Raw genomic sequence first — 55,345 nt, 5'->3', positions numbered from 1 at the left:
CTTGCCCGCGCCGTTCGGCCCGATCAAGGCATGAATCTCGCCCCGCTTGATACGCAAATCGACCCCATTGACCGCGACGAATCCGCGGAATTCCTTGGTGAGGCCTTTTGTCTCCAGGATCGTGTCGTCCATGTTCGCTGCACCGGCGTTGTATTTATTTCGGTCTCCACCTGCCGTCGTTGCGCCAGGTCCCCGCAGGGTCCGGAAAACTGTTCAGGAAATCGCAGTTTTCTTCTGAGTTGCCGGCGAGTATGCGCACCTATTTATCAAAATTCCATGAGGGTTTGTCATAGGTTTTGCAGTGCGGAATGGGCAATTGTCGGCAGGCTGACAATGCTTGCGCCACAAGGGAATAGAGGCTTTCCATAATGGAAACGCAATGCAGCAAATACGCGTTGATCGTCATCAACGCGTCATGGATTTATTGGCGAGGGAAAACCCGGTTTGCGGCGCGCCGAATGCCGCGCCGGCGCATAAGCTTGTGCGCGATCAGGCGGGTGTCTTCTGCTTGAATTCGCAGAGATCGGAAATGCCGCATTGAGGGCATTTGGGTTTGCGCGCCACGCAGACGTAGCGGCCCAGCAGGATCAGCCAGTGGTGAGCGTCCTGCATGTATTCGCGCGGCACGAACTTTTCGAGTTTCTGTTCGACTTCCAGCACGTTCTTGCCGGGCGCGATGCCGGTGCGGTTCGATACGCGGAAGATGTGCGTGTCCACGGCCATCGTGGGTTGTCCGAACGCCGTGTTGAGCACCACGTTGGCGGTCTTGCGCCCCACGCCGGGCAGGGCTTCGAGCGCTTCGCGCGTCTGCGGCACTTCGCCGCCGTGCTGCTCGATCAGGATCTTGCAGGTGGCGATGGTGTTCTTCGCCTTGGTGCGGTACAGGCCGATGGTCTTGATGTAATCCGCCAGGCCTTCTTCGCCCAGGGCCAGCAGGGCTTGCGGCGTGCCGTAGGCGGGGAAGAACTTGCGCGTGGCGATGTTGACCGATTTGTCGGTCGCCTGCGCCGACAGCAGCACGGCGATCAGCAGCTGGAACGGCGTGTCGTACTCGAGCTCGGTGGTCGGATGCGGGTTGGCGGCCTGCAGGCGGGCGAAGATCTCTCGGCGTTTGGCGGCGTTCATGATTGCGTGGGGTTGCGGCGGGCCCGGGCGCGGGCCAGGGCGGATTCAATGGCGGAACGCTTGCGGTCCTCGTTGCGCGCCTCGTCGGCGGCGGGAGCACTGGGCGCGGCAGCCGCTTCGGGCGCCATCAGGCGCGCGTTGTCGGCGGCCAGGCGTTCGGTGCGCGCCAGATGGCTGCGGTGGCGCTGGCGGCTGATCGTGGCGTCTTGCGCGCTCCAGGCGCGGCCGGCCGGCACCATCTGGATGCAGTCGACCGGACAGGGCGCCACGCACAGGTCGCAGCCGGTGCACCAGTCGGCCAGCACGGTGTGCATGTGCTTGTTGGCGCCGACGATGGCATCCACGGGACAGGCCTGGATGCACAGCGTACAGCCGATGCAGTGCGCTTCGTCGATGCGCGCGACCAGCAGCGGGCCGGGTTCGCCGCGGGTGGCGTCCAACGGCAGGATGGGGGTATCAAGCAGGACCGCCAGCGCGGCGATACCGTCATCGCCTCCGGGCGGGCAGCGGTTGATCGGAGCGGAGCCGTCCGCGATGGCGTCGGCGTAGGGCCGGCAGCCGTCGTACCCGCACTTGGTGCATTGCGTCTGGGGCAGCAAGGCATCGATGCGGTCGGCTAATGAGCGACAGGACATGAATGTGTAGAAGAAATCGTGGGACGGGGGGAGGGCGTGCAAGACAGGAACCAGGGGCTCCAAATGCGAATCGCGCGCAACCGTTCAGACAGCAGTGATATTTCTAGCCACCGCTGTTTGAAGGGTTGCGCGCGTCGGAGGTCCGGATTCTAGGCCGGCTTGACTCGCGCTACACCCATCCTACGCAGATTGCCGGATGAATTCGGCAATTTTAGGACAGATCATTTCGCGCCAGCGGCGGCCCGAGAAAATGCCGTAGTGGCCGCAATTGGGCGCCGTGTAATGCGTCTTGCGCTCGGCCGGAATGTTCTTGCACAGCTTGATGGCGGCGCGAGTCTGGCCCTGGCCCGAGATGTCGTCCAGTTCGCCTTCGATGGTGAGCAGGGCGACCTTCTTGATGTCAGCCGGCCGCACCAGCTTGCCGTCCACTTCCCAGGTGCCGTTGGGCAGCTGGAATTCCTGGAACACCATGCGGATCGTGTCCAGGTAGAACTCGGCCGGCATGTCCAGCACGGCGTTGTATTCGTCGTAGAAGCGGCGGTGCGCTTCGGCGTCGCTGTCGTCGCCGCGCAGCAGGTCCAGGTAGAAGTCGTAATGCGACTTCATGTGGCGGTCGGGGTTCATTGCCATGAACCCCGCGTGCTGCAGGAAACCCGGGTAGACCTTGCGGCCAGCGCCCGGATAGCGGGGCGGCACCGGATGGATGACCTGGTTCTCGAACCAGCTGTAGGGCTTGGTCGTGGCCAGGCGGTTGACCTGCGTGGGCGACTGGCGCGGGTCGATGGGGCCGCCCATCATCACCATGCTGCGCGGCTGACAGGGATCGTTGGCGGAGGCCATCAGCGAGACGGCGGCCAGCACCGGCACCGTGGGCTGGCACACGGAAATCACGTGGACGTCCGGACCCAGGTGGCGGATGAAGTCCTGCACGTAGCGCACGTAGTCGTTCAGATGGAACGGACCGGCCGACAGCGGCACCATGCGGGCGTCGACCCAGTCGGTGACGTAGACGTCGTGGGCCGGCAGCAGGGCGCGCACGGTGTCGCGCAGCAGGGTGGCGTGGTGGCCGGACAGCGGCGCGACCAGCAGGACCTTGGGATCGTCGCGGCCCGTGTGGCGGACATCGCGCTGGAAATGCAGCAGGCGGCAGAACGGCTTGTCCATGGCCACGCCTTCGATGACGCGGACGGACTTGCCGTTGATTTCGGTGGTGGGCAGGTTCCAGGCAGGCTTCTGGTATTCCTTGCCGATGCGGGTCATCAGCTCATACCCGGCTGCCATCTGGCGCGAAATCGGGGTATAGGCGAGAGGGCTGTAGGGGCTGGAAAACAGCTGGGAACCGGCGTCCGTGAATGCAGCGAACGGAGTCAGGAAGGCGCGCTGCATTTCGTGCAATTGATACAGCATTTGAGAAAAGTCCTTCTGGGTCGTGCGTGTGTCCCGATTATTGCTCCGGGCACTAACGATATTTCTAAACAGCCTGAAGAAACGCCGACAAAAAAAGCAAATCTGTTGCTAAAAAGCGACCCGACTACCCATTGGGCACCAGTTTAGGGCGCTTTTTACACCCGGAAGCCATATCAAAGGGAGGATTTATGCACTAAGTCGGACGGAGAGAACTACCAGTAGTTTTCTACCGCCAGATTGCCGGGAATGCCGCGGCGTCCAGGCTTGAAGCCGCGTTCGCCCAGCAGCTTGCGGGCGTCGGCCAGCATGTCGGGGTTGCCGCAAAGCATGATCTTGGCCTGCTCGGGATCCAGCGGCTGGCCGGCCAACTGCTCAAGGCGGCCGTCGGCGATCAGCGTGGTCAGGCGTTCCTGCGGCATGCCGGGCAGGGCTTCGCGGGTGGCGATGGGCAGGTAGACGAGTTTCTGCGGATCCGCCGCGAAAAACTCGGCCAGGGCCGGCTGGTTGCGCCAGGATTCGATTTCGGTGCGGTAGGCGAGCTCCGCGGCGGTGCGCACCCCGTGCACCAGGATGATGCGGCGGTAGGCCCGCCAAACTGCCGGGTCGCGCAGGATCGACAGATAGGCAGACAGGCCGGTGCCCGAAGCCAATAGCCAGAGATCGCCGCCGGGCGCGAAGCGCTCCAGGGTCAGAAACCCGTAGGGCGTCTTCTCCACATACAGGGAGTCGCCGGGCTGCAGCCGCGCCATGCGCGGACTGAACAGGCCTTCGGGGACCACGATGGAATAGAACTCCAGCCAGGGTTCGTGCGGCGCCGACACCATGGAATAGGCGCGCCACAACGTGGGTTCGCCTTCCGATGCGCCGGCTTCCGGCAGACCGACCCGGGCGAACTGGCCCGGCTGGAACGTATACGCGTCGTCGCGCGTCACGCGCACGGAGAACAGCTTGTCAGGCACCCAGGTATGGACGTGGGTAACGGTCTGGCGCGTGTATTTGGAGTCGTCGGTCATCGGTACATCGCGCGAAGCCGGCCGCCAGGGTGGGGCCGGCGTTCGCGGATTATTTTTCCAGGTATTGCAGCTTGTCCTGCTTGCCGTTCCATTCGTCGGCGTCGGGCAGGGGCTTCTTGGCGCGGCTGATGCTGGCGAACTCGGGCGAGAGTTCGGCATTCAGGGCGATGAAATTCAGCTGGTCCTGCGGCACGTCTTCTTCGGCGTAGATGGCATTGGCCGGGCATTCCGGGATGCAGACGGCGCAGTCGATGCATTCGTCGGGATCGATCACGAGGAAGTTCGGACCCTCACGAAAACAGTCCACCGGGCACACGTCTACGCAATCGGTGTACTTGCACTTAATACAGTTTTCGGTGACAACGTGGGTCATTCAGGAACTCCGGGAGCGGCGGCTTTTGTGTCTTGTTGGGCGGATTTTACCCAATGCCGCGCCGATGTGCCGGCAATACCCGTATTGACATAGTGGCCCTTCGCCCTGAACAGCGGGGGCTCTATGCTATGGTGTCGCGAAACGAAACGCGCCATCATGATAATCACTTCGCTGCTCGACACCGATCTGTATAAATTCAGCATGATGCAGGTGGTTCTGCATCATTTTCCCGCTGCCCAGGTCGAGTACCGTTACAAATGCCGCACGCCCGGGGTCGACCTGCGTCCCTACCTGGACGAAATCCGCGAGGAAGTGCATCAGCTATGCCAGCTGCGCTTCACCGAGGACGAACTTAAATATCTGGGCGGCTTGCGCTTTATCAAAAGCGACTTCGTCGATTTCCTCGAACTCTTCCATCTGCCGGAGCGCTGCATCCACATCGGCGTAGGCGAGGGGCCGGGCGAAATCAGCATCGAGGTCAAAGGCCCGTGGTTGCATACGATCCTGTTCGAGATCCCGGTGCTGGCCATCGTCAACGAGGTCTATTTCCGCAACACGCGCAAGAATCCCGACTGGGAAGAGGGCCGCAAGCGCCTGCATTCCAAGATGCACCTGGTGCTGGACGATCCGGCGCTGGCCGATTTCCGCGTGGCCGAATACGGCACGCGGCGCCGCTTTTCCAAGATCTGGCACGAAGAAATCGTGTCCACCATGAAATCGCAGATGGGCGTGCATTTCGCCGGCACCAGCAATGTGCTGCTGGCCAAGCAGCACGAGGTGCTACCCCTGGGAACCATGGGCCACGAATACCTGCAAGCCTGCCAGGCGCTGGGTCCGCGGCTGCGCGATTCGCAGGTGTACGCGCTGGAGGTGTGGGCCAAGGAATACCGTGGCGACCTGGGCATTGCGCTGTCGGACGTCTATGGCATGGATGCCTTCCTGCGCGATTTCGACATGTATTTCTGCAAGCTGTTCGACGGCGCGCGGCATGATTCAGGCGATCCCTTCGTCTGGGGCGAACGCCTGCTCGAGCACTACCGCAAGAACCGCGTGGATCCGCGCGCCAAGACGCTGGTGTTTTCGGATTCGTTGACCTTCCCGCGCGCCATCGAGCTGGCCCGCCAGTTTTCCGGCCGCTGCAAGGTGTCCTTCGGCATCGGCACCAACCTGACCAACGACCTGGGCCACGAGCCCTTGCAGATCGTCATGAAGATGGTCCGCTGCAATGGCCAGCCGGTGGCAAAGGTGTCCGACGCGCCGGAAAAGACCATGTGCGACGATCCGGCCTACCTGGCCTATCTGCGCCAGGTGTTCCAGCTGCCTCCCGCCTGACGGCGGCTCGGGGTAAATTGCGGGTTCTTCTGCATTGTTCCACCCAACCCACTCGAATCTAGGGGACTATTCATGAGCAGCATCAAGCGCTTCCACGTGGCCAAGCGCCTGTCCGACATGGCCGTGTACAACGGCGTCGCGTACCTGGCCGGCCAGGTGCCGGACGATTCCACGCTGGACATCACCGGCCAGACCGAACAGGTGCTCGCCACGATCGACCGCCTGCTGGCCGAAGCCGGCACCGACAAGACCAAGATCCTGATGGCCCAGATCTATGTGGCCAACATGAAGGAATTCGATGGCATGAACAAGGCCTGGGACGCCTGGGTCGCCGACGGCAATTCGCCTCCGCGCGCCACCGTCGAGGCCCGTTTGGCCAACCCGGATTTCAAGGTCGAAATCGTCGTGACGGCTGCCGTCTGAGATGTTTGCCGCGTTGGGCGCCCTGGGCGTCCGACGCGTGCGCGGGTGGCGGGCCATCGCGTCCGCCATCCGTCTCTTCTTCCCGCGTTGTGCCGGCTACTGCCCGAGCAACAGCGTCGCGGCCAGCAGGCCGCCCAATTCCTCGCATTTCGCAAGTTCCGCACTGGCCACGGTCTTGGGCGCCAGGATCTGCTGCGCCGTCTGCGCGCCCATATTGACGATGAGCGGCGGCGCCAGCGCGTTGAGCCGCCAGCCGGTGCAGATGCGTTCCACCTGCCGCGCCGCGCCCGAGCCGTCGCTGCCCGCGCTGATGGCGCAGGCGTAGGGCAGCCCTTGTATCCGGTCCAGCACGGCGTAGTAGTTGCGGTCGAAGAACTCCTTCATCTCGCCGCTCAGCGAGGCCAGGTTTTCGGGGGCGCAGAACAGGTAGGCCTGGCTGGCGAGCATTGCATCAGCCTGCGTATCGGCGGCCCGCCGCAGGACCACGTTCAGGTCTGCCGCCTGTTCCAGCTGCGCGGCGGCCGCGAGCGCGCCGCGCGCCGCGGCTTCGGCCATCTGCCGCGCGGCGCCGGTACGCGAATGCCACACGATCAGCAGCTGTTTCATGCGTAGCGTTCCAGGGGATCCTGCCGGTAGTAGGCCCGCAGCAGTCCATACCATTGCGGCAGTGCTTCGTGCATGGGATAGGGATCCACGAAGAAGTGTTCCGAGCTGACAGCGAAGAACTCGGCTTCGTCGGTGGCGGCATACGGGTCCATCGGCAGTTGGCCGTACCAGGCGTCGGCGGCCTCGCTTTCCGGATCCACGTCGTGCGGGATGGCGGCTTCGACCGCGTCCACGGCCGCGATGAAGCGGTCCAGGCTGTCGTCCAGGATGCGGCGCCATGCCTGGGGCTTGAGTTCGGGGTGCGCGGCCAGCGAGGGCATGCCGTCGGCATGGCCCGACCGCAGGTCCAGCTTGTGGGCGAACTCGTGGATGACCACGTTGAAGCCGCCCTCGGAGAACTGCGTGTCTTCCCAGGACAGCACCAGCGGCCCGCCTTCCCAGGCTTCGCCGGCGGCGTCCTCCAGGTATTCGTGCACCACGCCGTCATCGTCCTGGCGCGAGCGCGGAATGCGGAAGCTGGCCGGGTACACAATGATCTCGTCCCAGCCTTCGTACAGTTCGGGCGCCAGGTTGAGGATGGGCAGGCTGGCCTGGGCCGCGATGCTCAGGCGCATGAAGTCCGAGACCTCCAGTCCTTGCGCGCCATTGATGTGCTTGCTGGCCAGCAGCCAGGCCGAGCGCGCCTGCAGCTGGGCGGCTTCATCGGCGTTCAAAGCCGCCAGGAACGGGTGGGCGTCCAGCACCCGTTGCCACAGTTCCGGGGAGATGCGGGCCTGCATTTCGGCCACCGCGGAGGGGCGGGCGCCCCGGCCCTTGAGCCAGCGCAACATAAGCTTCGGTTCCTTCCATATGCCGGGGCTAGCGGCTGCTTTTGGTGTCTACAAACCCTAGTGTAGAGTGTCGGGATATCAAACTACCTCCGCCTGCCGTCCGTCATGTCCGCCCCGCCTGTTCCCGACGCGCCTACGCCTTTCGACGCTACCTGGCGCCAGGAGGTAGGCGCCGGCCTGGATGCCGACGGCATGGCGCTGATCGACCAGGCCGTGGCCTGGGCCGAACCGCGTTTCGAAGGGCAGCAGGCGCTGACCGGCGAACCCCTGGCCGGGCATGGCGCGGGCGTGGTCCGCATTCTGGCGGCTCTGCATACCGATGCCGCCACCCGCGCCGCGGCGCTGCTGGCTGCCTTGCCGACCGACCTGATGGCGCCCGCGCCGTCCCTGCGCAGCGATCCGGTCGCGGCGGCATTCGGCCCTGAAATCGCGCGGCTGGTGCAGGGCACGCGCGCGCTGCTGCGCCTGGGCGTGGTGGCGCGGCAGGCAAGCGACGCCGCCGCCGAAAGCGGCTCGCAAAAGGAGATGCAGCGCAAGATGCTGCTGGCCATGGCGGCCGACCTGCGCATCGTGCTGATGCGGCTGGCCTCGCGCCTGCGCACCTTGCGCTGGCACGCGGAAAGCAAGGCGCCGTGCTCCACCGATTTCGCCCGCGAAACCCTGGACCTGTATGCGCCGCTGGCGAACCGCCTGGGGATCTGGCAGATCAAGTGGGAAATGGAAGATCTGGCGTTCCGCTTCCTGGAGCCCGACAAGTACAAGCAGATCGCCCGCCTGCTGGAAGAGAAGCGGGTGGAGCGCGAAGCCTTCATCGCCGGCGCCATCGAGCGCCTGCAGACGGGACTGGCCAAGGCGGGCGTCGAGGCCGAGGTCAGCGGCCGGCCCAAGCACATCTACAGCATCTGGAACAAGATGCGCGTGAAGCGGCTGGATTTCTCGCAGATGTACGACCTGCGCGCGCTGCGCATCATCGTTGATGACGTGCGCGCCTGCTATACGGCGCTGGGCATGGTGCACGAAATGTGGACGCCGATCTCCGAGGAGTTCGACGACTATATTTCCCGGCCCAAACCCAACGGCTACCGCTCGCTGCACACAGTGGTGGCCGACGACGACGGCCGTCCCTTCGAAGTGCAGATCCGCACACGCGAGATGCACCAGTTCGCCGAATACGGCATGGCTGCGCATTGGCGCTACAAGGAAGCGGGCGCCAAGGGCGGCCAGGTGGCGGCCTCCAGCGAATACGACCGGCAACTGGCGTGGATGCGCCAGCTGCTGGCCTGGAACAGCGATGTCGAGGGTGGCGGCGAACCCGCCCAGCCCGCGCCCGCCAAGCCGGCATCGGGCAAGCAGCGCGGCGCGGCGACGGCGCCGGTCCATACCGATGAGCGCATCTACGTGCTGACGCCGCAGGCGCGCGTGATCGAACTGCCAGCCGGCGCCACGCCGGTGGATTTCGCCTATCACCTGCATACCGACCTGGGCCACCGCTGCCGCGGCGCCCGCGTCGACGGGCAGATGGTGCCGCTGCAGACGCATCTGTCCACCGGCCAGACCGTGGAGATCATCTCCGCCAAGTCCGGCGGGCCCTCGCGCGACTGGCTCAACCCGCAGCTCGGCTTTTTGGCCAGTCCGCGGGCCCGCGCCAAGGTGCGCATGTGGTTCAACGCGATCGAACTGCAGCAGCGCATCACCCAGGGCCAGGCCCTGGTCGAAAAGGAATTGCAGCGCCTGGGCAAGACCGCCGTCAACCTGGAGCAGTTGGCGCAGAACCTGGGGTTCGCCCGCGCCGACGACCTGTACGTGGCGGCGGCCAAGGAAGAATTCAGCCTGCGGCAGATCGATACCCTGTTCCAGCAGCCCGGACCGGCCGTCGAGCCGCAACCGGCCGCTTTGCGCCACGCCAGCGCCGGCAGCGCCGAGAAAAGCGGCAAGAGCGGCGTGCTGGTGGTGGGGGTGGGGTCGCTCCTGACGCAGCTTGCGCGCTGCTGCCGTCCGGCGCCGCCGGACCCCATCGCGGGCTTTGTCACGCGCGGACGCGGCGTGTCGATCCACCGCAGCGATTGCCACAGCTATCTGGCGCTGGCCGCCCGCGAGCCGGAGCGCGTTATCGAGGTGGCCTGGGGCGAGACCGGCGACACGTTCTACCCCGTGGACATCAGCGTGCGCGCGCACGACCGTTCCGGCCTGTTGCGGGACCTGTCCGAAGTCTTTGCGCGGCTGCGCCTGAACGTGGTGGGCGTGAACACGCAAAGCAAGCAGTCGCTGGCTCATATGGTGTTCACGGTGGAAGTGCGCGGGGGGGAATCACTGTCCCGCGCGCTGGACGCCCTGGCCGAAGTGCCGGGCGTGTCGTCGGCGACACGCCGCTAGGCGGGAAACCCGGGCCGGGCGGCCCGGGTGGGAGCGGAACTCAGTTGTCCAGCTCTTCGTGCGCGCGGTCGCGCATGTAGAAGGCGGCGATCAGGCCCAGCGCCACGCCGAACATCACGTAGTAGGCGGGAGCCATCGGCGAACCGGTGGTCTTGATCAGCCAGGTCACGATGAACTGTGCGAAGCCGCCGAAGATCATCACCGCCACGTTATAGGCCAGCGACAGGCCCACCGAGCGCACGCGCGCGGGGAACAGTTCCGCCATCACCGTGCTGAACACGCCGAAGAACGCCGATACGAACAGGCAGACCACGACCTGCACGGCCAGCAGGCGGCCGATGGAGGGCGCATCCGACAGCCAGTAGTACAGCGGATACAGCACGATCAGGTAGCCGATGAGCGAGCCGATCACCAGGGGGCGGCGGCCGATGCGGTCGGACCAGGCGCCCATGAAGGGCGTCAGCAGCACCATCAGCGCCGCGCCCGCCATCTGCACCAGGAAGGTCTGGTTCAGCGGCAGCTTCAGGATCTGCGTGGAGTAGGTCACCAGATACGTGAAGGTGATGTAGATGGACACGGTCGCGGTCACGACCAGGCCCACGCCGATCAGCGCTTCGCGGGTATGCGTCTTCAGCATCTGGCCCAGGCTCAGGCGCTGCACGTCGCCGCGGGCGGCGGCCTGGCGCTCTTCTTCCTTGATCTGCTTGAAAGCGTCGGTTTCATCGACGTTGCGGCGGATGTAGATGGCGATGGGGACAATGACCAGGCCGAAGGCGAACGGCAGGCGCCATGCCCAGTCGGCGATCTGTTGCGGGGTGAAGAACTCGGTGATGAGCGTGCCGCAGGCCGCGCCGATCAGCAGCGCCAGCATCTGGCCGGCCATCTGCCAGGAACCATAGAAGCCACGCTTGCCGTTGGGCGCCATCTCGATCAGCAGCGCGGTCGAGGTGCCGAATTCGCCGCCGGCGGAGAAACCCTGCAGGAGGCGCGCGATCAGGATGAAGATCGGGGCCAGGATGCCGGCCGCGTGGTAGGTCGGGGCCACGGTGATCAGCGCGATCGACACGGCCATCAGCGAGGTCACCATGACCATGGCGGCCTTGCGGCCTTTCTTGTCGCCGTACAGGCCGAGGATGATGCCGCCCACGGGGCGCATGAAGAAGCCGACGCCGAAAATGGCGGTGGTCATCAGGATGGCGTTCAGCTCGCTGCCGGGAACGCTGGGATCGGTGGGGAAGAACAGCTTCGAGATGATCGGCGTCATGAACGCGAACACCAGGAAGTCATACCATTCGAGGGCATTGCCTATTACTGCCGCCACGATGTTGCGTGTGGGAACTGCTTTGTGCTGCACGGTTTCTCCTTGGGGTTTTCCTATCCGGGCGACATTCTAGGCGCTTCGCGCGCCGGACCACGCCGAGACGCGGAGGCGCGCTGGCCTTACACTCCTGTTTTTCCCCAAGAGAGTAGTGACATGAACGCGCGCACCTGGCTGGAAACGCTGGTTGGCTTTGACACCACCAGCCGCAATTCCAATCTTGCCCTGATCGAAACCGTACGGGATTGGCTTAAGGGCCAGGGCGTCGACGCATGGCTGGCGCATAATCCGGAGCGCACCAAGGCCAACCTGTTCGCGACCTTGCCCGCCCAGGACGGCGGCATGCAGGGCGGCATCGTGCTGTCCGGCCACACCGACGTGGTGCCGGTCGACGGCCAGGAATGGAGCACGGATCCGTTCAAGCTCGTTGAAAAAGACGGCCTGCTCTACGGCCGCGGCAGCTGCGACATGAAGGGTTTCATCGCCAGTTCGCTGGCGATGGTGCCGGAATTCCTGGCCATGCCGCGCAAGAAGCCGATGCACCTGGCGTTCTCGTATGACGAGGAAGTCGGCTGCGCCGGCGCGCCCTACATGCTGGCCGACCTGCACGAACGCGGCATCCGCCCCGAAGGCTGCGTGGTGGGCGAGCCCACCGGCATGCAGGTGGTGGTGGCGCACAAGGGCATCAACCTGTTCCGCTGCAAGGTGCACGGCAAGGCGGCGCACTCGTCGCTGACTCCGCGCGGCTGCAACGCCATCGAATATGCCGCCCGCCTGATCTGCCGCATTCGCGACCTGGCCGACAGCTTCAAGGCCAACGGTCCCTACGATCAGTTCTACGACGTGCCGTTCTCCACGATGACCACCAACCAGATCCGGGGCGGCATCGCGGTCAATACCATCCCCGAACTGTGCGAATTCACCTACGAATTCCGCAACCTGCCCGGCATGCAACCCGACGAGATCCAGGCAGAAGTTGAAAAATACGTGCGCGAAGAGCTCCTGCCGCGCATGAAGGCCGAGTTCGACGGCGCCAGCATCGAAATCGAAACCGGCGCCGCTGCTCCCGCCCTGGAAGCGTCCGAGGAAGCCGCCATCACCCAGCTGGTGCGCGCCCTGACCGAAGACCGCGCCACCCGCAAGGTCGCCTACGGCACCGAGGCCGGCCTGTTCCAGGGCATCGGCATCCCCACCGTGGTCTGCGGCCCCGGCCATATCGAACAGGCCCACAAGCCCAACGAGTACGTCGCGCTGGACCAGCTGGCCGCCTGCGACACCTTCCTGCGCCGCCTGGGGCAGTCGCTCTGAGCGCAGGCTGACGGTTCCCGGGGCGGCTGGGGCGGTGCCCCCGGCCGCTGCCGGCGTCAGGTAAAATGACGGGTTGCAAACCGGATTTGCGGCCGGCAGTGGCCTGCCGCGATACCCGGGGGAGATGCTTGGTGAAACCTTACGACTTTCCGGATGCCCAGGGCCATTTCGGCCCTTATGGCGGTGTTTTCGTGGCGGAAACGCTGATGCACGCGCTCGACGAGCTGCGCGCGGCCTATGACCATTACCGTGTCGACCCCGCCTTCCAGGAAGAGTTCAACTATGAACTCAAGCATTTCGTCGGCCGGCCCAGCCCGGTCTACCACGCACGCCGCTGGTCGGAAATGGTGGGCGGCGCCCAGATCTGGTTCAAGCGCGAAGACCTGAACCACACCGGCGCCCACAAGGTCAACAATTGCATCGGCCAGGCATTGCTGGCCAAGCGCATGGGCAAGCCCCGCGTCATCGCTGAAACCGGCGCCGGCCAGCACGGCGTGGCCACCGCCACGGTGGCGGCCCGCTATGGCATGGAATGCGTGGTCTACATGGGCAGCGAGGACGTCCGTCGCCAAGCGTCGAATGTCTACCGCATGAAGCTGTTGGGCGCGACGGTGGTGCCGGTCACGTCCGGTTCGCGCACCCTGAAGGACGCGTTGAACGAAGCCATGCGCGACTGGGTCACCAACATCGAGAACACTTTCTACATCATCGGCACGGTGGCGGGTCCCGACCCCTATCCCCGCATGGTGCGCGATTTCCAGACCGTCATCGGCAACGAATGCCTGACGCAGATGCCCGAAGCCACCGGCCGCCAGCCCGACTACGTCGTGGCGGCGGTGGGCGGCGGCTCCAACGCCATGGGCATCTTCCATCCCTACATCCCGTACGAAAACGTGCGCCTGATCGGCGTCGAGGCGGCGGGCGAGGGCATGGACAGCGGCCGCCACGCCGCCTCCCTGGCCGCGGGCCAGGTGGGCGTGCTGCACGGCAACCGCACCTACGTCATGCAGGACGCCGATGGCCAGGTCCAGGAAACCCATTCTGTCTCCGCCGGCCTGGACTACCCGGGCGTCGGTCCGGAACATGCCTGGCTGAAGGACTCCGGCCGCGCCGAGTACGTCGGCATCACCGACGCGGAAGCCCTCAAGGCTTTCCACGACTGCTGCCGCATCGAAGGCATCATGCCCGCGCTGGAGTCGTCGCACGCCATCGCGCAAGCCGTGAAGATGGCCGCCACGCTGCCGCGCGACGCCGTCATCCTGGTCAATTTGTCGGGCCGTGGCGACAAAGACATGCATACCGTGGCCGAACAGGCCGGCATCGAGCTCTGAGGCCCTGTCCATGACCACTCGCACCGACCGCATCGCCGCCGCTTTTGCGCGTACCGCCGAATCCGGGCGCGCCGCGGCGCTGATTCCCTATATTGCCGCGGGCGACCCTTCGCCCGCCGCGACCGTACCCCTGATGCACGCGCTGGTCGAGGCCGGCGCCGACGTCATCGAGCTGGGTGTGCCGTTCTCGGATCCCATGGCCGACGGCCCGGTGATCCAGCGTGCCGCCGACCGCGCCATCGCGCAGGGCGTGGGCCTGGCCCGCGTGCTGGAGCTGGTGGCTGAATTCCGCCAGCGCGACGCATCCACGCCCGTGGTGCTCATGGGTTATGCCAACCCCATCGAACGCATGGGCCAGGCCGATTTCGCGCGCCGCGCCGAGCAGGCGGGCGTGGACGGCGTGCTGGTGGTGGACTATCCGCCCGAAGAGGTCGTCGAGTTCGCCGCCACGCTGGGTGAGCACGGCATTGCGCCGATCTTCCTGTTGGCGCCTACGTCAACGGAAGCGCGCATCAAGGCCGTCGCGGAAGTGGCGCGGGGCTACGTGTACTACGTGTCGCTCAAGGGCGTCACGGGTTCGGGTTCGCTCAACACCGACGACGTTGCCGAGCGCCTGGCTGTGATCCGCCGCCACGTGCGCGACATTCCGGTAGGCGTGGGCTTCGGCATCCGCGACGCCGAAAGCGCCCAGCGCGTGGCGCGCGCGGCCGACGCCGTCGTGATCGGCAGCAAGCTGATTGAAACCATGGAGCAGGCGGCGGCGAATGCCCCGGCGGCCCAGAAAACAGACGCCGCAGTCACCGCCGCCAGCGGCTGGCTGCGCACCATCCGGCAAGCGCTGGATCAAGTAAAACGAGCAAGCGCGTCGGCCTGAGCGGCGGGCGTGACCTCATACGGGATGAATAATCAATGAGCTGGATCGAAAAACTCCTGCCTCCTCGCATCAATAAAACCAGCGAAAGCGGCCCCCGCCGCGTTCCCGAAGGCCTATGGGTGAAATGCCCGTCGTGCGAATCGGTGCTGTACAGCGAAGACCTGGCGGCCAATCTGCACGTCTGCCCCAAGTGCGACCACCACATGCGCATCGGGGCCCGTGCCCGCATCGATTCGCTGCTGGATGTCGAGGGCCGCGTCGAGATCGGCCAGACCACGCGTTCGGTCGATACGCTGAAGTTCAAGGACACGCGCAAGTACCCCGAGCGCCTGCAGGAAGCGGTCAAGCAAACCGGCGAAACCGACGCGCTGGTGGTCATGAGCGGTTCGATCCGCGGCGTATCCGCTACGCTGGCCTGCTTTGAATTCGAATTCATGGGCGGCTCCATGGGCTCGGTGGTGGGCGAGCGCTTCGCGCGCGGCGCCCAGGCCGCGCTGGACAACAAGACGCCCTTCATCTGCGTGGCTGCCTCGGGCGGCGCGCGCATGCAGGAAAGCCTGCTGTCGCTGATGCAGATGGCCAAGACCAACGCCATGCTGACTCGCCTGTCGGCGGCCGGCCTGCCGTTCATCAGCGTGTTGACCGACCCCACCATGGGCGGCGTGTCGGCCAGCTTCGCCTTCATGGGCGACGTGGTCATTGCCGAGCCCAAGGCGCTGATCGGCTTTGCCGGCCCGCGCGTGATCGAACAGACCGTGCGCGAAAAGCTGCCAGAAGGCTTCCAGCGCGCCGAGTTCCTGCTGCAGAAGGGCGCCATCGACATGGTCGTCGACCGCCGCCAACTGCGCGAGGAAATCGCCCGCCTGCTGGCCTTGCTGACCAATCAACCGGCGGACGTGGTTACGGCTTGAGTTTGCGCCGGCCCGTGCCCTCGGGGCGGGCCGGGCCAACTGCGCCAAGATGCCGCCGGTAGCCCAGGGCTGCCGGCGGCATTGTCATATGCGGCCCCGCGGCGGCCCATGGCGAATGATTTGCGGAACAGTGTTTTCCATCCACGATGTTGCCTGCGTGCGACAAAGCGTGAGCCTTCCGCCCCGGATTTTGCTATGTTGCGTACTAGGTTTGAAATCTACGGAGTTTTTCGATGCAGTTGATCAAGAAGAAGATGCTTACCGGCCTTGTGGGGCTTGCCCTGGCTGCAACCGCGTCGCTGGCAAGCGCCCAATCGTCCGAGGGCACCCAGGGCGGTGTCAGCATGCATTACGGCATTGGCGACCACTACCAGCGCCTGACGATCAACTACGAAACGGCTTCCGTCTGGACCTACCAGTTCGGCGGCAATTGGGGCCGCCTGGACCTGACGCCCGAACTGGGCGCGTCCTACTGGAAGGCGAACGGCTCGCGCTCCCCGGGCCATGTCTGGCAGCTCAATGCCATCCCGATGTTCCGCTGGTGGACTGGCGAACGCTTCTACATTGAAGCGGGTATCGGCGCCACGCTCTTCTCCAGCACGCGTTTCGCCGACGAGAACATCAGCACCGCTTTCCAGTTTGGCGACCACATCGGCATGGGCTTTCTCGTGACGCCGAACAACCGCATCGGCCTGCGCTATTCGCATTTCTCGAACGCCAGCATCAAGCGCCCGAACCCGGGCCTGGACGTGCTGCAGCTGACCTACACCTACCAGTTCTGATTGCGCCGCGCCTGCGGCGAACGGGGCGCGGCCATAGGGCGCGCCACACAGACAGATCCACCCCTCGGGGTGGATTTTTTTTTGGCGCGTCGCGCGCCATGCTTTCCGGCTCGATCTGAAACCATAAAAATATTATGTGCTGATGCTGCGTATACATACTTGTTGGTAGGGAGTGCAATCGCCAGAATGCTCTGGCACCGCACAACACACAACGAGCCGCCGCGCGGCTCCGATCCCGGCACGCATCGCTGCGGCCGGGGAGGGGCGCGACGATGGCATACGGAGACCAACGCATGAACACCCCCTGTACGCCCGCGCGTCCGCTGACGCGCATGACTGTTGCCATAGGCCTGGCCCTCGCATTTTCCTGCGGCTCGTCCGCCGTCATGGCCGAGGAGTTTCCGAATAAGCCGCTGCGCATGGTCGTGGGCTTTGCGCCGGGAGGCGGGGCGGACATCGTGGCGCGCCTGGTTGGCGCCAAGATGGCCGAAAGCCTGGGGCAGCAGGTGGTGGTCGAAAACCGGGCGGGCGCCACGGGCACTATCGCCGCCGACAACGTCGCGCGTTCGCCTGCCGACGGCTATTCGCTGTTCCTGGGTTCGCAGTCCACCATGGTGGTGGCGCCTTCGCTGTTTCCGTCCCTGCCGTTCAAGCCCGAGAAGGACTTTGCGCCGGTTTCGCAGATCGTGACCATGCCGCTGATCCTGGTGGTCAATCCGGCCCTGGTGGACGCCAAGACCGTGCAGCAACTGACCGAACAGATCCGCAAGGCCGGCGATGGCGCAATGAGCTATGCCTCGTCGGGCCAGGGCGGTCCGCAGCACATTGCCGGCGAGCTGTTTGCGCACATGGTGGGTACCAAGGTGACGCACGTGCCGTACAAGGGCGAATCGGCGGCCATGGCCGACGTGCTGGGTGGCCATGTGCCGTACATGTTCGCCAATCTGCCGGTGGCGTTGCCGCACATCAATTCGGGCAAGGTCCGGCCGCTGGCCATCACCAGCCTGAAGCGCGACCCCAAGGCGCCGCAGATCCCGACCCTGGCCGAGTCCGGCTTCAAGGACTTCGAAGTGTCGACCTGGTATGGCGTGTTTGCGCCGGCCAATACGCCCAAGCCCGTGGTGGCCAAGCTCTCCGATTCCATTCGCGCCGCCGTGCAGCAGAGCGATATGCAGGCCAAGCTCAGCGAGCAGGGTTTCACGGTGGTGGGCAGCGATTCCGACGCCTTCACGCGTTTCGTGGGTACGGAGCTGCCGCGCTGGTCGGTGCTGATCCGCGACATAGGCATCAAACCCGAATAAGCGGCCAGCCCGAGCGGGCGGCCTTTCTCTACGAGATCCAGACATGATCGATTTCACTGAAAAACGCGCGGCCGGACCCGTGATCCGGCTGCATTCCGCGGACAACGTCGTGGTGGCGCGCGTGCCAATCGGCATAGGCATGGCCGTGCCCTCCGAAGGCATCGTCAGCCGCAGCCAGATCTCGGCCGGGCATAAGATCGCGGCCCGCGACCTGCGCGCCGGCGAGCCCATCCTCAAGTACAACGTCTGTATCGGCTTTGCGGCGGGCGATATTCCGGCGGGCACCTACGTCCATTCGCACAACATGGACTTCCAGGAGTTCGACCGCGACTACGCGCATGCGCGCGATTACGTGGCCACGCCGGTCCTGCCCGAGTCCGAGCAGGCGCGCTTTCTCGGCATCGTGCGCGCCAATGGACAGGTCGCCACGCGCAACTACATCGGCGTCATGGCGACGGTCAATTGTTCGGCGACGGTGGTGCACCGCATCGCCGAGGCCTTCACGCCGCAGCTGATGGCCGCCTATCCCAATGTGGACGGCGTGGTGGCGCTGAGCCATGGCATGGGCTGCGGCATGGAGATGTCCGGCGAACCCATGGACCTGTTGCGCCGGACGATGGGCGGCTACGCCTGCCACGCCAACTTTGCCGCCGTGCTGATCGTCGGGCTGGGCTGCGAGCGCAACCAGCTGGATGCCTTGCTCAAGGACCAGGGCCTGGAGGCGGGCGCGCGGCTGAAGACTTTCATCATGCAGGAGACCGGCGGCACGCGCAAAACCATCGAAGCGGGCGTCGCCGCCGTGCAGGCGCTGCTGCCCGAGGCCAATGACGTCGAGCGCGCGCCGGTGCCGGCGCGGCACCTGACGGTGGGCCTGCAATGCGGCGGCTCGGACGGCTTTTCGTCCATTACCGCCAATCCGGCATTGGGGGCGGCCATGGACATCCTGGTGCGCCACGGCGGCACCGCCATCCTGTCCGAAACGCCCGAGATCTACGGCGTGGAACACACCTTGACCTCGCGCGCCCGCAACCGCGAGGTCGGCGAAAAGCTGGTGCAGCGCATCCGCTGGTGGAAGGAAGAGTATTCGCCGGGGCGCGATGTGCAGATCAATGGCAAGGTCAGCCCTGGCAACCAGATGGGCGGATTGGCCAACATTTTCGAGAAGTCGCTGGGCTCCTCGATGAAGGGCGGCACCACGGCGTTGATGGAGGTCTACCGCTACGCGGAGCCGGTGCGCCAGCCCGGCATGGTGTTCATGGATACGCCGGGCTTCGACCCGGTGTCCGCAACCGGACAGATCGCCGGCGGGGCCAACATGATCTGTTTCACCACCGGGCGCGGCTCGATGTTCGGCGCCAAGCCCGTGCCTTCGATCAAGCTGGCGACCAACACGCCGATGTACGAAAGGCTGACGGAGGACATGGACGTCAATTGCGGCGACATCCTGGACGGCACCGCGACCCTGCAGGAAGTGGCGCAGCGCATCTTCGAGGAAATCCTGCTGGTGGCTTCCGGCACGCGCAGCAAGAGCGAACTCCTGGGACTGGGTGATCACGAGTTCGTGCCCTGGAACATCGGCGTGGTGAGCTGAGCGGCACTGCCAAAGAAAGCGCCCCGGCGCACGGCTTCAGGTCGCCGTGCGCCGGGGCTGTTCCGTCGTTCGATGCCGCAGGCGCGGCGCTAGTTGTCTGCCAGGGTCTGCGCGCCCGGCATGTCAAAGCCATTGTCGTCCAGCGCGGCCTGCAGGGCAGAGCGCTGCTCTGCGTTCAGTTCCACCAGGGGCGGGCGCACGGTCGCCCAGGCCGGATCGCCGGATTTCCAGGCAATAGCGGCTTTCATCGCGGGGATCATGGGGAATTTACCGAACACGTTGCGGGTCGCGTTCAGTCCGGCCTGGCGGGCGTCGGCGTCGGCTTCCTGCCAGCGCTGTTGCAGGGCGACGATGGGGCCAGGATTGACGTTGCCGGTGGCGGTGATGCAGCCCACGCCGCCGGCGCGCAGGGTTTGCAGCAGGAAGGCTTCGCTGCCCGCATAGACTTTGAAGCCGCGCGGCGCGAAGCGTTCGATCATGGCGGCCGTGTTGTTCCAGTCCCCGCCGCTGTCCTTCACGCCGGCGACCTGGCCAGGATAGCGGTCCAGCAGCCGATTGATCAGGTCCAGGCTCAGCGGCACCTGGCTCACGGGAGGGATGTGATACAGGTACATGCGCAACCGGTCATCGCCCACGCCTTCGATCAGTTCGGCGTAGTAGCGGAACAGGCCTTCGTCGCTTACGCCCTTGTAATAGAAGGGGGGCAGGACCAGCACGCCCATGCTGCCGCTGCGCACGGCGTGGCGGGTCAGTTCGATCGCATCGGGCAGCGCGCAGGCGCCAGTGCCGGGCATCAGCGCGGACGGTTCCACGCCCGCTTCCAGCAGCGCGTCCAGCAGACTGCGCTTTTCCGACAGGGCCAGCGAGTTGGCTTCCGAGTTGGTGCCGAATATGGCCAGCCCGACGGATTGTTCGCGCAGCCAGCGGCAGTGCTTCACATAGCGGCCCAGGGCCGGGCGATAGGCTGCGTCGAACGGCGTCAGGACCGGAGAAAAAACGCCGGGAATGCTGGCTTGGGTGCTCATTGTCTCTACTCGATTTCTGATGAATGAAAAGGACGCGCCGGGCGGCGCGGCGGCAACGTCTGATTCTGGCACCGAAGCGGCCGCTGAACATCTGCTGTTTAATTGCTTCAATCCATAAAATTGTTGTGGTTTGCCCTGGCGCAAATCGTGCATGCAGAAAAAAGGGGGGACGCTTTGGATACGCGATATGTGCAGAGCTTTGTGTCGGTGGTCGAATGCGGATCGCTGGCGGAGGCCGCGCGCCGGCTGGACCTGACTCCCGCCGCGATCGCGGCGCGGGTGCGCACCCTGGAAGAGGAGCTGGGCGCCACCCTCATCAAGCGCGTCGGCCGTAGCGTCAAGGCGACCGAGGCGGGCCTGAAGGTGCTGGAGCGGGCCCGCAGCGTATTGCGCGAAGTGCGGGACCTGCGCGCCAGCGCCAGCGACGACGCGCCGCTGGGCGAATTGCGGCTGGGCGTGTCGGTGTCGGCGCTGACGGGCATCATGCCCACCGTGCTGGCGCGCCTGTACCGGCGCCTGCCCAAACTGGCGGTGTTCGTGGAGCCGGGCACCTCCAATCACCTGTACCACCGCGTGATCAACGGCGACCTGGACGCGGCCTTCATCGTCAAACCGCAATTCAACCTGTCCAAGGGCTACGCCTGGAAATTGGTGGCGGAAGAGCCGCTGGTGGTGCTGGCGCCGCCCGATACTGTGAGCAATGACGCCCACGAACTCATGAGCACGCAGCCTTTCATACGCTATGACCGCAATGTCTGGGGCGGCCGGCTGGCGGACCAGTACCTGCGCCAGCACGGCATCGTGCCGCGCGAGCGTCTGGAGGTCGATGGCCTGATGGGCATCGCCTGCATGGTGTCGGAAGGGCTGGGCGTGTCGCTGGTGCCCGATTGGGCGCCCGATTGGGTGGACAGCCGGCGCGTCAAGCGCGTGCCGCTGCCGGGGCGCGCGCCGCTGCGCTGCATGGGGATCATCTGGGCCCGGCATATGCCGCATTCGGCGCTGGCGGAAGCATTCGTTGAAGAGGCCGGTCTGGCCTTGAACCTGCCCGCGGAGCCGATAGAGGACGAGTGAACGTCCAGGACGTGCGCGCTGCGGATCGCGTCGGGCGCCGCCGCGCTGCCAAGCCACCATGAAAAACACCCCGGACGCTGGATCGGTATCCAGCGTCCGGGGTGCGGCGTGCTGCCAGTCGCAAGCCCTTGCGGGCCTGCGGCTTAGTGGCGCGTTTCGACCTGAACCAGCGGTTCGTTGGAAACGGGCGCGACCGGCTTGCGCTCGCGGCCCAGGCGGACCGGCGTGTGTGCAGCGGCGATACGCAGCTGGGTCTGGGCGTGGCGGTCCGGATCGGTCTCCACCCACTGCAGGCCGGCGGCGTTCACCACGTCGTGCAGGGCCTGGGCCTTGGCCGACGGGGCGGCAGCCGGCAGCACGATGGGCTGGCTGGCTGCGGGCGCCGGGGCAGCCGCTTCCTGTGCCACGGGCGCGGCAGGAGCAACCGGGGCGGCCGGCGCGGCGGCGGGAGCAACCACGGGCTCGACGGCGGCGGCTTCCACCGGCGTCGTCTCGGTCGCTGCGGGGGCGGAAGCCTCGCTCGCGGCCTGCACGGACACAGGCTGGGTCACCTCGGCGGCAGCCGTCTGCACGGGCTGGGCCACGGGTTCGACGGCTTGCTCGGCTTGGACCTGCACGGGCGTTGCCGGCTGGGCTTCAACCGGAGCAGCGGCAACCGGGGCAGCCGCAACCTGGGCGGGCTCGGCCGCCGCGGTTTCGGGCTGCTGGGCTTGCACCGGAGCGGCTTGGACCTGTACGGCAGGTTCCACGGCTTGCGCAGCGGTCACGGCGGGTTGAGCGGCAGCTTCTTCCGGCTGATCGATGCTGTCGTCGTCGGCGCCATCTTCCTGCTGATCGTCGCTGCCGGCCAAACCTGCTTCTTCCTGGCTGCGGCGGCCGCGGCGGCTGCGGCGGCGGCGGCGCTTGCGCTCGGGATCGGCAGCGCCTTCGGCGCCTTCCACGGCGGGTACGCCATCGGCGGTCTGTTCGGCCACGGCTTCGGCTTCGACAGCCTCGGCGGTCACCGCGGCGGCTTCAGGAGCCGGTTTGGTCTCGGGCAGGGCAGTGGCGACCGTTTGAGCCAGGGCGGCGACCATGCTTTCCTGTTCGCTCATCGGGGCGTCGGACTGGCCTTCCTCGCGGCGGTTGCGGCCACGGCCGCGGCGGCGGTTGCGGCCGGCGCCGCTGTCCTCGCCGCCGGCTTCCACGGCTTGCTCGGGACGGTTGGACGCCAGGGCCGCTTGCGTGGCCTGGGTGTCGCGTTCGCCGCGGGCGTCGTTGCGGTTATTGCGGTCGCCGCGTTCCTGGCGGTCGCCCTCGGCGCGGCGGTTGCCGCGCACGTGGTGGCGGCCGCCTTCGCTGGCCTCGGCACCTTCGCCGCGCGATTCGCCGCGGCGGTTGCGGTTGCGGTCCGAACCATGGCGTTCGCCACGGCGTTCCTGGCCGTCATGGCCGCTGCGGCCCTTGCCGCGGCCGGAGCTGGCGCGCTTGGCGCTGTCTTCCTGGGCGGCGGGAGCGGGCTTGGCCGCTTCGGAGCTGCCGCCCAGCCAGCCGAACAGGCGCTTGAACAGGCCGCCCAGGCCGCCGGTTGCCGCCGGCGCGGGAGCCGGCGCGGGGGCGGGCGTCGAAACCGGAGCGGGCTGCGAGGGCGTGATGCCCTTGACCAGCGCTTCCGGACGCGACTTGATTTCGTGCTCGCGCGGCTGCCAGGGAGCGTCCGTGGCCGGGGCTTCAACCAGTTCGAAGCTGGTCTTCAGTTCTTCCAGGCGCGGATCGTCGTGGCGCAGGCGCTCGATGTGGTGGTGCGGCGTTTCCAGATGCTTGTTGGGGATCAGCATCAGGTTGACCTTGAGGCGGGCTTCCATCTTGGTGATGTCAGCGCGCTTTTCGTTCAGCAGATAGGTCGCAACGTCGACCGGCACTTGGGCGTGCACGGCGGCGGTGTTTTCCTTCATGGCCTCTTCCTGCAGCAGGCGCAGCACGTGCAGGGCGCTGGACTCGGCGTCGCGGATCACGCCGGTGCCGTTGCAGCGCGGGCAGGTGATGTGCGAGCCTTCGTTCAGGGCGGGGCGCAGGCGCTGGCGCGACAGTTCCATCAGGCCGAAGCGCGAAATCTTGCCCATCTGGACGCGGGCGCGGTCGAAGTGGAGGGCGTCACGCAGGCGCTGTTCGACGGCGCGCTGGTTCTTGCTGTCCTCCATGTCGATGAAGTCGATGACGATCAGGCCGCCCAGGTCGCGCAGGCGCAACTGACGGGCCACTTCGTCGGCGGCTTCCGAGTTGGTGCGCAGCGCGGTTTCCTCGATATCGGCGCCGCGCGTGGAGCGGGCCGAGTTGACGTCCACGGAAACCAGGGCTTCGGTGTGGTCGATGACGATGGCGCCGCCCGAGGGCAGCGTGACCGTGCGCGAGTAGGCCGTCTCGATCTGGTGTTCGATCTGGAAGCGGGAGAAGAGCGGGATATCGTCGCGGTAGCGTTTGACGCGCTGGACGTTGTCCGGCATCACCACGCTCATGAAGGCCGTGGCCTGGTCGGCGATCTCGTCGGTATCGATGAGGATCTCGCCGATTTCCGGGGAGAAGTAGTCGCGGATGGCCCGGATGACCAGGCTGGATTCCAGGTAGATCAGGATCGGCGCGGAGTTGTCGCGCGCGGCGCCGTCGATCGCGGTCCAGAGCTGCAACAGGTAGGACAGGTCCCACTGGAGCTCTTCGACGTTGCGGCCGATGCCGGCGGTGCGCGCGATGATGCTCATGCCCTGGGGCAGATCGAGCTGCTCCATCGTGTCGCGCAGTTCCTGGCGGTCCTCGCCCTCGACGCGGCGCGAAACGCCACCGCCACGGGGGTTATTGGGCATCAGGACCAGGTAGCGGCCGGCCAGCGAGATGAACGTGGTCAGGGCGGCGCCCTTGTTGCCGCGCTCTTCCTTTTCAACCTGGACGATCAGTTCCTGGCCTTCGCGCAGGGCGTCCTGGATGCGGGCGCTGCGGACGTCCACGCCTTCCTTGAAGTAGCTGCGGGCCACTTCCTTGAAAGGCAGGAAACCGTGACGGTCTTCACCGTAGTTGACGAAGCAGGCTTCGAGGCCGGGTTCGATCCGGGTGATGACACCTTTGTAGATATTGCCTTTGCGTTGTTCGCGGCCGGCAGTCTCGATGTCGAGGTCGATGAGTTTTTGCCCATCGACGATAGCGACGCGTAATTCTTCCTGATGCGTCGCATTGAACAGCATGCGCTTCATGAGAGGGGTTCTCCGTTGTCATGACGCGCCGATATCGGCGCGTGACCTCGGGTCACTCGGGCTGCGGGCTGAAGCGGGCAAGAGTTGCGGACCGTACCTGGGCGGCGCCCAGGCGTATCCGCCGCGGGTCAGGCGGGCACGTCGAGCCGTGGGGCTCGGGGTTCTGTCAGCAGGAGGGTCAGCTTCACTGAATGTGGTTTGACGGAAAAGTGCTGTGAACGGCAGTTGCGGTCGGATTGGTTGCCCACGCGCAGCTGGTGCTTTAAATATGCGACGATTCTTGCGGTGCTTCAGAGCCGCTTGCGGCATGCAACGGACCTGCTGGGACAGCGGGCAAAATGAATGCCACACCACTATCCGGCAGGGCGCGGTTGCGCCGGCGACCAAATGACCCCGGGGGTTGAATGAGCAGGCAGTACAATGGCGGCCCGCGCGCTCGACGGAGTTGCGTAACGTTGCATCTCTACGTCAGGCGGCTAGTTCAGCCCCTTTAGGCTGTCCCGATTATATGTCGCTTTTCGCAATGCGCAAAGAAACTTCCCCCTCGCTTTCCCTCTCTAAAGCTCCCCCTGCCGTCCGGCTGGTGGAAGTCGACGCCGAGCATGCCGGCCAGCGTCTGGACAACTATCTTGCGCGCTTGTGCAAGGGCGTCCCCAAAACCCATATCTACAAAGCCATACGCGGCGGCGAAGTGCGGGTAAACAAGGGACGCACTTCGGCCGACTACCGCGTCGCCGAGGGGGACGTGGTCCGCGTTCCGCCCCTGCGTTTGCCGGATCCGGGCAAGCCCCGTCCAGTGCCTGGCGCAGAATTCCCCGTGGTGTTCGAGGACGAGGCGCTGCTGGTGGTGGACAAGCCCGCCGGAGTGGCGGTCCACGGCGGCAGCGGCGTGTCCTTCGGCGTGATTGAACAACTGCGGGCGGCCCGGCCCGGCGCCAAGTTCCTGGAGCTGGTCCATCGTCTGGACCGGGAGACCTCGGGTCTCTTGATGGTGGCCAAGAAGCGCAGCGCCCTGCTGGCCTTGCACGCCATGCTGCGCGAAGGAAAAGGGGACAAACACTACCTGGCCCTGGTCGAGGGCGATTGGGTCAATGACCGGCAGCACATCAAGCTGGGCCTGTCCAAGTGGACCACCCAGTCCGGCGAACGCCGGGTCAAGGTCGACCCGGACGGCCAGTCGGCGCACACCATCGTCACGCTCAAGCAGCGGTTTGGTGGCTATAGTCTGGTCGACGCCGAATTGCGCACCGGCCGCACCCATCAGATCCGGGTGCACCTGGCCGCCAGCGGCTTCCCCATCGTGGGCGACGACAAGTACGGCCGCGACGAAGTGCGGGCACAGTTCGCGCGCATGGGCTTCGGCAGGATGTTTCTGCACGCCCACCAATTGACGCTGGCCCACCCGGTGACGGGCGAGCCCCTGACGCTTACGGCCGAGCTGCCTCCAGCTTGCCGGAAAATACTGAAACAACTGGAGTCGGTCTGATTATGTCGTATTCGCTGGTCGTTTTTGACTGGGATGGCACCCTGATGGATTCCACGCACAGCATCGTGGCCGCCATCCAGGGCGCCTGCCGCGACCTGGAGCTGGCGGTGCCTTCGGCATCCGACGCCAGCTGGGTGATAGGCCTGTCCCTGGAAAGCGCCCTGCGCCGCGCGGTGCCGGAACTGACCCAGGCGATGCTGCCGCGCTTCCTGGAGCGCTACCGCACGCACTATCTGCTGCGCGATCCGGAATTGCGCCTGTTCGAAGGCGTGCAGGAACTGCTGACTGAACTGGCGGGGCAGAACGTGCGCCTGGCGGTGGCTACCGGCAAGAGCCGGGTGGGCCTGACGCGCGCGCTGGCCGCGACCGGCCTGGGGCCGCTGTTCGATGCCACCCGCACCGCCGACGAAACCTTCAGCAAGCCGCATCCCGCGATGCTGCACGAACTGATGCAGGAGCTGGACGTGGAGCCGGACCGGGTGGTGATGGTGGGCGACACCTCGCACGACCTGCAGATGGCGATCAATGCCGGCGTACACGGTCTGGGCGTGACCTATGGCGCTCATACGCTGAAGGAACTTGAGGGTTGTTCGCCGCAGGCGGTGCTCGAGAGCGTGCCCAAGGTGCGCGAATGGCTGCTGCCGCGCGTCTAGCCGCCTGGCGCCCGGGATTCTCCGGGCGCACACCGTCCGGGCGCGGAACGCCGGCCGTCCGTGCGGGTCTATAGAAAATACCCGCAAGCGCCGGCTGCTGCGGAATATCATGGGGCGGCGCGGCGTCCATGGCTTGCGCAGGGCGCGTCCATGATCCTGCGGGCGCCACACCGGAGACCATGATGTTGATACGCAAGCCCGACGATATTCTTCCGTCAGAGATCACCTCCGAGGCCGTCTGGCGTTCGCGCCGCGAATTGATGCTGCGCGCCGGGACGGTCGCGGCCGCAGCGAGCCTGCCGGGGTGGGGCATGCGCAGCGCGCACGCCCAGGAGGCCGGCGCCCTGCCGGGCAAGCTCAATGCAGGCTTGAGCGTCATGGATAAGCAGACGACGCTGGCCGACGTAACGTCCTACAACAACTACTACGAGTTCGGCGTGGATAAGGGCGATCCGGCCGCCAATGCCGGCAAGTTGCAGACACGCCCCTGGAGCGTGAGCGTCGAGGGCGAAGTCGGCAAGCCGCGCACCTTTTCCATCGAAGAACTGCTCAAGCTGGCGCCGATGGAAGAGCGCGTCTATCGGCTGCGCTGCGTCGAGGGCTGGTCCATGGTGATTCCGTGGGTGGGCTATTCGCTGTCGGCGCTGCTCAAGCAGGTCGAGCCCACGGGCAACGCCAAGTACGTCGAATTCGTGACTGCGGTGCAGCGCGAGAACATGCCAGGCGTGCGCGCCGCGATCCTGGAATGGCCTTATGTGGAAGGCCTGCGCATCGACGAGGCCATGAATCCCCTGGCCATGCTGGTGTTCGGCGTTTACGGAAAAGTGCTACCGAACCAGAATGGCGCGCCGCTCAGGTTGGCGGTGCCCTGGAAGTACGGTTTCAAGTCGGCCAAGTCCCTGGTCAAGATCCGCCTGGTTGAAAAGCCACCCGTGTCGTCCTGGATCAAGGCCGCGCCGCAGGAGTATGGCTTTTACGCCAACGTGAATCCCGACGTGCCACATCCGCGCTGGAGCCAGGCCACGGAGCGCCGCATCGGCGAGGACGGGCTGTTCTCGCCCAAGCGCAAGACCTTGATGTTCAACGGTTATGCCGAGCAGGTGGCGTCGCTCTACCAGGGGATGGACCTGAAGGCGAACTACTGAGGCGATTCCATGCCTGACGGCACTCCGCAGGCGGCTCCGGCCGCGCCGCCGCGCAAAACCCCGCTTTCCGCCAAGACCGTGGGGCGCTTCAAACCGTTCCTGTTCCTGCTGGGGCTGGCGCCGTTCGTGCGCTGGATCTGGCTGGGCGCGAACAACGGGCTGACGGCGAACCCGGTCGAGTTCCTGACCCGTTCATCGGGCACCTGGACCCTGGTCTGCCTGCTCGTGACCCTGGCTATCACGCCGCTGCGCCGGCTGACCGGCCAACCTGCCTTGGTGCGTCTGCGGCGCATGTGCGGGCTATTCGCGTTCTTCTATGGCTCCATGCACTTCATGGCCTGGGTCTGGTGGGACCGCGGCTTCGATCCGGCAGGCATGCTGCGCGATATCGGCGAACGCCCCTTCATCATGGCGGGATTCGCGGCGTTCGTGCTGATGGCCGCTCTGGCGGCCACCTCCACGCAGTGGGCCATGCGCAAGCTGGGCAAGCGCTGGCAAAGCCTGCATCGCGCCATCTATGCCATCGGCCTGCTGGCGGTGCTGCATTACTGGTGGCACAAGGCTGGCAAGAACGACCTGGCGCAGCCCGCGCTGTACGCCGCGGTGCTGGCCTTGCTGCTGGGCTGGCGGCTGGTCGCCTGGCTGCGCGGCAGGCGATAGCGCCGCGCGTTGCTACAGCATCGCCAGCATGATGGCGGCGGTCTCCGCGTCCGGCTGGCCGTCGTACAGCGCCGGCCGGTAGTGCATCTGGAAGGCCGCCAGCGCACCGATCGTGGCCGGGTTCAGCGTGCCGTCCTGTGGACATGCATAGCCTAGCCGCGCCAACTGTTTCTGGAACCATGCCACGTCCGGGATGCCCTGGGCCTGCAGGCGCGCGAGGTGCTCGGCAGCCCCGGTTTCGTCGTACCAGCGCCCGATTCCCGCCTCGGCCAGCATTTTCCACGGGAATAGGGGGCCGGGATCCACCTTGCGCTGAGGCGCGATATCGCTATGGCCTACGATGTTTTCGGGTGTGATGCCGTGGCGCTGCGCAATATCACGTAGCAATATGGTCAATGCGCGCAATTGGCGGTCGTTATAGGGATGCCAGACGGGCTTGCCGTCGGGGCCCTCCGTCCAGCCCGGGTTGACGATTTCTATGCCGATGGACGTGCTGTTCATGGCGATGTTGCCATACCAGGAACTGGCGCCGGCATGCCAGGCGGCGCGGTTCTCGTCGACCAGCCGGTAGACGCGGCCGGAGTCGTACACCAGGTAATGGGAGCTGACCTTGCCCTTGGAGAGCAATTCCATCGAACGGGCGTCATCGACGCTGGTGTAGTGCAGCACGATGCTGCGCACCCGGCTGGCCTGGCCGACCGCGGTGATCGAGGTGTCCAGGTCCAGGCCGGCGGGGCCGCGCGCGGCGCATCCTGCCAGAACGGCCGCGGCAAGCGGCGCAAGCAATAGGCGGCGCATGGGTCAGCGCGCCAGGAAGAGAAACAGTGTCGGCAGCTTGTCGAGCTGGGGCGCCGGCTGCTTCTTCCAGTCCGCCACGCTGCGGGTGACGATCCATTCGTCGGCAGTCGTGACCGAGCGCGCCACGCACAGCTTGGTGTCGCCTTTCAGGCTGGCCAGCAGCGTGGCGTACATGGCGGCATTGCGATAGGGGGTCTCGATCAGCAGCTGGGTCTGGTTGTGCTTGGCCGAGTGCTGCTCCCAGGCGCGCAACTGCTTGGCGCGTTCCGCCGGGTCCACCGGCGCGTAGCCGTGGAAGGCGAAGCGCTGGCCGTCCAGTCCGCTGGCCATCAGGCCCAGCAGGATGGAAGAGGGGCCGACCCAGGGTTTTACCGTGATGCCCAGGCGGTGGGCGGCGTCCGCGACCTTGGCGCCCGGATCCGCGACCGCGGGGCAGCCAGCCTCCGAGACCAGGCCGATCTCCGCGCCCTTGAGCGCCGGTTCCAGCCAGGCCTTGATCTGGGCGGCGTCGACCTTGTCGTTCAGGGTGTGGATGGTGATTTCCTGCAGCGGCCGGATGGTGCCGATCAGTTTGAGGAAGGCGCGCGCGGTCTTGGCGTTTTCGGCGATGTAGGTGTCCAGCCGGCCTGCCAGGGTACGGACCTCGGCGGGGAGCCAGCGCTCGGGCGGGGCGTCGCCCAGGCCGACCGGGATCAGGTGCAGCGCGCCGCTCATGCGGGTGCTCCGAGGGCGTCCAACGGATCCAGGCCGAACTGCGCCAGCATGCCGGTCAGCGCGATCAACGGCAGGCCGATGATGGCGGTGGGATCGTCGCTCTGGATGCTTTCCATCAGGGCGATGCCCAGGCTTTCCGCCTTGGCGCTGCCTGCGGTATCGTAGGGTTCTTCGGCGCGCAGATAGGCCTCGATCGCGCGGTCCGACAATGCCCGGAAACGGCAGCGCGTGACGATGTCGGCTTTTTCCACCCGCTGGCCGTCGGTGACCGCCAAGGCGCTGTGGAATTCCACGATTTGACCCGACAGGGCCCGCAATTGCGCCAAGGCGCGCGGGAAATCCCCCGGTTTGCCGATGGGCTGTCCGTCCACGGTGGCCACCTGGTCCGAGCCGATCACGATGCTGCCGGGGTGATTGGCCGCGACCGCCATGGCCTTGGCGACGGACAGGCGCAACGCCAGGGCTTCGGGCGTTTCACCGGAGTGTGGCGTTTCGTCTACATCGGGGGAAATCGCCGTGAAAGGCAGGCGCAGGCGGGACAGCAGTTCTTTGCGGTAACGCGAGCTGGACGCGAGGATCAGGCTGGGCTTGGAAGGCATGCGATATTTGACGTTAAAGCGTAAGTCACAGTATTATCTAACGTTTTGCGGGATTTTTGCATGAATGGGCGCGCGAGCAAGCCGATGGCGAAGCTTAGCGACCTCGGCAAAATCATGGGTATGAGTAGTCCCCATGAGCAGCCCCGCGAATGCAAAGGACTGAACATCAAGCGCATCGATGCATACGCATTTGCCCAGATGGGCAAGGAAGCGCAAGGAGCCATACCTCTTGTGCGGCTTACGCGCGTGGTTGACGGGCTGCCCGAACAACCGCAGGGCGATGCCGGACTCGTGACGTGGTCCGTGCGCGGCGAAATGGGTAGGACTGGTCTTCTGATGGGCCGGCCGCTTCTGCATATTCACGTGCAGGCGAATCCGGTGCTGGTGTGCCAACGGTGCAATGAGCCGTTCGTGTATCCGATCGACAGCGAAGTCCTTTTGCAGCTGGTCAAGTCCGAAGCCGATCTCGACGACGATGCTTCCTACGGGGATCCATCCGGCGAGGACGACGAGGACGAAGAAGGAAATGGTTTTGTGTCCAACCTGCCTGAAAAGGTGGTGGGTTCGCATCATTTTGATCTGCTGGCCCAGATCGAAGATGAGCTCATTCTGAGCGTTCCGTATGTGCCCAAGCATGATGTATGCCCGGGCGCGCTGGCCAAGGTCAGCGAAGCTTCTCCCGAGGAGCCCGCTGTCAAGCGTCCGTCGCCGTTTGCGGTGCTGGAACAACTGAAGCACAAAGATTGAGATCAACATCGGGCCGCATCGCGTACAATGCGCCCCGTTTCTAGGAGTCATCATGGCCGTTCAACAAAACAAGAAGTCCCCGTCCAAGCGCGGTATGCACCGCTCGCACGATTTTCTGGTGAACCCGCCGACCGCGATCGAACCCAACACGGGCGAAGCGCATCTGCGTCACCACATCAGCCCCAACGGCTTCTACCGCGGCCGCAAGGTCCTGAAGACCAAGGCCGACGAATAAGGCCCCCGGGCCGAACTCGTACTCGGACCATTTCGGCTGAGCGCTGATACCTGGCACCCGTGATACGCATCGCCATAGACTGTATGGGCGGAGACTTCGGTCTGCCCGTCACGATTCCGGCTGCGATCGAGTTCGCCCGGCAATTTCCGGATACCCGGCTATTGCTGGTCGGGCTTCCCGACGCTATTGAAGCGGCGCTCTCCGAGCACCGCGGCGTGGCGCGTGATCGCATTGAGATCGTGGCGGCTTCCGAAGTCGTCACCATGGACGACCCGGTCGAGGTCGCCCTGCGCCGCAAAAAAGACTCCTCCATGCGCCTGGCCGCCCAGGCCGTCAAGGACGGGCGCGCCGACGCCTGCGTTTCCGCGGGCAATACCGGCGCGTGGATGGCCATTTCACGCTATGTGCTCAAGACGCTGGACGGCATAGACCGCCCCGCGATCGCCACGTCCATTCCGAACCAGACGGGCCGCGCCACCACGGTGCTGGACCTGGGCGCGAATGTGGACTGCACGGCCGAGCACCTGCTCCAGTTCGCCATCATGGGCGCCGCGCTGTCGCAGGCGGTGGACCATCGCGAGCGCCCCTCGGTGGGCCTGCTCAACATCGGCGAAGAAGTCATCAAGGGCAACGAAGTCGTCAAGGAAGCCGCCGAGCTTCTGCGCAACAGCCCGCTCAACTTCTACGGCAACGTGGAAGGCAATGACATATTCAAAGGCACGGTCGACGTCGTCGTCTGCGACGGTTTCGTCGGCAACGTCGTGCTCAAGTCCGTCGAAGGGCTGGCGAAGATGTTGTCCAGCGTCATTCGCGAAGAGTTCAAACGCAATCTGATCACGCTGCTGGCTGGCGCGGTGGCCAAGCCGGTGCTCAACCGCCTGCGCACCCGCGTCGACAACCGGCGCTATAACGGCGCCGCGCTGCTGGGCCTGCGCGGCGTGGTCATCAAGAGCCATGGTTCCGCGGACGTCTACGCCTATGGATTTGCGTTGCAGCGCGCCCGCGAAGCCGTAGTGAGTAAACTGCTGGAGCGCACCGCCGAGACGGTCGCTCAGATTACCAAGCGCGTTCAATCTGGCGAAGGCCCCTCGGTGTCGTCGCCCAACGTGGCTGGGGACACCGCTTGATGGATACCGCAATGAAATATTCCGTGATCGCGGGCACCGGCAGCTTCCTGCCGGAACGCGTGGTTTCGAATGACGAACTGGCGGCGGAGCTGGCGACGCGCGACATCGCCACCTCCGACGAATGGATCGTCGAACGCACCGGCATCCGCCAGCGCCATCTGGCTGAGCGCGGCGTGACCACCAGCATGCTGGCGACCGAGGCCTCGCGCCGCGCGCTGGCTGACGCAGGCGTGGACGCTTCCGAGGTCGACCTGATCGTCCTGGCCACCTCGACGCCCGACTTCGTGTTCCCGAGCACCGCCTGCATCGTGCAGTCCAATATCGGCGCCAAGGGGTCGGCGGCATTCGACGTGCAGGCCGTGTGCAGCGGTTTCGTCTACGCGATGACCACCGCCGACAGCTTCATCCGGGCCGGCCGCGCGCGCTGCGCGCTGGTCATCGGCGCTGAAGTCTTCTCGCGCATCCTGGACTGGAACGACCGCTCCACCTGCGTGCTGTTCGGCGACGGCGCTGGCGCCGTGGTGCTCAAGGCTTCCGACAAGCCCGGCATCCTGGCCGCGCAGCTGCACGCCGACGGCAGCCAGGCCAAGATCCTGAACGCCGCGGGCAACGTTGCCTACGGCGACGTGACCGGCGATCCGTTCCTGCGCATGGACGGGCAGGCCGTGTTCAAGCAGGCCGTCACCGTGCTGGACCGTTCCGCGCGCGACACCTGCGCCGAGGCGGGCATCGAGATCGCCGACGTCGATTGGCTGATCCCGCACCAGGCCAACGTGCGCATCCTGAATTTCCTGGCGCGCAAGCTTGCCGTGCCGGTCGAGAAGGTCGTCGTCACCGTCGACAGCCACGCCAACACGTCCGCCGCCAGCGTGCCGCTGGCCCTGGACGCCGCGCGCCGCGACGGCCGCGTCAAGCCGGGCCAGTTGATCCTGATGCAAGGCGTGGGCGGCGGATTCACCTGGGGCTCGGTACTGGCCCGCATGTAAGGGCGCGCTCCGGCGCGGCGTGGCGCTTGGCGCCGCGGCCGCCGGAACGATGTGCCTGGCATTCCACACAGACACTGAATCAATCCAAACGGTCAAACATGAAAATCGCTTTTGTCTTCCCTGGCCAAGGTTCCCAAGCTGTCGGCATGCTGGACGCCTGGTCCGGCGTCGCGGCCGTCACGGACACCGTGGCGCGCGCTTCGCAGGCGCTGGGCCAGGACCTGGGCGCGCTGATCGCGCAAGGCCCCGCGGAACAGCTCAACCTGACCACCAATACCCAGCCCGCCATGCTGACCGCCGGCGCCGCGTTCTACGCAGCCTGGTGTGCCGCCGGCGGCCGCAAGCCCGACGTCGTGGCCGGCCACAGCCTGGGCGAGTACGCCGCGCTGACGGCTGCGGGCTCGCTCGCACTTGAAGATGCCGTGCGCCTGGTGCGCGTGCGCGCCGATGCCATGCAGGCCGCCGTGCCGGTAGGCACCGGCGCCATGGCCGCCATCCTGGGCCTGGACGACGACGCCGTGCGCGCCGCCTGCGAAGCCGCCGCCCAGGGCGAGGTTGTCGAAGCCGTGAACTTCAACGCGCCCGCGCAAGTCGTGATCGCGGGCCACAAGGCCGCCGTCGAGCGCGCATGCGAACTGGCCAAGGCTGCAGGCGCCAAGCGCGCGCTGCTGCTGCCGGTGTCCGCGCCGTTCCACTCCAGTCTGCTCAAGCCCGCCGCCGATGTGCTGGCCGGTGCGCTGGCCGGCGTGACGGTGTCCGCGCCGCAGGTGCAAGTGATCAACAACGTCGACGTGGCTTCGCCTGTCGAACCTGATGCAATCCGGGATGCGCTGGTGCGTCAGGCGTGGCATCCTGTGCGCTGGGTGGAAACCCTGCGCGCGATGAAGGCGCAAGGCGTCACGCACGTCATCGAATGCGGTCCCGGCAAGGTGCTGGCCGGCCTGACCAAGCGCATCGACCCCGAACTCACGGGCATGGCCATTACCGATCCTGCTTCGCTTGAAGCGGCGTTGGCCGCCGTCAACGGAAATTAAGAACATGGACAACACCTCGATCGAACTGCAGGGCAAGATCGCGCTGGTGACCGGCGCCACGCGCGGCATCGGCCGCGCCATCGCCCAGGAACTGGCCGCGCGCGGCGCGACCGTCGTCGGCACCGCCACGTCCGAGTCGGGCGCCGCCGCCATCACCGAAGCGCTGGCGCCCCTGGGCGGCCGCGGCGTGGTGCTGGACGTGACCGACGCAGCTGCCTGCGATGCGCTGATCGACGCGCTGGGCAAGGAAGGCGGCGGTCCCCACATCCTCGTCAATAACGCCGGCATCACCCGTGATACGCTGGCAATGCGCATGAAGGATGAGGACTGGTCGGCCGTCATCGACACCAACCTGGCTTCGGTTTTCCGTCTGTCGCGCGCCGTGCTGCGCAGCATGATGAAGGCCCGCTGGGGACGCATCATCAACGTTACGTCCGTGGTGGGTTCCAGCGGCAACCCGGGCCAAGCCAACTACGCGGCGGCCAAGGCCGGCGTGGCAGGCATGTCGCGCGCCCTGGCGCGTGAACTGGGCAGCCGCAATATCACCGTGAACTGCGTCGCGCCTGGTTTCATCGATACCGACATGACGCGCGCGCTGGGCGAAAATCAAACTGCCGCCTTGCTGCAGCAGATTCCGCTGGGCCGCCTGGGTTCGCCCGCCGACATCGCCCACGCCGTGGCGTTTTTGTCCGGGCCGCAGGCGGGTTACATTACCGGCACCACCCTGCACGTCAACGGCGGGATGTACATGCAATAAGTCACGAATCGCGCGTAGGCGGCCAGTTCCGCCAAGCCGTCGCCGGATACAAACGGCGAGGCAACGCGAGGTTCAACCGGAAACGCCGCACACCGGTTTCCTGCGCCACTCCCGGCGACAGATCAAGTGCGCGGTGTTATTTTTGTCACGGCCAGGCGTCGCAAAACTCCGCGCTTGGCTATAATTCGCGGGATTTTTCCCAATTGGAGATCTGCATGGAAAGCATCGAACAGCGCGTCAAGAAGATCGTCGCTGAACAACTTGGCGTCAACGAAGCCGAGATCAAGAACGAATCCTCCTTCCTTGACGACCTCGGTGCCGATTCGCTCGACATGGTCGAACTGGTCATGGCGCTCGAAGACGAATTCGAGACCGAGATCCCCGACGAAGAGGCCGAAAAGATCACGACCGTGCAACAAGCGATTGACTACATCAATTCGCACGGCAAGCAGTAAGCTGGGCTTTTACCCTTCTGGTTGCCTTGCGGCGTCCGTCGCAGCCAACCGGGAAATCGGGGCGGTTTCAGGAATTTGCCGTGCGGTCCGCATGCGGGAAGGGCGTTGTAATGCCCGACCCGCTTTCGCGTGGGCCGCACGTGCAGCGCATCCCGAAAACCGCCTTTCTTTTGTCTGTTTGAGGAGTCATCCGTGAAGCGACGTGTCGTCATCACTGGCCTGGGTATCGTTTCTCCCGTCGGGAACGACTTGACCACCGCTTGGGACAATATCGTCAACGGACGTTCTGGCATCAGCCGTATCACCCGTTTCGATCCCTCGGCCATCACCACGCATATTGCCGGCGAAGTCAAAGACTTCGACATCAGCACCTATATCTCGGCCAAGGAAGCCCGCCAGATGGATACCTTCATCCATTACGGCCTGGCTGCCGGGATGCAGGCATGGCGCGACTGCGGTCTGGAAGTCACCGAAGCCAACGCGGAACGCATCGGCGTGATCGTGGGCTCGGGCATCGGCGGCCTGCCGCGCATCGAGGAAACGCAGGTTGAATATCTGGCCAAGGGACCGCGCCGCATTTCGCCGTTCTTCGTGCCGGGTTCGCTGATCAACCTGATCTCCGGCCACTTGTCCATCACGTATGGCATGAAGGGGCCGAGCTACGCGGTGGTGTCGGCTTGCACCACTGGCCTGCATTGCATCGGCGATGCCGCGCGCCTGATCGAGTACGGCGATGCCGACGTCATGGTGGCCGGCGGCGCCGAGTCGACCGTGTCGCCGCTGGGCATTGGCGGTTTCGCCGCCATGCGCGCCTTGTCGACCCGCAATGACGATCCTGAAACGGCATCGCGTCCCTGGGACCGCGACCGCGACGGCTTCGTGTTGGGCGAGGGTGCAGGCGTACTGGTGCTGGAAGAATACGAACACGCCAAGAAGCGCGGCGCGCGCATCTACGGCGAGCTGGCAGGCTATGGCATGAGTTCGGACGCTCACCACATCACGGCTCCCGACAAGGACGGCCCGCGCCGCGGCGTTCTGAACGCGCTGCGCAACGGCGGCCTGAATGCCGAAGACGTGCAGTACGTCAACGCCCACGGCACTTCGACGCCCCTGGGCGACAAGAACGAGACCGACGCGCTGAAACTGGCTTTCGGCGACCACGCCAAGAAGCTGGTGGTCAATTCGACCAAGTCCATGACCGGGCACTTGCTCGGCGCGGCCGGCGGCATCGAGGCGGTGTTCACGACCCTGGCGGTCTACAACCAGATCTCGCCGCCCACGATCAACATCTTCAATCAAGATCCTGAATGCGATCTGGATTACTGCGCCAACGAGGCGCGGCAGATGAGGATCGATGTCGGCCTGTCCAACTCGTTCGGCTTCGGCGGCACCAACGGCTCGATGGCCGTTCGCCGGGTCTGATTTGGAAGAGGCGCTCGGGGAACGCTGGGCGTTTCGCGTGCCTGTCAGGCGGCCAGGAAGCGCCATGGCGCTTTTGGGTCTGGCGCTGGCCGCGGCCGGCGCCTGCGTGCTGACGGCGGCGTTCTGGCACGGTATGGCATGGGCAGCGGGCGCGGCAATCGCGCTCCTGCTTGTGCTGGCCAGGCTGTTACACTCGGCACGAAGCAGCCTGTCCCCCGTATCCGCATTGCGTGCGGCAGCCGGGGCAGGGAGCTGGCAGGTACGCCTGCCGCAAGGCTGGCAGGACGCAAGGCTGTTGCAAGAACAGCGCGGTCCCCGCTGGCTGACGCTCACTTTGCAGCCCTTGTCCACCGGGAGTACGGCCTTTACCAACAGCACAATCACCCTCACCGTCTGGCAACGGACGTTGCGCCCCGAGTCCTGGCGGCGCCTGTGCCTGCTGGCCGGCGCGGCGCGGCCCGCCCGTCCGGCGCCCAGTCTGCGGGAGGCGTCATGAGCGAGCGCGAAGTCGACGCCGAGCTTGTCGCGCGCGTCCAGCGGGGCGACAAGAAGGCTTTCGACCTGCTGGTGCTCAAGTACCAGCGCAAGATTCTCCGTCTGCTGGCCCGCATGATCCGCGACCCCTCGGAAATCGAGGACGTGGCCCAGGAGGCTTTCATCAAGGCCTACCGCGCCTTGCCCCAGTTCCGTGGGGAAAGCGCCTTTTACACCTGGCTGTACCGGATCGCCATCAATACGGCGCGCAATTGGCTGGCCTCGCAGGGCCGGCGTCCCAGCGCGCCCAATGCGATAGAAACGGAAGACGGTGAAACTTTTAACGAAACCGACAACCTAACCGATATAAGCACGCCGGAGTCCATGGTCGCCAGCCGCGAAATCGCCGAGACGGTGAACGCCGCGATTGAGGAATTGCCTGAAGAGTTGCGTACCGCAATTGTCCTGCGTGAAATCGAAGGTATGAGTTACGAAGACATCGCCCAGAGCATGGATTGCCCGATCGGTACGGTGCGTTCCCGCATTTTTCGTGCGCGCGAAGCCATCGCCGTCAAGTTGCGTCCATTGCTAGGCACCGATGCCGAGCGTCGCTGGTAAGGAGTGGCAGTCATGCAAACAGCAGCCAAATCCGTTGTGATCGCCGAGTCCTCCTGGGAGGAGTCGGTTTCCGCCTGGATGGACGGAGAGGAATCCGACGACATCTTTCCCGGCTTGTTGTCCCGCGAGGGGCGCGAGACCTGGGACACCTATCATCTGATCGGTGATTCCCTGCGCAACGCCGATCTGGCGCTGACCCCCAGCGCGGCCTTCCAGGCCCGCCTGGCACGGGCGCTGGACGCGGAATTGCCCATTGTTGCGGCGCCTCGGCGCCGCTCGCCATTGCGAGTCGGCTTGTCCGGTCTGGCGGTGGCCGCCGCCGTGGCGACCGTCGCCTGGGTGGCGCAGCCTTACCTGACCGGCGAACCTGCGACCGAAGTCCGCGTACTGGCCGATGCCAGCTCGCCGGCCGCGGCCGCCGACGATTCGGGCTTGCGCGACTACCTGGAAGCGCATCGCCAGATGGCCGGCCCGAGCGCTGTGCGCCAGGTGTCGTTCGACACCGGGGTGGGGCGCTGATGGCGTTGGTGCTTCCATCGCGCTGGCCGGTGCTGGGCCGGGCCGCCACGCTGCAGGCCCACCGCGCCGGCTGGTTTGCCGCAACGCTCTTGACCGCTTTCCTGGCTGCGCACGAACCCGCGCGCGCAGCCGATGCCGCGCCTGCTGCCACCGATGACGTGGTTCAGCTGCTGACGCGCATCCAACAAGCCGCCCGCAAGCAGGACTACGCGGGCGTCTTCATGTACCAGCAGGGTGAAACGATCCAGTCCTCGCGCCTGGTGCACGTGGTGGACGGCACCGGCGAACGCGAACGCCTGGAAATCCTCGACGGCCAACCCCGCGAGTACCTGCGCCACAACGAAGACGTGCAGTGTCTCCTCCCCGAGCGCAAGACCGTGCTGCTGGAGCGCCGCCGCGGCGACCGCTTCCCCGGCCTGCTGCTGGGCGAGGCGGCCAACCTGTCCGAACACTACAAGATCCATGCCGAATCCGCCCTGCACCGCGTGGCCGGGCGCGAGTGCCGCCTGATCACGATCGAACCGCTGGACAAGCTGCGTTACGGCTACCGGCTGTGCGCGGACGTCGAAACCAATCTGCTGCTCAAGGCCCAGACGCTGAATGCCGCCCGCGGCGTGGTCGAGCAGGTGTCGTTCACCTCGCTGCGGCTGGGTTCGGAAGTCGACCCCCAGTTGCTGACCTCGCGCTGGAGCACGCGCGACTGGAAGGTGCTGGAACCCTCCATGAAGCCGGTGGATCTGGCCGCCCAAGGCTGGCGCATCCCGGCGCCCAAGGGGTTCAAGGCCGTCATGCAGGTGGCCCGTTCGATGGGGAAGGGCATCACGGTCAACCAGATGGTATTGTCCGATGGACTGGCGGCCATTTCCGTGTTCATCGAACCCTACGACAGCCAGCGCGGTCACCGTCCTCCCCATGGCGCCGCGCAGCGCGGGGCGATCACGGTCTACGGCACGCGCATCGCTGATTTCTGGCTGACCGCCGTGGGCGAAGTGCCCCTCGCGACGTTGGAACAGCTGGCGCAAGCCACTGAATATGTGCCCGCCGCGCCTGCGGCGGCAGCGCCCGGGGCCGATTCCAAGTGATCGGCCGGGTGTGGCAAGCAGCAATTTCGGAGTAACACTTATGAAAGCAATGACAGTGTCGAGTGCTTTTTTGCGGCGCTTTCTGGTGGCGGCCGCGGCCAGCGTCATGATGGCCGGCGCCTACGCGCCTGCCGCCATCGCCCAGGCGCCGACGGTGGCGCTGCCTGATTTCACGAGCATTGTCGAAAAGGCCGACCCTGCGGTCGTCAACATCCGCACGACGGCCACGGTGCCGGTGCGCGGCATGGGTCCCGGCGGCGGCAACGATCCCTATGAACTGTTCCGTTGGTTCTTCGGCCCCGAATTCCAACCGCCCGGCGGCGGCCAGCCGGGCCCGTCGCAACGCCAGCGCCCGCAGCCTTCGCAGCCCGAAGAGCGCACCGTGCCGCGCGGCGTGGGCTCCGGCTTCTTCATTTCCGACGACGGCTACATCCTGACCAATAACCACGTGGTGGTGGACGCGACGGACATTTACGTCACGCTGACCGACGGCCGCGAGTTCAAGGCCAAGGTCATCGGCACGGACGAGCGCACCGACGTGGCGCTGATCAAGATCGAAGCCAAGGACATGACCCCCCTGGTCATCGGCGATCCCAAGCAGCTGAAGAAGGGGCAGTGGGTGCTGGCCATCGGTTCGCCGTTCGGCCTGGATTCCACCGTGACCTCCGGCATCGTCAGCGCCATCGGCCGCGATACCGGCGAATACCTGCCGTTCATCCAGACCGACGTTGCGGTCAACCCGGGCAACTCGGGCGGTCCGCTGATCAACCTGCAGGGCGAAGTGGTGGGCATCAATTCCCAGATCATTTCGCGCAGCGGCGGCTTCATGGGCATTTCGCTGGCCATTCCCATCGATGAAGCCATGCGCGTGGTGGACCAGCTGCGCGCCACCGGCAAGGTCACGCGCGGCCGCGTCGGCGTGCAGATCGGCGAAGTCGGCAAGGATGTGGCCGAAGCCATCGGCCTGCCCAAGGCCGAGGGTGCGCTGGTCAGCAGCGTGGAAGCCGACGGCCCCGCCGAGCAGGCAGGCGTGCAGCCGGGCGACGTGATCCTCAAGTTCAACGGCGAACCCATCAAGCGCTGGTCCGACCTGCCCCGCATCGTGGGCGAAACCAAGCCGGGCACGCGCGCCGACATGGAAGTGTGGCGCAAGGGCAAGAACCTGACGCTGTCGGTCAAGGTGGGCGAGATCCCGACCGAGAAGGCCGCGGGCGCCAGCAAGAAGGGCGCGCCGCCGGTGCCGGAAGTCACCAATGCGCTGGGCTTGGGCGTGGTCGACGTGCCGGCCGACGTGCAGAAGAAGCTGCGCATCAAGGGCGGCGTCCAGGTCAAGGTGGCCGAAGGCGCCGCGGCCAAGGCCGGCCTACAGGAAGGCGACATCGTGTTGGCCCTGAACGACACCGACGTCACCGGCGCCAAGCAGTTCGGCGAGCTCGTGGCCAAGCTGGACAAGGGCCGCGCGGCGGGGCTGCTGGTGCGCCGCGGCGACCAGACGCAGTGGGTGGCGGTGCCGGCATCGAAGTAATGCCGGGCCCGTCCTCCGAGTCCGCAGAAAAAAGGCGCAAGACCGGCTAAAATGCCTGGTTGCCGCAAGAGGGGGCGCATGGCGCCCCCTTGTTTTGCCCGGGCCAGGCCCGTTGGCACCCTCCTCGTCAGCCGTGCGTATTCCGGCGGCGGTGTCTTCCGGCCCAGTGCCGAGTGTTCCGTCCCTTATAACTTCAAGCATGCAGCATATTCGCAACTTCTCCATCATTGCCCACATCGATCACGGCAAATCGACCCTGGCCGATCGCCTGATCCAGCGCTGCGGCGGATTGGCGGATCGCGAGATGTCGGCGCAGGTCCTCGATTCCATGGAAATCGAGCGCGAGCGCGGCATCACCATCAAGGCCCAGACCGCGGCCCTGCACTACAAGGCGCAGGACGGCAAGGTCTACAACCTGAACCTGATCGACACCCCGGGACACGTGGACTTCTCGTATGAAGTCAGCCGTTCCCTGTCGGCCTGCGAAGGCGCGCTGCTGGTGGTGGACGCCTCGCAGGGCGTGGAAGCGCAAACCGTGGCCAACTGCTACACCGCCATCGAGCTGGGCGTGGAAGTCCTGCCGGTGCTGAACAAGATGGACCTGCCGCAGGCCGATCCCGACGGCGCCCGCCAGGAAGTCGAGGACGTAATCGGCATCGACGCCTCGCAGGCGGTGCTGGCCAGCGCCAAGACCGGCATGGGCATCGACGAGATCCTGGAAATGGTCGTGGCCCGCGTGCCGCCGCCCAAGGGCGATCCCGACGCGCCGCTGCAGGCCCTCATCATCGATTCGTGGTTCGACAACTACGTGGGCGTGGTGATGCTGGTGCGCATCATCAACGGCGTGCTCAAGCCCAAGGACAAGATCCTGCTGATGGCGTCCGGCGCCACCCACCTGTGCGAGCAGACCGGCGTGTTCACGCCGAAGTCGCAGCAGCGTCCGCATCTGTCGGCGGGCGAAGTGGGCTTCATCATCGCCGGCATCAAGCAGCTGGAAGACGCCAAGGTGGGCGATACCGTCACCCTGGCCAACAAGCCCGCGGCCGCGCCGCTGCCCGGCTTCAAGGAAGTGAAGCCGCAGGTGTTCGCGGGCCTGTACCCCGTGGAAAGCTCCGAATACGACCAGCTGCGCGATTCGCTTGAAAAGCTCAAGCTGAACGACGCCGCGCTGATGTTCGAGCCGGAAGTATCGCAGGCGCTGGGCTTCGGCTTCCGTTGCGGCTTCCTGGGTCTTTTGCACATGGAAATCGTGCAGGAGCGCCTGGAGCGCGAATTCGACATGGACATCATCACCACCGCGCCGTCGGTGGTGTACGAGGTCGAACAGCGCGACGGTTCCGTGATCACCGTGGAAAGCCCGTCGCGCATGCCGGAGATCGGCAAGATCGCCGACATCCGCGAACCCATCGTGAAGGTCACGCTGTTCATGCCGCAGGACTACGTCGGTCCTGTCATGACGCTGTGCAATAACAAGCGTGGCGTGCAGGTCAACATGAGCTATCACGGCCGCCAGGTGCATCTGGTGTACGAGATCCCGCTGGCCGAGATCGTGCTGGACTTCTTTGACAAGCTGAAGTCGGTCTCACGCGGCTACGCCTCGATGGACTACGAGTTCCTGGAGTACCGCTCGGCCGACGTGGTGCGCGTGGACCTGCTGATCAACAACGACCGCGTCGATGCGTTGGCCGTGATCGTCCACCGCAGCAACGCGCGCCACCGCGCCCGCGACGTGGTCACGCGCATGCGCGGCCTGATTCCGCGCCAGATGTTCGATGTGGTCATCCAGGCCGCCATCGGCGCCGAAATCATCGCGCGCGAAAACGTCAAGGCGCTGCGCAAGAACGTGCTGGCCAAGTGCTACGGCGGCGACATCTCGCGCAAGAAGAAGCTGCTGGAAAAGCAGAAGGCCGGCAAGAAGCGCATGAAGCAGGTGGGTAGCGTGGAAATTCCGCAGGAGGCGTTCCTGGCCATCCTGCAGGTGGAAGACAAATAAAACCCAAAGAAGGCGGTTAGCTGATGAGTTGGAACTTTGCCCTGATTCTTTTTATTTTGCTGGTGTTGACCGGCTTTATCTGGGTGCTTGATCTGGCAGTGCTGCGCAAGGGCCGTGAACGCCGGGCCCAGGCGGCAATGGCGCAATACGATGCGGCCCTGGTCGGCGACGCCCAGGAAGCCGAGCGCCTGCGCCGCGAAGCCGGCGACGCTGCGCGCCGCATGCCGTGGTGGATCGAATACGCCGTCAGCTTCTTCCCCGTCATTCTGTTCGTGTTCATGCTGCGCTCGTTCGTGGTCGAGCCGTTCCGCATTCCGTCGGGCTCCATGCTGCCGACCCTGCAATCGGGCGACCTGATCCTGGTGAACAAGTTCAGCTATGGCCTGCGCCTGCCGGTCATCGACAAGAAGGTCATCGACGTGGGCAAGCCGCAGCGCGGCGACGTGTTCGTGTTCCGCTATCCCGTGGATCCGAACATCGACTACATCAAGCGCGTGGTCGGCCTGCCGGGCGACGAGGTCGCCTACCTGGACAAAAAGCTCTACATCAACGGCGAATTGGTGCCGCATGTGCGCGACGGCGACTATTTCGAGCCAGATCGTGTCTCGTATATCGCGCAATATAAAGAGAAATTGGGCGAAATTGAGCACCAGATCCTGCTGGATGAGGCCACGCCGCAGGAATATAGGCCGATGCCGCCATTTCCCTTCCGCGAGAACTGCCAATACAGCCGAAATGGGGTACGCTGCAAAGTACCCGAGGGGCAGTTTTTCGCCATGGGCGATAATCGGGATAACAGCGCTGACAGCCGATACTGGGGCTTCGTACCGGAAGCCAATATCGTCGGACGCGCGTTCTTCATCTGGATGAATTTCAGCGATCTCAGCCGCATCGGCCGGTTCAACTGATTATGTCGCTAGCCACGCTAGAAAACCGCCTGGACCACCACTTCAGTGATCCGGCATTGCTCGAACAGGCGCTGACGCATCGCAGCCACGGCGCGCGCCACAACGAGCGCCTGGAATTCCTCGGGGATTCCGTGCTGAACTTCGTCGTTGCAGCGATGCTGTTTGAGCGTTATTCCAAGATCGACGAAGGCGACTTGTCGCGCCTGCGGGCCAATCTGGTCAAGCAGGCCTCGCTGGCGGATATCGCCCAGCGGCTGGAACTGTCGCAGTATCTGCGCCTGGGCGAGGGCGAATTGAAGAGCGGCGGTTTCCGCCGTCCTTCGATCCTGGCCGACACGGTCGAGGCCCTGTTCGGCGCCGTGTTCCTGGATGCAGGCTTCGACGCCGCCCGCCGCGTGATCGTGCGCCAGTACCAGCCGGTGCTGGCCTCGGTCGATCCCAAGACCCTGGGCAAGGACGCCAAGACCTTGCTGCAGGAATTCCTGCAGGGCCGCAAGCTGGCGCTGCCGGTATACACGGTGGTCGCCACGCATGGCGCGGCCCATAGCCAGCAGTTCGAAGTCGAGTGCGCCATTCCGGCGCTCGAGATCAAGGTGATGGCGCCTGGCGCCAGCCGCCGCGCCGCCGAGCAATCGGCGGCCAAGCTGGCGCTGGAGGCCGCGTTGGCCGTCAGCCCGGCGACCAAGGCTGCCCGCAAGTCGGGCAAGGCGCGCAAAACCGCGCAATTGTCGCTGCCGGTGGCAGTGGCTCAAGAGACTAAATGAGCGATACCCCTTTTCGTACCGGCTTCGTCGCCATCGTGGGCCGCCCCAACGTGGGCAAGTCCACCCTGACGAACGCCCTGATCGGTTCCAAGATTTCCATCGTGTCGCGCAAGGCGCAGACTACGCGCCACCGCATCCACGGCGTGTTGACGCGCGAGCACGAGCAGTTCGTATTCGTCGATACCCCCGGTTTCCAGACGCGGCATGGCGGCGCCATGAACCGCATGATGAACCGCGTGGTCACGCAGGCCCTGGCCGACGTGGACGTGGTGGTGCACGTGGTGGAAGCCGGCAAATGGTCCGAGGGCGATGCCAAGCTGCTGCCGCTCTTGCCCGCGCCGGAGCGCACCATCCTGGTCGTCTCCAAGATCGACGCACTGAAGAACCGCGACGACCTGTTCGCCTTCGTCTCCAAGATCATGGCGCTGCATCCGTTCGGCGCCGTGGTGCCCGTCAGCGCCACCAAGAACCAGCAGTTGGACCAGCTGCTGGAGGAAATCGCGTCGCGCCTGCCGGAAGGCGAGCCGATGTTCGAGGAAGACACGCTGACCGACCGTCCCATGCGCTTCATCGCTGCCGAATTGGTGCGCGAGAAGATCTTCCGCCTGGTCGGCGACGAACTGCCCTACGGCTGTACCGTCGTCATCGAGCAATGGGAAGAGACCAGCAAGGGTGCCAGCATCAATGCCTGCGTGGTGGTCGAGCGCGACAGCCACAAGCCCATCCTGTTGGGCGCGGGCGGCATGCACATGAAGCGCATCGCCACGGAGGCGCGGCAGGACATCGCCAAGCTGCTGGACAAGCCGGTGCACCTGGAGGTCTACATCAAGGTGCGCAAGGGCTGGTCCGACCGCGAGGGTGCGCTGCGCGATCTGGGCTATGAGTAGACGGGCGCCCCGCGTCCAGGATCGCCCCGGATATATGTTGCACGCCACAGCGTGGCGTGAGACATCCCTCATCGTTCAGACTTTCTCCCGCGATCACGGCTGTGTGGCCATGGTCGCCAAGGGCGCCAAGCGCCCGTATTCCGTCCTGCGTCCCGTGCTGTCCGCGTTCCAGCCGCTGCTGCTGTCGTGGACCGGCAATGGCGAGGTCAAGACGCTGACGCGCGCCGAGATCGCGGGCATCCGCCCGCTGACCGGCACCGCGCTGATGTCGGCCTGGTACATGAACGAGCTGCTGCTGCGGCTGCTGCCGCGCGAAGACGCCCACCCGCTGCTGTTCGACGCTTACGACTTCGCCTTGCAGCAGCTGTCCGGCGGCACCCGCGCTGCGGGCGCGCTGCGCCGTTTCGAATGGACGCTGCTGCGCGAGACCGGCTATGGCGTGGACGAGGATCCCCCCGATTTCGACGATGCGGCGATCGAGCCGGCCCTGCGCCGCGACCTGCGCGAACGGCTGGCCGAAATCCTGGCGGGCCGACCCTTGTCGACCCGGCGCGTGTTGCTGGACCTGCAACGCATCTGAGCGCAGCGCGATCCGGCCATGACCTTCACGCTCAAGCAGGTCGAGACCTTCCGCACCGTCTACGAAACGGAAAGCGTCACCGCCGCCGCCAGGCGGCTGGACGTGTCGCCCGCCACCGTCAGCGCGACCTTGGCGGCACTGGAAGCCAGCATCGAGCTGCGCCTGTTTGAGCGCGTGCGCCAGCGCATGCAGCGCACGCCCGAGGCGACGCTGTTGTATGAAGAAATCCGCCGCCTGAATGTCGGGCTGGAAAGCCTGGGCCGCAAGATCCGCGCCATCCGCGGCGCCGCGCAGCCGCGGCTGCGCATCGGCTGCATCCATGCCTATAGCGGCGCCATCATCAGCGACTCCATCGCGCGCTTTCGGGAACGCTATCCCGATACCGGCCTGTATCTGCAGATCCGGGATTCCAATACCTTGCGCGACATGGTGGTGTCGGGCGAACTGGACCTGGCGGCGGTGGCCGACGAATCCGAGCTGGAAGGCTTGCGCGGCCATCGGCTGGCCAGCCTGCGCGCCGTGGCGGTCTTTCCCAAGGGGCATCCGCTGGCGCGGCTGGAACAAGTGGATTTTTCGCACCTGGCCGACGCCGACGTGATCGCGCTGAACGCCGAGGACGGCTCGCGCAAGCGCCTGGACGCGCTGTTGGCGCAGGCGGGGCAAAGCCTGAAGGTGGCCATCGAGACGCCATATTCAAGCACGGTGTGCCAACTGGCGCTGGCGGGACACGGTGTGGGTATCGCCAACCCTGCGACGGCGGTCGGCATGGCGGCGGCGGGCTTGTGCTACCGCCCGCTGGCCGCGCCGGTGCATTTCGAATGCCACATGATCCTGCACGGCAGCCGCCCCTTGTCCGAGGCGGGCAAGTTCTGGGCGACCTGCCTGCGCGGCGCGCTGGCGCCGCTGGTGGAGAGCTTCGGCGTCTAGCGCGCCGAAGCCGTTCCCGGGACGCTAGCCGCGGCGGCCGTCCGAGGTCACGATCAATACCACGGACGACTCCGCGTCCAGCAGGCCCGAGCGCCGCAGCCGAGACACGGCAGCCAGCGCCGCGGCCGACGACAGTTCGCTCGCCAGGCCCATGCGTTCCAGCCGCTGCTGCGCTTGCGCGGCAGCGGCGTCCGAGATCTCCACCGGCGTGCCGCCCGAGCGCGTCAAGGCTTCCAGCGACTGCAGCGTGCTGGTGCTGCCTGCGATCGAATACTGGTCCGTCACGCCGTCCCATTGCTTGCGCGCGTCGCCCGTTGCGCGGGCGCGCGACAGGCGGGCGTACGGCTCCACCGCGTGCAGGCGCGGCAGACGCGCAATGCGGCCGGTTTGCAGCAGATGCTGCCAGCCCAGGAAGATGCCCCACAGCAGATCGCCGCGCGCGGTGGGCACCACGATGTCGCTGGGGACGCCGCAGCTTTCCAGGATTTCCAGCGCGATGGGCTTGTAGCCTTCCACGCCGTAGGGGTGGGTGCCGACAGGCGGATTCAGATAGTTGGTGCCGGCGAAGGCGCCGCGGTTGCGGCACAGGTCTTCGACATGGGGCCAGCGGCTCAGGCTGTCCTCGAAGGCGGTGAGCCGGGCGCCGAAGCGCTGCATGGCCTCGCGCTGCAAGGGCGGGCAATTGCTGGTGATGGCGATGTCGGCCTCCAGCCGCGCGGCGGCGCAATAGGCGGCCAGCGAGACGCCGGCATTGCCGCTGGAGGCGGCCGCCACGCGGGTGGCGCCGGCCAGGCGCGCGCGCGACACCAGTTGGGCCGCCATGCGGTCCTTGTGGCTGCCGGTGGGGTTGGCGCTTTCGCATTTCAGCCAGAGCTGGCCCACGCCTTCGGTCTGCGCCAGCGCGGGCACGGCGAGACAGGGGGTGGCGCCTTCGCCCAGCGTGACGGCGTTCAGCACCGGCAGGGGCATGGCGCCGTCGGCCGAGGGTTCGTACAGGCATTCCAGGCTGGCGGGGTGGCCGGCTTCCAGGCAGCTGGGGCAGCCTTCTGGGTAATCGGCTGGCGGCCACAGGCTGGCGCAACGGATGCAGCGCAGGCCGGACAAGCTAGGGTTCATCTGCATGTGTCAGTACTTCGAGGCTAGGGAATCGAGGGGAAGGGCGGGCGCGACCTGGATCAGGCAATCGCCGTCGTCGCTGCGGGCGATGGAGCGCAGGCAGACGACGGTGCCGGCTTGCAGGCTGGTCAGGGCGCGCGGCGCGGTATCGGGTCGGGCGGGTTCCATCAGTTGGCCGACGCGCTGGCGCGCATTGATCTGTTGCCCCAGTTCGACCGCGGGCACGAACACGCCGGCCTCGCTGGCGCGCACGGTGGCGGCGGGGACGTCCAGGTCGTAGAGGCGGACTTCGGGGCGGCGCGCGGGCGGCCGGTCGGGCAAAAGGCCGAGTTCGCCCAGGCAGCCCAGCAGGCCGTCGCGGCAGCGGTCGACCAGCGCCTGGCTGGTTTCGCGGCCCCCGCCGATCTCGGCGCTCAGGCGCAGCACCCCGTGGCGGCTGGCGGCGGCCGGCATGGAGCCGGACTCCGTGCCGCGGAAGTACATGCAGTCGGGCAGCCCGAAGGCGCGCGCCAGGGCGGGCAGGCGTTCGTCGTAGGCATCATTGCCGTAGCGCGTGATGACCGACGAGGGCAGGTAGCGCAGCGACGCGCCGCCGCTGTGCACGTCCACCAGCGCCTGTATGCGCGGCAACAGCCGGGCTTCCAGCGCGGCGGCCACGCTCTCCGTGTAGCCGCGCGCGGGGGCTCCCAAAAAAGCGCGGTTGAGGTTGCCGCCGTCGGACGGCGACAGGCGCGTGCCTGCCAGCGAGGCCTCGGCGTTGGCCGCGGGCAGCAGGTAGACCGTGCCGCGCCGCAGGATGCCGGGCAGCAGGCGCCACAGTTCCAGGATGGCGGCCTGGCCTTCCCATTCGTCGCCATGCACGCCCGCCATCAAGGCGACGGCGGGGCCAGGCCCCGCCTCGATCCGCAGCATCGGTATGGTGACGCGCCGGTAGGCCGACGCGTTGGTCGCCGCGGCGCAGGAGAAGTCCTCGCGGCTTACCGTGGCCATGCGGCGGCTCCTGCGCGTGTGGGGATCCGGTTCAATCCAGCGTGGTGCCGGCGGCCTTGATGATGCCTTCCCATTTGGGCAGCTCCTTGCGTATCTGGTTCTGTACGTCCTGCGGCGTGCCGCCCAGCGGTTCCTGGGAGCGGCTGCGCAGTTCCTTGCTGACGCTGTCCGAGCGCAGCGCCGCGTTCATCGCCGCGTTCAGCCGCGCGATGACCTCGGGCGGGGTGCCGGCGGGCGCGACCAGCGCGCTCCAGGCCGATTGTTCGTAATCGGGATAGCCTTGCTCCGCCACCGTCGGCACGTCCGGATTGGAGGCGGCGCGGGTCTTGGTGGTGACCGCCAGCGCGCGCAGGCGGCCGTCCTTCAGGTTGCCGATGAGCGGCGGCAGGTTTTCCATCATGGAATCGACATGGCCGCCCAGCAGGTCGGACAACTGCGCAGCCGTGGCCTTGTACGGGATCTGGCGCACGGCGGCGCCGGTCTGGGCGATGAAGAGCTTGACCCCGACTTCGCTGGTGGTGCCCGGGTCGGCCGAGGTCATCGTCAGGCGCTCCGGCTGGGCGCGGCTGGCTTCGATGAACCCCTTCAAGTCGCGATAGGGCGAGGACGCGTTCACCACGATGACGTTGGGCGTTTCGGCCACCAGCCCGATGGCGGCGATGTCGCGGTCCAGGTCGTAGAGTTGCTGCTTGAACAGGAACCGGTGCAGCACCAGCGTGCCGACGTGGGCATAGCCGATGGTGTAGCCGTCGGCCGCCGCGCGCGCCACAGCCTGGGTGCCGATGCGGCCGCCCGCGCCGACGCGGTTTTCCACGACCACGGGTTGGCCCAGCTGGCGGCTCATTTCCTGGCCCACCAGCCGTGCGGTGATGTCGGCGTTGCCGCCCGCTGCGGCCGGCACGATCAGGGTGATGGCGCGTTCCGGATAGGCGGCCAGCGCGACGGGCGCGGCCAGGCTGAGCAACAGGGAGGCAAGACAGGCGGTGCGTTTCATGGCGTTTCCCCAGGCATTGAGAGCTGCGCCATTGTGCGGTCGCGGCCCGGGGAATACGTTTGTTTCAATGAGATGGATGTTCAAAAAAATCTAAGATTTGTCCGCAATGCGACGGTCTGCGGTCCGTCCCAGCCCATGGCCTACCGCCGCGGCCGCCAGCGCGCACAGGGCGCCCAGCACGGCGATCAGGGCCGCGCCATAGCCCAGCATGTCCACGCCCGCCTTGACCCAGCCGCTGGCCGCGTCGCCCGCCCGGTAGACCACGGTATCGATGACGTTCTTGGTCTTGTACTTGTCTTCCGGCGAAACCGCCGTGAACAGCATTTCCCGCCCCGGCCGGATCAGCGCGTACTCGCCGACCCGGCGCACGATCATGGCCGCGGCCAGCACGCCGAAGACGGGAAAGGCCGCCAGCGCCAGGAAAGCGGCCGTCATCGTCAGCGGCACGGCGGTCAGCAGGAAGCGCAGCCCCAGGCGGGTGGCCACGCGTCCGGTGATGAAGAGCTGCGACAGTAGCGACAGCGCCTGCACCGAGAAGTCCAGCGCGCTGAAGACCCGGATGCGTTGCGCCGTGTCGGTGAAGGCATCCGCCACCAGCCGCGCCTGCTCCATGTAGAGAAAGGTGTTGAGCGTGGCCAGCAGGATCACCAGCAGCGAAATTCCCAGCAGAAAGGGAGACTGGAAAATGCGCGAGAGGCCCGCCAGGATCGAACCCTCCAGCGGCCTGCGCATGTCGTCCGCGGCAGCATCCTCGCGGTGGGCCGCACGCCAGCGCAGCAGCCAGCGCTTGAGGGGCAGGGTGGCGGTCAACAGCAGCGCCGACAGCAGCAACAGGCCGGCGGGACCGAGCACGCCAGCCAGCAGGCCGCCCAAAAGCGGGCCGGCCAGCCCGCCGGCGCTGGCGCCCGCGGCGATCAGCGCGAACAGGCGCTTGGCGGAATCCATGCGGAACACGTCGGCCATCAGGCTCCAGGCGATGGAGACGACGAACAGGTTGAAGACCGACAGCCACACATAGAAGCTGCGCGCCGCCCAGACGCTGCCGGGCCGCAGATGGAGCAGGGCGGCGAAACCGGCCATGCTGAGGGCGAAGGCGGCATAGACCCAGGTCACCAGCATGGCGCGAGGCACGCGCGCCGACAGCCAGCCGAACAGCGGCACCACGGCCAGCATGGCGACGAAGGTCGCGGTGAAGAGCCATTGCAACTGGTCGACGCCCGCCTGGATGCCCATGGTCTCGCGTATCGGCCGCAGCATGAAATAGCCGCAGAACAGGAAGAAGAAAAACGCGAAGCCGCAGGCTGCCGGCGCCAGTTCCTCCTGGAGTATGCCCAGCGCCTGCGCGGCGCGGGCTTGCAGGCTGCCGGGGGCCGACGCCATGGCGTCAGGCCAGCAGGGCAGCGATGCGTTCCCGCATGGCGGCGTCCGGCAGCGGCCCGAAGCCGGCCTGCGCGTTGTCCGCCATGTTGGCCGGCTTGGAGGTGGCCGGAATGACGGCGGTGACCGCGGGATGGCCGATGATGAATTTCAGGAAGATCTGCGCCCAGGACCCGCAATCGAGCTCGGCGGCCAGCGGCGGCAGCGCCATGCCCTTGACCCGGCGGAACAGCGCGCCGTCCTGGAACGGGCGGTTGATCAGCACTGCGACACCGTGGGCCTGGCAGGCGGGCAACAGGCGTTTTTCGGCGCCGCGGTCGGCCACGGACAGGTTGACCTGCAGGAAATCGGGCTTTTCCCGTTCCACCAGTTCGGTCAGCTCGTCGTGGGCGTGGTCGGTGTAGTGCGTGATGCCCAGGTAGCGGATCACGCGTTGCTGTTTCAGTTCGCGCAGCAGCGCCAGTTGGTTGGCGGTGTCGATCAGGTTGTGCACCTGGACCAGGTCGAGCTTGTCGCTGCCCAGCGCCTGTTGCGATTGGCGCACCTGGCGCATGGCCGATTCGTGGCCCTGCGTGCCGATCTTGGTCGCCAGGAAGGTCTTGCTCCGCAAGCCGCCGTCGCGCGCCAGCAGCGCGCCGGTGACCGCTTCCGCCTGCCCGTAGCTGGGAGCCGTGTCGATCAGCTTGCCGCCCTTTTGCAGCAGCGTGTCCAGCACCTGCGCCAGCGGCGCCATGGCGGCCTTGTCCGCGGGGGACACGTTGAAGGTGTCGGCGGTACCCAAGCCGATGACAGGCAGCGCCTCGCCAGAGGCGGGTATGTTCCGCCTGTGCATGGGCGTCACCACGCTGAGGGCGCGAGCCGGCAAGGCGGAACCGGTCAGGGCGGCGGCGGCAGCGGTCTGGAGGAAGCGGCGGCGGTCGGGCATGGCGTGGCTCCAGCGGGAGGGGGCGGGCGCGGCAAAGAAAAAGGGCCTGCACGTGAATGTAGGCCCAAGATAAAGAAAAAGAGCCTACACGTGAATGTAGGCCCAAGATAAAGAAAAAGAGCCTACATGTGAATGTAGGCTCTTTGTGCCGCTTTGGCAGCGTTTCGATTACTCGCGGTTGCCGCCGAAGATGCCCAGCAGCATCAGCAGGTTCGAGAAGACGTTGTAGACGTCCAGGTAGATGGCCAGCGTGGCGGACACGTAGTTGGTTTCGCCGCCGTTGACCACGCGCTGCAGGTCGACCAGCATGAAGGCCGAGAAGATGACGATGGCCAGGACCGAGATGGTCAGCATCAGCGCCGGCAGCTGCAGGAAGATGTTGGCCAGGGCCGCCACCAGGATCACGACCGCGCCGATGAACAGGAATTTCTGCAATCCCGACAGGTCGCGCTTGATGGTGGTGGCCAGCGTGGCCATCGTGCCGAACACGATCGCGGTGCCGCCGAAGGCCGTCATGACCAGCTGCGAGCCGTTGCTCATGCCCATGACGAAACCCAGCAGGCGCGACAGCATCACGCCCATGAAGAACGTGAAGGCCAGCAGCAGGACCACGCCCAGCGAGCTGTTCTTGTTCTTTTCGATCGCGAACATCAGGCCGAAGGCGCCCACCAGGAACACGATGGCGGACAGGCCGGGGCTTGCGCCCATGATGCGGTTGATGCCGGTGTACATGCCCACGGCCGCGCCCAGCACGGTCGGGATCAGCGAGAGCGCCAGAAGCCAATAGGTGTTGCGCAGCACCTGGTTGCGCGCGACCTCGCCCGGCGCGCCGGCCACGGCGCCGGAACGGTTAAAAGGGGACGGACGATATTCGTTCATTGAGAACTCCTGTGTGCGGCAGAGTAATGGTTGCCTAGAAGGCTTAGATGGGAAGGATACCTTACAGTTCCCTGAAGAATCCAGTTCTGCCTAGGATTAGACCAGAGGCGGGAAATAGGTTCCAGACGGGTCAACCCGGCCTGACGTCCTGCAGCACCCGGGCGACGATGCGCGGCAATTCCGCGTCCATGCGGGCCTGGATCTGTTCGATGGCTTCGGCCAGGGCCTCGCGCATCAGTTGCTCGACCTCGGCCTGCAGGCGGGCGCTCAGAACCGTGGCGTCCGGCGCGGCATAGGGCGTAGCAGGGACGGCGGCTGCCGGTGGAATGATATCAGGGGACGCATGGTCGCCGTCCGCCACTTCCGTCAGGAGCGGAAAGGCGTCGTCGTCATGATCCTGCGCGCCATCGTCGGCCAGTTCGGTCAGCACGGGCATGTCCGCGTCGTCCGGGGAAGCCGGCGGGTAGAGCGCGGGCTCGGCCCGCTGGGTCAGGGTAGGGATGCCGGGGTCGGCGTGGCGAGAGGGCATGATGGCTCCCGGATGATCGAGGTGGCGCGCCGCAAGGCCGGCGCGTTCAGCCGTCCGGCTGCTGGCGGCTGAGGTCGTGGCTTTGCGGCGTGTGGCCCGCGGCCAGGTAGGCTCGCCAGCGCTGGCGGGCGGCCTGCTTGTCCTCGGGGTCATCCGAGACGATTTCAAGCAGGCGCTCGAAGGCTTCGAAACCCGGAGGGCAGTCGAGGTCCAGGTTCAGCAGCCAGGACGGCTGGGGCTGTCCGCCCTGGCCCGCCGCGGCGGCCGCCTGTTGCGGATCGCCGGCGGTGAGAATCACCGGGGTCTCGCCCGCCAGCGGATCGTTGGCCAGCACGTGCGGCACGAAAGACGTGTCGTCGAAGGCCCAGAGCATGCGGTCAAACGCGGCCAGGCGGGAGCCATCCCTACAGTACACCACCAGCCGCTGCCCTGCCAGGTAGCGCTTGCGCACCACCTGGCAGGCGGTGCGCAAGCGGTCGGGCGCGCCGAAGGCGAAGTCGATGCGCGTCATGCCGGGTTCCGTTGCTGCCGTTTCAAGCCTGGTCCAGCAGGTACTGCATCAGGAGCGGCACGGGGCGGCCAGTGGCGCC

Annotated in this window: 57 protein-coding genes (2 of these 57 cut by a window edge); 34 read left to right on the top strand and 23 right to left on the bottom strand. The window is 66.0% G+C overall.

Annotated elements, in window-relative coordinates:
* The 6 genes from N5C88_RS10895 to fdxA form a co-directional block, all read right to left on the bottom strand.
* Nucleotides 1-132, bottom strand: the start of a protein-coding gene (locus tag N5C88_RS10895; protein WP_059374827.1) for an ABC transporter ATP-binding protein. The gene continues 642 nt to the left of window position 1, outside the view; only the first 132 of its 774 coding nucleotides appear in the window; the start codon lies at nucleotides 130-132; its stop codon lies off the left edge, out of view.
* A 357-nt stretch (nucleotides 133-489) separates the two neighbouring features.
* Complete coding sequence (gene nth / locus N5C88_RS10890; protein WP_054450563.1) at nucleotides 490-1,125, bottom strand: endonuclease III; 636 nt, start codon at nucleotides 1,123-1,125, stop codon at nucleotides 490-492.
* On the bottom strand, nucleotides 1,122-1,760 hold the full coding sequence (gene rsxB / locus N5C88_RS10885) for an electron transport complex subunit RsxB (protein WP_059375342.1): 639 nt from the start codon (nucleotides 1,758-1,760) through the stop codon (nucleotides 1,122-1,124). The genes nth and rsxB overlap by 4 nt, the downstream gene beginning before the upstream one ends.
* A gap of 180 nt (nucleotides 1,761-1,940) precedes the next feature.
* The gene (gene phaZ, locus N5C88_RS10880; RefSeq protein WP_059374822.1) at nucleotides 1,941-3,167 is read right to left on the bottom strand and encodes a polyhydroxyalkanoate depolymerase; all 1,227 of its coding nucleotides are present in this window, start codon (nucleotides 3,165-3,167) and stop codon (nucleotides 1,941-1,943) included.
* Between the two features lie 212 nt (nucleotides 3,168-3,379).
* On the bottom strand, nucleotides 3,380-4,180 hold the full coding sequence (locus N5C88_RS10875) for a ferredoxin--NADP reductase (RefSeq protein ID WP_054450568.1): 801 nt from the start codon (nucleotides 4,178-4,180) through the stop codon (nucleotides 3,380-3,382).
* A 49-nt stretch (nucleotides 4,181-4,229) separates the two neighbouring features.
* Nucleotides 4,230-4,553, bottom strand: a complete 324-nt coding sequence (gene fdxA, locus N5C88_RS10870; protein ID WP_006389264.1) for a ferredoxin FdxA — start codon at nucleotides 4,551-4,553, stop codon at nucleotides 4,230-4,232.
* 156 nt (nucleotides 4,554-4,709) lie between these two features.
* Between fdxA and pncB the strand changes: the two genes are divergently transcribed.
* On the top strand, nucleotides 4,710-5,885 hold the full coding sequence (pncB, locus tag N5C88_RS10865) for a nicotinate phosphoribosyltransferase (protein ID WP_059374817.1): 1,176 nt from the start codon (nucleotides 4,710-4,712) through the stop codon (nucleotides 5,883-5,885).
* 72 nt (nucleotides 5,886-5,957) lie between these two features.
* A complete protein-coding gene (locus N5C88_RS10860) occupies nucleotides 5,958-6,308 on the top strand; it encodes a RidA family protein (protein ID WP_013392200.1) in 351 nt (116 codons plus the stop codon).
* A gap of 96 nt (nucleotides 6,309-6,404) precedes the next feature.
* Here the strand turns inward: N5C88_RS10860 and N5C88_RS10855 are convergent, their stop codons facing one another.
* Nucleotides 6,405-6,914: a flavodoxin gene (locus N5C88_RS10855; RefSeq protein WP_059374816.1), complete on the bottom strand. Its 510-nt coding sequence runs from the start codon at nucleotides 6,912-6,914 to the stop codon at nucleotides 6,405-6,407.
* Nucleotides 6,911-7,744: a M90 family metallopeptidase gene (locus N5C88_RS10850; RefSeq protein WP_059374814.1), complete on the bottom strand. Its 834-nt coding sequence runs from the start codon at nucleotides 7,742-7,744 to the stop codon at nucleotides 6,911-6,913. The genes N5C88_RS10855 and N5C88_RS10850 overlap by 4 nt, the downstream gene beginning before the upstream one ends.
* 105 nt (nucleotides 7,745-7,849) lie before the next feature.
* Between N5C88_RS10850 and N5C88_RS10845 the strand changes: the two genes are divergently transcribed.
* Complete coding sequence (locus tag N5C88_RS10845; protein WP_280015305.1) at nucleotides 7,850-10,117, top strand: bifunctional (p)ppGpp synthetase/guanosine-3',5'-bis(diphosphate) 3'-pyrophosphohydrolase; 2,268 nt, start codon at nucleotides 7,850-7,852, stop codon at nucleotides 10,115-10,117.
* 40 nt (nucleotides 10,118-10,157) lie between these two features.
* Here the strand turns inward: N5C88_RS10845 and N5C88_RS10840 are convergent, their stop codons facing one another.
* On the bottom strand, nucleotides 10,158-11,471 hold the full coding sequence (locus N5C88_RS10840; RefSeq protein ID WP_059374811.1) for an MFS transporter: 1,314 nt from the start codon (nucleotides 11,469-11,471) through the stop codon (nucleotides 10,158-10,160).
* A gap of 120 nt (nucleotides 11,472-11,591) precedes the next feature.
* Between N5C88_RS10840 and argE the strand changes: the two genes are divergently transcribed.
* From argE to N5C88_RS10805, 7 genes are all read left to right on the top strand, one after another.
* The gene (gene argE, locus N5C88_RS10835) at nucleotides 11,592-12,743 is read left to right on the top strand and encodes an acetylornithine deacetylase (protein WP_054450578.1); all 1,152 of its coding nucleotides are present in this window, start codon (nucleotides 11,592-11,594) and stop codon (nucleotides 12,741-12,743) included.
* A gap of 131 nt (nucleotides 12,744-12,874) precedes the next feature.
* Complete coding sequence (gene trpB / locus N5C88_RS10830) at nucleotides 12,875-14,074, top strand: tryptophan synthase subunit beta (RefSeq protein WP_054451311.1); 1,200 nt, start codon at nucleotides 12,875-12,877, stop codon at nucleotides 14,072-14,074.
* A 10-nt stretch (nucleotides 14,075-14,084) separates the two neighbouring features.
* Entirely contained in the window at nucleotides 14,085-14,948 is an 864-nt protein-coding gene (gene trpA, locus N5C88_RS10825) for a tryptophan synthase subunit alpha (protein ID WP_059374808.1), read from the top strand.
* Nucleotides 14,949-14,983: 35 nt separating this feature from the next.
* Nucleotides 14,984-15,859, top strand: coding sequence for an acetyl-CoA carboxylase, carboxyltransferase subunit beta (gene accD, locus N5C88_RS10820; RefSeq protein ID WP_054450581.1), 876 nt, complete (start codon nucleotides 14,984-14,986; stop codon nucleotides 15,857-15,859).
* A gap of 233 nt (nucleotides 15,860-16,092) precedes the next feature.
* The gene (locus N5C88_RS10815) at nucleotides 16,093-16,641 is read left to right on the top strand and encodes an acyloxyacyl hydrolase (protein WP_059374806.1); all 549 of its coding nucleotides are present in this window, start codon (nucleotides 16,093-16,095) and stop codon (nucleotides 16,639-16,641) included.
* A 293-nt stretch (nucleotides 16,642-16,934) separates the two neighbouring features.
* Nucleotides 16,935-17,942: a tripartite tricarboxylate transporter substrate binding protein gene (locus tag N5C88_RS10810; protein WP_059374804.1), complete on the top strand. Its 1,008-nt coding sequence runs from the start codon at nucleotides 16,935-16,937 to the stop codon at nucleotides 17,940-17,942.
* A gap of 43 nt (nucleotides 17,943-17,985) precedes the next feature.
* Nucleotides 17,986-19,533, top strand: coding sequence for an altronate dehydratase family protein (locus N5C88_RS10805; protein ID WP_280015304.1), 1,548 nt, complete (start codon nucleotides 17,986-17,988; stop codon nucleotides 19,531-19,533).
* 89 nt (nucleotides 19,534-19,622) lie between these two features.
* On the opposite strand, the gene N5C88_RS10800 is transcribed toward N5C88_RS10805, so the two are convergent.
* A complete protein-coding gene (locus N5C88_RS10800; protein ID WP_280015303.1) occupies nucleotides 19,623-20,558 on the bottom strand; it encodes a dihydrodipicolinate synthase family protein in 936 nt (311 codons plus the stop codon).
* A 174-nt stretch (nucleotides 20,559-20,732) separates the two neighbouring features.
* Here N5C88_RS10800 and N5C88_RS10795 point away from each other — a divergent pair, with 174 nt between their 5' ends.
* Entirely contained in the window at nucleotides 20,733-21,629 is an 897-nt protein-coding gene (locus tag N5C88_RS10795) for a LysR family transcriptional regulator (protein WP_054450590.1), read from the top strand.
* Between the two features lie 143 nt (nucleotides 21,630-21,772).
* Here the strand turns inward: N5C88_RS10795 and N5C88_RS10790 are convergent, their stop codons facing one another.
* On the bottom strand, nucleotides 21,773-24,850 hold the full coding sequence (locus N5C88_RS10790) for an Rne/Rng family ribonuclease (protein WP_280015302.1): 3,078 nt from the start codon (nucleotides 24,848-24,850) through the stop codon (nucleotides 21,773-21,775).
* A 523-nt stretch (nucleotides 24,851-25,373) separates the two neighbouring features.
* Here N5C88_RS10790 and N5C88_RS10785 point away from each other — a divergent pair.
* The 4 genes from N5C88_RS10785 to msrQ all read left to right on the top strand — a co-directional run bounded on the left by N5C88_RS10785 (nucleotide 25,374) and on the right by msrQ (nucleotide 28,794).
* Nucleotides 25,374-26,336 (top strand): RluA family pseudouridine synthase, encoded by a 963-nt coding sequence (locus N5C88_RS10785; RefSeq protein WP_280015301.1) that lies wholly within the window; start codon nucleotides 25,374-25,376, stop codon nucleotides 26,334-26,336.
* Nucleotides 26,337-26,338: 2 nt separating this feature from the next.
* Complete coding sequence (locus N5C88_RS10780; protein WP_059374797.1) at nucleotides 26,339-26,989, top strand: HAD family hydrolase; 651 nt, start codon at nucleotides 26,339-26,341, stop codon at nucleotides 26,987-26,989.
* A 182-nt stretch (nucleotides 26,990-27,171) separates the two neighbouring features.
* Nucleotides 27,172-28,134, top strand: coding sequence for a protein-methionine-sulfoxide reductase catalytic subunit MsrP (gene msrP / locus N5C88_RS10775; protein ID WP_280015332.1), 963 nt, complete (start codon nucleotides 27,172-27,174; stop codon nucleotides 28,132-28,134).
* A gap of 9 nt (nucleotides 28,135-28,143) precedes the next feature.
* Nucleotides 28,144-28,794, top strand: coding sequence for a protein-methionine-sulfoxide reductase heme-binding subunit MsrQ (gene msrQ, locus N5C88_RS10770; RefSeq protein ID WP_118931847.1), 651 nt, complete (start codon nucleotides 28,144-28,146; stop codon nucleotides 28,792-28,794).
* A 12-nt stretch (nucleotides 28,795-28,806) separates the two neighbouring features.
* Here msrQ and N5C88_RS10765 read toward each other — a convergent pair whose 3' ends face one another.
* The 3 genes from N5C88_RS10765 to N5C88_RS10755 are packed head-to-tail and all read right to left on the bottom strand — an operon-like array spanning nucleotide 28,807 to nucleotide 30,905.
* Nucleotides 28,807-29,592, bottom strand: coding sequence for an N-acetylmuramoyl-L-alanine amidase (locus N5C88_RS10765; RefSeq protein WP_118931846.1), 786 nt, complete (start codon nucleotides 29,590-29,592; stop codon nucleotides 28,807-28,809).
* Between the two features lie 3 nt (nucleotides 29,593-29,595).
* Nucleotides 29,596-30,306, bottom strand: coding sequence for an SAM-dependent methyltransferase (locus tag N5C88_RS10760; protein WP_280015300.1), 711 nt, complete (start codon nucleotides 30,304-30,306; stop codon nucleotides 29,596-29,598).
* Nucleotides 30,303-30,905: a Maf-like protein gene (locus N5C88_RS10755; RefSeq protein WP_118931845.1), complete on the bottom strand. Its 603-nt coding sequence runs from the start codon at nucleotides 30,903-30,905 to the stop codon at nucleotides 30,303-30,305. Before N5C88_RS10755 ends, N5C88_RS10760 begins: the two co-directional genes overlap by 4 nt.
* 120 nt (nucleotides 30,906-31,025) lie before the next feature.
* On the opposite strand from N5C88_RS10755, the gene N5C88_RS10750 reads away from it, so the two are divergent.
* The 19 genes from N5C88_RS10750 to N5C88_RS10660 all read left to right on the top strand — a co-directional run bounded on the left by N5C88_RS10750 (nucleotide 31,026) and on the right by N5C88_RS10660 (nucleotide 47,945).
* The gene (locus N5C88_RS10750; RefSeq protein WP_280015331.1) at nucleotides 31,026-31,652 is read left to right on the top strand and encodes a DUF177 domain-containing protein; all 627 of its coding nucleotides are present in this window, start codon (nucleotides 31,026-31,028) and stop codon (nucleotides 31,650-31,652) included.
* Nucleotides 31,653-31,704: 52 nt separating this feature from the next.
* Entirely contained in the window at nucleotides 31,705-31,887 is a 183-nt protein-coding gene (rpmF, locus tag N5C88_RS10745; protein ID WP_013392223.1) for a 50S ribosomal protein L32, read from the top strand.
* Nucleotides 31,888-31,946: 59 nt separating this feature from the next.
* Nucleotides 31,947-33,014: a phosphate acyltransferase PlsX gene (gene plsX, locus N5C88_RS10740; RefSeq protein WP_280015299.1), complete on the top strand. Its 1,068-nt coding sequence runs from the start codon at nucleotides 31,947-31,949 to the stop codon at nucleotides 33,012-33,014.
* Nucleotides 33,014-34,000: a beta-ketoacyl-ACP synthase III gene (locus N5C88_RS10735; RefSeq protein ID WP_118931844.1), complete on the top strand. Its 987-nt coding sequence runs from the start codon at nucleotides 33,014-33,016 to the stop codon at nucleotides 33,998-34,000. Before plsX ends, N5C88_RS10735 begins: the two co-directional genes overlap by 1 nt.
* Nucleotides 34,001-34,098: 98 nt before the next feature.
* Nucleotides 34,099-35,034 carry an ACP S-malonyltransferase gene (gene fabD / locus N5C88_RS10730; RefSeq protein ID WP_054450614.1) on the top strand — a complete coding sequence of 312 codons (936 nt, stop codon included), beginning with the start codon at nucleotides 34,099-34,101 and terminating at the stop codon, nucleotides 35,032-35,034.
* Between the two features lie 4 nt (nucleotides 35,035-35,038).
* Nucleotides 35,039-35,791, top strand: a complete 753-nt coding sequence (gene fabG, locus N5C88_RS10725; protein ID WP_059374778.1) for a 3-oxoacyl-ACP reductase FabG — start codon at nucleotides 35,039-35,041, stop codon at nucleotides 35,789-35,791.
* 215 nt (nucleotides 35,792-36,006) lie between these two features.
* A complete protein-coding gene (gene acpP / locus N5C88_RS10720; protein WP_003813816.1) occupies nucleotides 36,007-36,246 on the top strand; it encodes an acyl carrier protein in 240 nt (79 codons plus the stop codon).
* Nucleotides 36,247-36,438: 192 nt separating this feature from the next.
* Nucleotides 36,439-37,668 (top strand): beta-ketoacyl-ACP synthase II, encoded by a 1,230-nt coding sequence (gene fabF, locus N5C88_RS10715; RefSeq protein WP_280015298.1) that lies wholly within the window; start codon nucleotides 36,439-36,441, stop codon nucleotides 37,666-37,668.
* Between the two features lie 64 nt (nucleotides 37,669-37,732).
* A complete protein-coding gene (locus tag N5C88_RS10710) occupies nucleotides 37,733-38,164 on the top strand; it encodes a hypothetical protein (RefSeq protein WP_223283229.1) in 432 nt (143 codons plus the stop codon).
* A complete protein-coding gene (rpoE, locus tag N5C88_RS10705) occupies nucleotides 38,161-38,760 on the top strand; it encodes an RNA polymerase sigma factor RpoE (protein WP_013392230.1) in 600 nt (199 codons plus the stop codon). The genes N5C88_RS10710 and rpoE overlap by 4 nt, the downstream gene beginning before the upstream one ends.
* A gap of 12 nt (nucleotides 38,761-38,772) precedes the next feature.
* On the top strand, nucleotides 38,773-39,279 hold the full coding sequence (locus tag N5C88_RS10700; RefSeq protein WP_054450617.1) for a sigma-E factor negative regulatory protein: 507 nt from the start codon (nucleotides 38,773-38,775) through the stop codon (nucleotides 39,277-39,279).
* Nucleotides 39,279-40,361, top strand: coding sequence for a MucB/RseB C-terminal domain-containing protein (locus N5C88_RS10695; RefSeq protein WP_118931842.1), 1,083 nt, complete (start codon nucleotides 39,279-39,281; stop codon nucleotides 40,359-40,361). Before N5C88_RS10700 ends, N5C88_RS10695 begins: the two co-directional genes overlap by 1 nt.
* Nucleotides 40,362-40,401: 40 nt before the next feature.
* Nucleotides 40,402-41,886, top strand: coding sequence for a DegQ family serine endoprotease (locus N5C88_RS10690; protein ID WP_118931841.1), 1,485 nt, complete (start codon nucleotides 40,402-40,404; stop codon nucleotides 41,884-41,886).
* A gap of 199 nt (nucleotides 41,887-42,085) precedes the next feature.
* Nucleotides 42,086-43,879 carry a translation elongation factor 4 gene (gene lepA / locus N5C88_RS10685; protein WP_280015297.1) on the top strand — a complete coding sequence of 598 codons (1,794 nt, stop codon included), beginning with the start codon at nucleotides 42,086-42,088 and terminating at the stop codon, nucleotides 43,877-43,879.
* 23 nt (nucleotides 43,880-43,902) lie between these two features.
* Nucleotides 43,903-44,787 carry a signal peptidase I gene (gene lepB, locus N5C88_RS10680; protein WP_280015296.1) on the top strand — a complete coding sequence of 295 codons (885 nt, stop codon included), beginning with the start codon at nucleotides 43,903-43,905 and terminating at the stop codon, nucleotides 44,785-44,787.
* 2 nt (nucleotides 44,788-44,789) lie between these two features.
* Entirely contained in the window at nucleotides 44,790-45,551 is a 762-nt protein-coding gene (rnc, locus tag N5C88_RS10675; RefSeq protein ID WP_042792396.1) for a ribonuclease III, read from the top strand.
* A complete protein-coding gene (era, locus tag N5C88_RS10670) occupies nucleotides 45,548-46,438 on the top strand; it encodes a GTPase Era (RefSeq protein ID WP_059374765.1) in 891 nt (296 codons plus the stop codon). Before rnc ends, era begins: the two co-directional genes overlap by 4 nt.
* Nucleotides 46,431-47,018, top strand: a complete 588-nt coding sequence (gene recO, locus N5C88_RS10665) for a DNA repair protein RecO (protein ID WP_118931839.1) — start codon at nucleotides 46,431-46,433, stop codon at nucleotides 47,016-47,018. Before era ends, recO begins: the two co-directional genes overlap by 8 nt.
* 18 nt (nucleotides 47,019-47,036) lie before the next feature.
* Nucleotides 47,037-47,945 (top strand): LysR family transcriptional regulator, encoded by a 909-nt coding sequence (locus N5C88_RS10660; protein ID WP_280015295.1) that lies wholly within the window; start codon nucleotides 47,037-47,039, stop codon nucleotides 47,943-47,945.
* A gap of 24 nt (nucleotides 47,946-47,969) precedes the next feature.
* On the opposite strand, the gene N5C88_RS10655 is transcribed toward N5C88_RS10660, so the two are convergent.
* The 9 genes from N5C88_RS10655 to N5C88_RS10615 all read right to left on the bottom strand — a co-directional run.
* A complete protein-coding gene (locus N5C88_RS10655; protein WP_280015294.1) occupies nucleotides 47,970-49,067 on the bottom strand; it encodes a pyridoxal-phosphate dependent enzyme in 1,098 nt (365 codons plus the stop codon).
* 3 nt (nucleotides 49,068-49,070) lie between these two features.
* Nucleotides 49,071-50,051, bottom strand: a complete 981-nt coding sequence (locus tag N5C88_RS10650) for a succinylglutamate desuccinylase/aspartoacylase family protein (RefSeq protein ID WP_059374761.1) — start codon at nucleotides 50,049-50,051, stop codon at nucleotides 49,071-49,073.
* A 31-nt stretch (nucleotides 50,052-50,082) separates the two neighbouring features.
* Nucleotides 50,083-51,045 carry a tripartite tricarboxylate transporter substrate binding protein gene (locus N5C88_RS10645; RefSeq protein ID WP_280015293.1) on the bottom strand — a complete coding sequence of 321 codons (963 nt, stop codon included), beginning with the start codon at nucleotides 51,043-51,045 and terminating at the stop codon, nucleotides 50,083-50,085.
* A gap of 90 nt (nucleotides 51,046-51,135) precedes the next feature.
* Entirely contained in the window at nucleotides 51,136-52,425 is a 1,290-nt protein-coding gene (locus tag N5C88_RS10640; protein WP_280015292.1) for an MFS transporter, read from the bottom strand.
* Between the two features lie 4 nt (nucleotides 52,426-52,429).
* Entirely contained in the window at nucleotides 52,430-53,347 is a 918-nt protein-coding gene (locus N5C88_RS10635) for an aldo/keto reductase (protein ID WP_280015291.1), read from the bottom strand.
* A gap of 168 nt (nucleotides 53,348-53,515) precedes the next feature.
* Entirely contained in the window at nucleotides 53,516-54,226 is a 711-nt protein-coding gene (locus tag N5C88_RS10630) for a Bax inhibitor-1/YccA family protein (RefSeq protein ID WP_054450644.1), read from the bottom strand.
* 130 nt (nucleotides 54,227-54,356) lie between these two features.
* A complete protein-coding gene (locus N5C88_RS10625; protein ID WP_118931834.1) occupies nucleotides 54,357-54,755 on the bottom strand; it encodes a hypothetical protein in 399 nt (132 codons plus the stop codon).
* A 46-nt stretch (nucleotides 54,756-54,801) separates the two neighbouring features.
* Nucleotides 54,802-55,266 (bottom strand): DNA polymerase III subunit chi, encoded by a 465-nt coding sequence (locus N5C88_RS10620; protein ID WP_280015290.1) that lies wholly within the window; start codon nucleotides 55,264-55,266, stop codon nucleotides 54,802-54,804.
* Nucleotides 55,267-55,288: 22 nt separating this feature from the next.
* A protein-coding gene (locus N5C88_RS10615; RefSeq protein ID WP_059374749.1) for a leucyl aminopeptidase crosses the window boundary here: on the bottom strand, nucleotides 55,289-55,345 show its 3' portion. 1,452 nt of this gene lie beyond the right edge of the window; only the last 57 of its 1,509 coding nucleotides appear in the window; its start codon lies beyond the right edge, outside the window; it ends in the stop codon at nucleotides 55,289-55,291.

This window comes from Achromobacter sp. GD03932, from assembly GCF_029839485.1.
GTDB classification, from domain to species: Bacteria; Pseudomonadota; Gammaproteobacteria; order Burkholderiales; family Burkholderiaceae_B; genus Achromobacter; species Achromobacter bronchisepticus_A.
The sequence above is the reverse complement of the archived record's forward strand: the minus strand, read 5'-3'. Positions and strand labels throughout refer to the sequence as shown.

Bases quoted from the DNA above. Each gene is read 5' to 3' on its own strand.
- nth (WP_054450563.1), bottom strand. From the start codon at position 1,125: ATGAACGCCGCCAAACGCCGAGAGATCTTCGCCCGCCTGCAGGCCGCC.
- trpA (WP_059374808.1), top strand. From the start codon at position 14,085: ATGACCACTCGCACCGACCGCATCGCCGCCGCTTTTGCGCGTACCGCC.
- N5C88_RS10805 (WP_280015304.1), top strand. From the start codon at position 17,986: ATGATCGATTTCACTGAAAAACGCGCGGCCGGACCCGTGATCCGGCTG.
- N5C88_RS10660 (WP_280015295.1), top strand. From the start codon at position 47,037: ATGACCTTCACGCTCAAGCAGGTCGAGACCTTCCGCACCGTCTACGAA.
- N5C88_RS10760 (WP_280015300.1), bottom strand. From the start codon at position 30,306: ATGAGCGGCGCGCTGCACCTGATCCCGGTCGGCCTGGGCGACGCCCCG.
- N5C88_RS10645 (WP_280015293.1), bottom strand. From the start codon at position 51,045: ATGAAACGCACCGCCTGTCTTGCCTCCCTGTTGCTCAGCCTGGCCGCG.
- N5C88_RS10875 (WP_054450568.1), bottom strand. From the start codon at position 4,180: ATGACCGACGACTCCAAATACACGCGCCAGACCGTTACCCACGTCCAT.
- N5C88_RS10690 (WP_118931841.1), top strand. From the start codon at position 40,402: ATGAAAGCAATGACAGTGTCGAGTGCTTTTTTGCGGCGCTTTCTGGTG.
- N5C88_RS10845 (WP_280015305.1), top strand. From the start codon at position 7,850: ATGTCCGCCCCGCCTGTTCCCGACGCGCCTACGCCTTTCGACGCTACC.
- lepA (WP_280015297.1), top strand. From the start codon at position 42,086: ATGCAGCATATTCGCAACTTCTCCATCATTGCCCACATCGATCACGGC.
- N5C88_RS10765 (WP_118931846.1), bottom strand. From the start codon at position 29,592: ATGCGCCGCCTATTGCTTGCGCCGCTTGCCGCGGCCGTTCTGGCAGGA.
- argE (WP_054450578.1), top strand. From the start codon at position 11,592: ATGAACGCGCGCACCTGGCTGGAAACGCTGGTTGGCTTTGACACCACC.
- N5C88_RS10735 (WP_118931844.1), top strand. From the start codon at position 33,014: ATGGATACCGCAATGAAATATTCCGTGATCGCGGGCACCGGCAGCTTC.
- N5C88_RS10855 (WP_059374816.1), bottom strand. From the start codon at position 6,914: ATGAAACAGCTGCTGATCGTGTGGCATTCGCGTACCGGCGCCGCGCGG.
- N5C88_RS10655 (WP_280015294.1), bottom strand. From the start codon at position 49,067: ATGCAGATGAACCCTAGCTTGTCCGGCCTGCGCTGCATCCGTTGCGCC.
- N5C88_RS10750 (WP_280015331.1), top strand. From the start codon at position 31,026: ATGAGTAGTCCCCATGAGCAGCCCCGCGAATGCAAAGGACTGAACATC.
- N5C88_RS10635 (WP_280015291.1), bottom strand. From the start codon at position 53,347: ATGCCCGACCGCCGCCGCTTCCTCCAGACCGCTGCCGCCGCCGCCCTG.
- N5C88_RS10785 (WP_280015301.1), top strand. From the start codon at position 25,374: ATGCGCAAAGAAACTTCCCCCTCGCTTTCCCTCTCTAAAGCTCCCCCT.
- N5C88_RS10850 (WP_059374814.1), bottom strand. From the start codon at position 7,744: ATGTTGCGCTGGCTCAAGGGCCGGGGCGCCCGCCCCTCCGCGGTGGCC.
- rpmF (WP_013392223.1), top strand. From the start codon at position 31,705: ATGGCCGTTCAACAAAACAAGAAGTCCCCGTCCAAGCGCGGTATGCAC.
- N5C88_RS10700 (WP_054450617.1), top strand. From the start codon at position 38,773: ATGCAAACAGCAGCCAAATCCGTTGTGATCGCCGAGTCCTCCTGGGAG.
- phaZ (WP_059374822.1), bottom strand. From the start codon at position 3,167: ATGCTGTATCAATTGCACGAAATGCAGCGCGCCTTCCTGACTCCGTTC.
- fabD (WP_054450614.1), top strand. From the start codon at position 34,099: ATGAAAATCGCTTTTGTCTTCCCTGGCCAAGGTTCCCAAGCTGTCGGC.
- accD (WP_054450581.1), top strand. From the start codon at position 14,984: ATGAGCTGGATCGAAAAACTCCTGCCTCCTCGCATCAATAAAACCAGC.
- N5C88_RS10755 (WP_118931845.1), bottom strand. From the start codon at position 30,905: ATGCCTTCCAAGCCCAGCCTGATCCTCGCGTCCAGCTCGCGTTACCGC.
- era (WP_059374765.1), top strand. From the start codon at position 45,548: ATGAGCGATACCCCTTTTCGTACCGGCTTCGTCGCCATCGTGGGCCGC.
- N5C88_RS10810 (WP_059374804.1), top strand. From the start codon at position 16,935: ATGAACACCCCCTGTACGCCCGCGCGTCCGCTGACGCGCATGACTGTT.
- N5C88_RS10620 (WP_280015290.1), bottom strand. From the start codon at position 55,266: ATGACGCGCATCGACTTCGCCTTCGGCGCGCCCGACCGCTTGCGCACC.
- lepB (WP_280015296.1), top strand. From the start codon at position 43,903: ATGAGTTGGAACTTTGCCCTGATTCTTTTTATTTTGCTGGTGTTGACC.
- N5C88_RS10710 (WP_223283229.1), top strand. From the start codon at position 37,733: ATGGCGCTTTTGGGTCTGGCGCTGGCCGCGGCCGGCGCCTGCGTGCTG.
- rsxB (WP_059375342.1), bottom strand. From the start codon at position 1,760: ATGTCCTGTCGCTCATTAGCCGACCGCATCGATGCCTTGCTGCCCCAG.
- rnc (WP_042792396.1), top strand. From the start codon at position 44,790: ATGTCGCTAGCCACGCTAGAAAACCGCCTGGACCACCACTTCAGTGAT.
- fdxA (WP_006389264.1), bottom strand. From the start codon at position 4,553: ATGACCCACGTTGTCACCGAAAACTGTATTAAGTGCAAGTACACCGAT.
- recO (WP_118931839.1), top strand. From the start codon at position 46,431: ATGAGTAGACGGGCGCCCCGCGTCCAGGATCGCCCCGGATATATGTTG.
- N5C88_RS10780 (WP_059374797.1), top strand. From the start codon at position 26,339: ATGTCGTATTCGCTGGTCGTTTTTGACTGGGATGGCACCCTGATGGAT.
- N5C88_RS10640 (WP_280015292.1), bottom strand. From the start codon at position 52,425: ATGGCGTCGGCCCCCGGCAGCCTGCAAGCCCGCGCCGCGCAGGCGCTG.
- msrQ (WP_118931847.1), top strand. From the start codon at position 28,144: ATGCCTGACGGCACTCCGCAGGCGGCTCCGGCCGCGCCGCCGCGCAAA.
- N5C88_RS10790 (WP_280015302.1), bottom strand. From the start codon at position 24,850: ATGAAGCGCATGCTGTTCAATGCGACGCATCAGGAAGAATTACGCGTC.
- rpoE (WP_013392230.1), top strand. From the start codon at position 38,161: ATGAGCGAGCGCGAAGTCGACGCCGAGCTTGTCGCGCGCGTCCAGCGG.
- N5C88_RS10625 (WP_118931834.1), bottom strand. From the start codon at position 54,755: ATGCCCTCTCGCCACGCCGACCCCGGCATCCCTACCCTGACCCAGCGG.
- N5C88_RS10630 (WP_054450644.1), bottom strand. From the start codon at position 54,226: ATGAACGAATATCGTCCGTCCCCTTTTAACCGTTCCGGCGCCGTGGCC.
- N5C88_RS10650 (WP_059374761.1), bottom strand. From the start codon at position 50,051: ATGGCCACGGTAAGCCGCGAGGACTTCTCCTGCGCCGCGGCGACCAAC.
- N5C88_RS10800 (WP_280015303.1), bottom strand. From the start codon at position 20,558: ATGAGCACCCAAGCCAGCATTCCCGGCGTTTTTTCTCCGGTCCTGACG.
- N5C88_RS10860 (WP_013392200.1), top strand. From the start codon at position 5,958: ATGAGCAGCATCAAGCGCTTCCACGTGGCCAAGCGCCTGTCCGACATG.
- N5C88_RS10815 (WP_059374806.1), top strand. From the start codon at position 16,093: ATGCAGTTGATCAAGAAGAAGATGCTTACCGGCCTTGTGGGGCTTGCC.
- acpP (WP_003813816.1), top strand. From the start codon at position 36,007: ATGGAAAGCATCGAACAGCGCGTCAAGAAGATCGTCGCTGAACAACTT.
- N5C88_RS10695 (WP_118931842.1), top strand. From the start codon at position 39,279: ATGGCGTTGGTGCTTCCATCGCGCTGGCCGGTGCTGGGCCGGGCCGCC.
- pncB (WP_059374817.1), top strand. From the start codon at position 4,710: ATGATAATCACTTCGCTGCTCGACACCGATCTGTATAAATTCAGCATG.
- fabG (WP_059374778.1), top strand. From the start codon at position 35,039: ATGGACAACACCTCGATCGAACTGCAGGGCAAGATCGCGCTGGTGACC.
- msrP (WP_280015332.1), top strand. From the start codon at position 27,172: ATGTTGATACGCAAGCCCGACGATATTCTTCCGTCAGAGATCACCTCC.